Here is a 57,671-nt window from a genome sequence, read left to right on the forward strand (position 1 = left end):
TACCACCACCGATGACTAACAGGTCGTGAGTCGTCATATTCTCCCCACGGCTTACGGTAAATCCCGATAAAAGGGTGCGCCGTATGTTCGACCGGCTTGCACACCCGCACCAGTATTTTACGGAATTGTGTGGTACACGGTTTCGCATGGCAGACGAATACGAGTGTGACATGTGCGGTGCAACGTTCGACGATCAAGAGGAACTCGAAGAACATGCACGTGAAGAACACGGAAAGGAGATGTGAACCAGTCGTAGAACAGGGATGACAAAGCAGTTTCAGACATGCGGTTCTCTGAACACGGACATCACCACTTTCTTCGAACCTGTTTGAGAAGACGGCTACTTCATCGTATAGACGACTGAAACATCTCTACTATCACAGTAGAAGCCCCGCCCGAAACCGTCGACTCGAACCCACGACCATCCCGGAACTCCCTTTCCCCATAGTCAGTACCTCAATTTCTAGCCATTAGTGGTTGGTTGCCGATCTCGAACGACGACCGATCAGGTGAAGCTAGCAAATATTGTCGGTGCCTATGGCGGCACGCTGTGTACGACGAACTGGTCACGCCCTAAAATCTCGGAAGTAGCACGCCCTCGTCTGAATCAGAGAGAGAGACGACCGTCATAGCCGTCGGCAGTACCGGTAGACAGAGTGATCGACTAAAGGCTGAAGTACGTCCGTCGGAACGAATGGTATCGCAACTACTCATCGCAGCCGTCGTCGGTATCGGTCTCGGGGTGTTCCTCCAGAAGGGCCGATTCTGCTTCGTCCACGCGTTCCGCGACCTGTTCGCGTTCAAGGACTCGCGTGTGACGAAGGGAGTCCTCGCTGCGACGACGCTCACGATGCTGTTCTGGAGCATCGCGTACGAACTTGGTTACTATCAGGGGTTCTGGACCCCTGGCTGGGGGCTGACCGGCCTCGTCGGCGGGTTCGTCTTCGGCATCGGGATGACCTACGCCGGCGGCTGTGCCAGCGGCACGCTCTACCGGGCCGGGCAGGGCTACCTCCACTTCTGGCTCACCTTGGCCGCTATGGGCGTCGGATACGTCGTCTTCACGCTGCTGTTCCCGACGCTCCAGACCGTGTACTTCGAGCCGCTCACGTTCGGTGAGGGCGTGTCGCTGTTCACGGTTTCGCCGGTCCCGGCACCGGTGCTCGCACTGCTCGTCACGGTCGGCGTCGTCGTCGTGTATGCGACGGTCGTCGGCCGCGAACGGCAGCAGGGCGCGGCCGACCAAGCCGTCGCCGCCGACGGTGGGCACCGGACGTCCGCGCCGGTAGCGGGCTTCCAGTCGCTCGTCCACGGGAGCAAACAGTACATCCACGGGTTCCGGGAGATCGACGACTGGGTCGCCGCGTCGAAGCGGCCGTGGAACCCGATTACCGCTGCACTCGGCATCACCGCAATCGCCGTCCTCTGGTTCACACAGGTCTCCATCGTCGGCGTCACCGGCCCCGAGGCCCGCTGGACCGGGTACCTGCTGGAACGGGTGGGTTTCGATAGCGGCTCGTACACGTACTGGGGTTCGGTGCTGTTCAAGGGTGAGGGGGTTCGACTCACCGTCGACATGGTGATGATCACGGCGGTTATCGCCGGGGCGTTCATCGCCGCGTTCTGGAGCGGCGACTTCTCGATCCGAGTCCCCAAGCGCAGGCGCATCCCCAACGCCGTCGGCGGCGGGTTCCTGATGGGTGCCGGGTCGCGACTTGCTCCCGGCTGTAACATCGGAAACATCTACTCCGGCCTCGCGGAACTGTCGGTCCACTCGTTCATCGCGACGATCGGCATCGTCGCCGGCGTCTACGTGATGACCCACTGGATCTACCGCGACGTCGGCTGTGCAGTATAGCGAATCGAACGACAACCAACCAATCTACACACAACGACAATCATGAGCGGACCATCGCTAGACGACGTGACGGACAGCCCGGACGAACTGGACGACGAAACGGCCGAGGAACTAGTCGAGGAGGCTTCGGAGGTACAGGACATGACCGGCGAGGTCTGTCCGTATCCGCAGGTCGAGGCGAAAAAGGCGATACAACAGTTGGACGAGGGGGAATTACTCGTCCAAGAGACCGACCACGTCCCGTCAACTGAGAACGTTCCGCGAGCGGTCGACGACGCGGCCGACGCGAAGGTGTGGCGCAGTGGAAACGGCCTCTATCGAATCTACCTCTGGAAGCAATGACTGTCACGGAAATCGACCCCGAAGATGTCGACCCGGAAACCGCCGACGTTATCGACATCAGGGACGCGGACGACTACGAAGAGGGGCACATCCCCGCTGCGGAGAACATTCCGTTAGACGACCTCGAGGACGTCGTCGATGAGCGAGAGTGGGGTGACGAGGTCGTTGTCGCCTGTTACGTCGGTCAGACGTCTCAGCAGGCGGCGCGCCTCATTGATGCCTACGCCGACGATGCGACGGTCGCGAGCATGGCCGGCGGGTACGAGAGTTGGGACGGGTCACTACAGCAACCTGAGAGCCGACCGCAGACCCCCGCTGACGACGATTGATCGAGGAGTGAGCGAACCTCGATAGCGCCGTCCGCCAGAAGTGTATAGTCGAACGACGTGGGGGAGTACATATGGGGCTTAGCGAACGGGACGTGGAGGCATACGAGTGCCCGTCTTGTGGGAGTCTTGACCGTCATGCGGAGGGGACGGGAGCCGCGGATTCTCGAGGAGGGAGGACAAATTAACCTGTCCTCTCCGGTTCCAGTCAAAGAAATCCACCGTACGTTTCAGTTCGGCCGATACGCTTGGCTCGATGATGCAGAGGACGTACCGGACGGATTGCACCGAGAACGGCTCGAACGGATGGTCAAGGAAGCGGAGGTAGATGAAGCCGACAGAATAGGTTCAGATTCGGATACTGAGAGCGGCTCTTTTATTTCTCGTTTCATATTCCGGGGATAACTCTACTGGGGCGACGGTGGCTATGGTGACTGAGTAATCGTTGGAACCCAAGGTCTCCGCGAATACCTTGACCTTCCATATCGGCGGCTCCTCGATGTTCTCCACGAGATGCACGGGATCGTTGAGGAACTGAACCTTGAACCGACCGAATTACAGGAGTCCGTGTTTGGCGTCTTAACAAGGCCGACATCACTGTTCTACGCCAGAGACTAGTTGTACCATCAGAGAACGACTTCCAGAGTTCTACGTGTTTCCACTGGTATTGCCAGTAGAACATCGAAAATTGCCAGTAGAACACCGAAATGGGGATAGAGAAACGACGAACTATTCCGTACGGTCGATGTGTTCTCGGACGGAATCGTGGACGCCGACAAGGTCGATAACGTCTGATAGTGCGTCAACGACGACGGAGAGGTCTTGGGCGAGGTCGTGTTCACGATATTGACCACCATCCAGTCCCTCGTTTTTCTTCTCGACGCTGACCAAGCCAAGCATTGCGAGGTCGTCCATTTGGTCGCGCATCCAGCGACTGGTGAACGAGTCGTCTTTCGCACGTTCGGAGAGGAGTTTGTACCGCTCGTAATGCTTGCGTGATCGGATCGGCGTTTCGCCTTCCGCGTGAAGTGTTGCGAGCGCGTAGAGTGCAATCTGTTCGTTCTCGCTAAGGTCCATTATACCCCGGTGGACTTCCTCTCGTTCGAGCATCTTCCGTCCCTCTTTGACGTGTTTCTCAGTGACCGTATCAGGGTGGTCGTTGTTAGAACCTTGTTCGCGTTCCTCTCGAGCCTTATCTCCAGCTTTGAGTAGCAGATCGAGGGCTTTGCGAGCGTCGCCAGACTCCTGTGCCCCATATGCTGCACAGAGTGGGATGACGTCATCAGAGAGAGCACCGTCTTGGAAGGCGACTTCGTGGCGTTGGTTGAGAACGTCTTGGAGTTCATTCGCATCGTAGGTCGAGAACGAGATCTGGCGTTCACAGAGTGATGACCGGACCTTTGGAGAGAGTGAATCGCGAAACGTGAGGTCGTTGCTAATGCCAATGACGGCGATACGGGCAGTCTCGATGTTGTCGTTTTCGCGAGCGCGGGAGAGCTGGTAGAGGATGGAGTCGTCGTTGAGATGGTCTACTTCGTCAAGGACGATAATGTGGAGGCCACCGCGTTTGTCGAGTTCCTCCCAGAGCATGTCGTACACTTGGGACCGGGGATAACCGGATTCGCTAATCTGTTCGTCGGCAGAGCGATAATTGTTGACGAGTTCGACGCCGACGCGGTAGGAGGTGTTGAGTCCGTCGCAGTTGAGGAACTCGGTGTGGATTGAGACGTCGTGTCTGTCGGCGTCGCTGGTAAGACGGTCGAGGAGGAATTTAGTGCTGGCAGTTTTCCCGACACCGGCCTTACCGTAGAGGAAGATATTATCGGGTTGTTCACCGTTGATGGCGGGAAGGAGGGCAGCGTGGTACTCCTCAAGTTCGCTATCGCGGCCAACAAGGGTGTCAGGGGTGTAGTCGTCCAGTAACGCTTCACGGTTTTCGTACGGAAACGCTTGTGGACTGAATTCGTACGCGGTCATGAACCAGTCGTTGCTGAGTACGTCTTCTTCGGGAAGTATAAAATCATCGGACCACCCTTTCCAGTGCTTCCAGTGCTACGCGTTCTTTAAAATACCCCCACACCCCAGCGTTCCAGTGCTATCCCAATACGGTAAACCGTCAAAATAACTGCCGTATTAGAACCGATGGTTTTATTACAAGATGTTTTAAACCATACCCGTATTAGAACTTATCCAGATATAGAGAGCTTTCTTTGGCAGGTATTGCACGAGTTACGTCCGCTATCTCGTTCTTACAGCAAAAAGCACTGGAACGTTGGGGTTGGAATGTTGGCAAACGGACTACGGCACCGAATCGACTCCCACAGAAGCACTGGAACGACGGGGTCTCCCCCTCATTACCCACGTAGCAAAAGAAGCGAGACTGCGGGTTTTCCCGTCAACCACCTTCTTTCCATCCCACGATAATAGAGAAAGCACTGGAACAATCGGGTGTCTCTCCGAACGAGTTTACAGTTCAACGAATAGCACTGGAACAACGGGGTCTCCCTCGAATGAACTAGTCTCTGATGATAGCACTGGAACAGTGGAGTAGTTCTCGACCTCCGTTCTCGTTACCGAGAAGGACAAAGCACTGGAAAAGCGGGGTGGTTCTCGACTCTACGTTCTATCGCTCCATAGGCAGAGCACTGGAACAACGGGGTCTGTATTCTTCACCGGCCGGACTCCGTAGACTAGCCTCGACGCTGCTCCTAACCCGTCCTGACGGGCAAAATATTTCCTGATTACCATCGAAGAGATACAGAATCGGCTCTCTGAATAACCGAACGACGTTGTTGCACTGAGGGGTGATATATTCCGTTTACCCCGTGTTTCCTATCTCTGGAGGACGCGAAATCGACTTCGATGTTTTCTCATCTTCGATATCGACGCCACGACCTTCGAGACTGACTTTGGCGAGTTCTTCGAGATTGCTTTTCGCTACCTGTATCGTAGCATCCTGAATCTCCCGTCCGGTCTCATTCGGGACGCCGTGTTCACGAAGGAACGGCTTCGCCTCGAAATCCACCGCGTCCTCGAACTCTGTCACCGTCTCGTCGCGGACGTACAAGTTCTCCCGGAGGTCATCGGAGGACGGGAACGCAGGCTCTACACGGGTGTCAGTCTTCAAGGCCTCCGGAACTGGCTTCCGAGGCAGGATGGCGTTCGGCGCTGCAACGACTGCGTTGTTCAAATACGCCGGAGTAGTAGTTCTGAGTAGAGCGAACGAACCTAAGTTCCCGCGAATAGAAACAGAGAGTCTGCCTACTGTCTCGTGTCGGAACTGTAATACTCAGCAGGAGGTCGAATTAAGCGAGTACAATAACTTCGAGTGCAATTGTGATCATCGTAACAGCCTATCGAAGGGGGGATACACCAAGACTACGAGTTAGGTTACCTAGCGATGGACCCGACCAACTAGTGGATCCACCTGATTCACAACTGCAGGTGATTTCTCAATACTTATCCCTCGTCAGAAGAACGATGAAGTAGCGGGATAGGATAGCCCGGAGATTCCACCAGGCTCATAACCTGGAGATCGGTGATTCAAATTCACCTCCCGCTATTCTCCAAGCCAAAATCTCTCTACCAGCGATTCCGTCTCTTTTCTATCGCTACTCGTAGACTTCGTTAGGGTCGAAGATTTTCTCACCGACTGTCTCACCATTGAGCGTTCGATAGAAACACGATTCGTATCCCGTGTGACACGCTCCCCCTTCCTGTTCGACACGGTAGAGCAGTGCGTCTCCATCACAGTCAACGCGAATCTCCTCGACACGCTGTCTGTGGCCGCTAGAGCCACCTTTCTGCCACAACTCGTCGCGACTACGCGAGTAGTAGTGTGCGAGACCTGTGTTCCGAGTTTCTTCGAGTGCATCCGGTGAGACGTACGCGAGCATCAGAATCTCGTCCGTCTCGACGTCTTGGGCAATCGCGGGAATCAGTCCATCGTCACCGAAGTCCAATTCGACAGCTACGGAGTCGTCCGTCATATCTAGACTGCAGACGGGATAAGAGATACCAGTTCTCTTTTGAGCGCCTCCTCGAATCTGCTCAAACCAACTGAATGGTGTTCCCGTTCGAAGTCACGTGCAAATCACGGCCAAGCTTGTAGCCTTGACTCTCTGCAAGGTCGACATAGCCGGAAAAGCCACTCATATTCTGATGCGCGGGAATCACGTGTTGGGGTTGAAGCGTGTCGAGCATCTCGTAATGACCCTCTTGGGAGATATGGCCGGAGACGTGGACGTCGTCGTAGATGCGTGCGCCCTGCATCTTCAGGAGGCGCTCGGATTGGTATCGCTGCCCTTCGTTCGTCGGTTCCGGAATAATTCCTGCCGAGAAGATGACCTTGTCACCATCTGTAAGATCGTACGGTGTTTCACCGCGACCCATTCGAGTGAGCATCGCTCGTGGTTCGCCTTGATGGCCCGTGACGACCGGCAGGAAGTTCTCCTTGCCCTCATTCATAATTCGCTTGAACGCACGATCCACGGACTTGCGATGGCCGAACATCCCGAGGTCGTCGGGGAAGGTCGTAGCACCGAGACGTTCAGCTGTCCCGGAGTACTTCTCCATCGACCGGCCGAGCAGTATCGGTTCGCGCCCGATTTCCTTCGCGAATTCGACGAGACTCGTGACCCGGGCGATGTGACTGGAGAACGTCGTCGCAACGATGCCGCCGTCGAAGTCCTCGAGGCTCATCATCACGTCTCGTAGCTGACTTCGGGCAACGGCTTCGCTCGGAGTGCGCCCCTTCTTGTTTGCGTTCGTACAATCTTCGATGTAACAGAGTACTCCGTTTCCCTCGCGACCGAGTTCCCGAAACCGCTTCATGTCGATCGGGTCGCCAATCACTGGCGTGTGGTCCATCCGCTTGTCGAGACCGTAGACGATTGCACCCTCGGGCGTGTGCAGAACTGGATTGATGGCGTCGATGATGGAGTGGGTGACGTTGACGAACTCGAGCTCGCAGTGGTCGCCGATGCCCATCGTCTCGCCAGCTTCCATCTTTATCAGGTCGTTTTCGACGTTGAACTTCCCCTCGTCTCGGATTTCCTCTCTGACGAGTTCGAGCGTGAATGGAGTCGCTACAATCGGTGCGTTGTAACGATGGGCGAGTTTGCTGATCGCACCGATGTGGTCGAGGTGACCATGAGTAGGAACGATGGCTTGCACGTCGCCTTCGAGATCACTCATGACGCGGTCGTCTGGAATCGCGTCCATGTCGATGAGATCGAGCGAGTGCATCTGCTCGGTCTGGACGTTGTCGTGAATCAGTACGTTAGAGAGGTTGAGACCCATGTCGAAGACGACGATGTCGTCTCCGGCACGGACTGCTGTCATCTGGCGGCCGACTTCCTCGTAGCCGCCGATAGTTGCGATTTCGATTTCCATGGTTACTGCCGATCATAGCAGTCCACGAGTACGGTACCAGATTTGGACTCCGTGAGAACGATATGGCATAGGGGTGGCGTCGAGTGAGGAACGGAGAATTGCCATCCTCCGATTATCTATCGAACGTCACTTCCCGCGACCGTACACGGGACAGCGCATCTTTCGGTTATCTAACTATCTGTGTGCCAACTATAAATACTCCCGGAAGTGGTTCTCTCGGCTCCCATTTTCTCGGCACCTTTCTTGCCAGAATAGCCGTTCGGAAGGTATACAGATCAGTCAACACGAGCAGTTGCCCGCAACCCGCGACGGAGCAGAAGTTAACACATATATCCGACGGCCGTGTAGACGTGTTTTATATGCGATTCTGTGACGAGTGCGGTTCGATGATGCACACGGAGGGCGACACGTGGGTGTGTCGCTCCTGTGAGAACGAGGAGTCGCGGGACTCGCAAGCAGAAGCGGCGATGACGACCCAAGATGGACAGCGGGACGACGGGGCACCTGACGTGGCCGACGCGACCCAGGGCTCCACCGAGACGATGCAGGAGTCTTGTCCGACGGACGACTGCGACAGCGACCGGGCCTACTACGAGATGATGCCGAAGCCGGGCGGCTCCTACGAGGTTCGGCTGTTCACCTGTGTCGAGTGCGGCCACAAGTGGCGCGAGACCTGACGGCGCATCTCGCGAACCCCGCCGCTTGAATGTGCACAGACCGCCACATCAGACTCTCAACTCCCGGTGTTACCCGGTCTCAAGTGGAGTTACACATCGACTCAAAACCGACTCCCACAACGTCACTTCGAGGGTGGAACTACCGCGTCTGGCGTTCGTAGGGGAGAGGCTGTTCTCCCGAGTAGAGTCCTTTCAATCGTTCGCGTGGAGAACGGGATCGTCCGAAGTCGGCCGCGGGAAGTTGTCGATGGTGTCTGCCCGGAACGCCTCCTCGTCGAACTCGTAATCTCCGTCGAAGAATTCCATTAGCGTTTGCGTGTCCCGCAAGGCGTTCTTCAGACTCGTCGAGGCACCCGGCGATGGCGTGATGTTGAAGATGATGTCGTCGCCGACGATCTTGGCTTCACCCATATCGAGGGACTTCTCCGCTGTGTCCACGATCTGCGGACGAACGCCGCCGTAACCTTCTGCACGTTCGATATCGTCGAGTCCGGCGCTCGGGACGACTTTCTGCACGTGGGGAAGGAACGCTCGCGGGCCAACCTCCGGTAAATCGTAGACGAGGTTCCGGAGGACGTACGGAAGCAGAATACGGTCTGCGAGGATACTGGCATAGCTCTGGAACGCCTCGACGTTCAGTCCGAACACGTCGAGGAAGTCCTCGACGGTGGAGAGTCGACCTCGTTCGAGAGTCGGCACGAGCTTCGCGGTCGGTCCGAACCGCGTGATGGAGGGGTCGTGGACGTCGGCGTCCCCGTGAACTGCGGCGAACGGGAGCTTCTTCATTTGAAGCGTGTACACTTTTCCGTTCAGGAAGTCGTTCGCGAGGAAGAAACTGCCCGCGATGGGGAGCAGAACCTTGTCCTTACCGTACCCGAGCTCCTTCGCTATTTGGAGGCTGTGGGACCCGGCAGCGACGACGGCGACGTCACAGTCGAACGTTCCCTCGGTCGTACCGAGGGTGTAGCCGTCGACGGTCTCGGTAATGTCGGTGACTTCCGTGGACGTGTAGACGTCGACGTTCGACTCGTCGGTCGCTTGCTCGACGAAGGATCTCGCAGTCGCGCCGTAGTCGACGACGTACCCGTCGGGCGTCTGGAGCGCGAGGAGGTCCTTGGACGGGTCGCGGCCCTCTACGACCTTCGGTTCGAGTTCCGCGATTTCGTCGCGTTCGATCGCTCGGAGTTTCGGATACAGATCGCCGAATCCCTCCTCGTGGTAGCGGTGTTCGAGTTCCGCGACCTCTTCGTCGCCGACCGCGAGAACCATCTTGCTACGCCTCGCGTGGCTCTCCCGGTTCGGATCGTGGTTCTCGAGGTAACCTGCGAGCATTTCTGCGCCCTCTTTCACCTTCTTTGCCTTCTCGAACGTGTAGTTGGTCTCTATATCTCCGAAGTGGAGGGTCTGCGAATTATTCGTGTAGTCTGAGTTGATCGCGGCAATCTCCGATTCCTTTTCGACGAGCGCGATCGAGTCGATGTCGGTGAAGTTCGCGGTCGTGTACAGAAGTGCTGCGCCGCTGATGCCACCGCCGACAATCACGAGGTCGTATTTCCCGGACATGCTATTAAGTAGTAACCCTGTTTCGATGACTGTGCTTCAACGGTTTAACTCATGTCTTATCGATGAATATTCGAGTCAAACGGGTTTCATTTCTACCACGGTAACCTTACTCCGACAGCGGCTTCGTCGGTCTTATTCTCATAGAACCAAGATCCCCCGTTGTTGGGTGGCTGGTCTGGATTTCCCGACTTCCAGATACAGTAGCCGCTGTAGGGAGATCCTTCGTGTCGCGATTTTTGGAACCACTCACGCTCGTCGGAAGTGTGGTGACAAGATTCATAACGAGTCTGATGTCTCGTTCATGTAGGCGGTCACGGATTCCCTCCCAATCGTCCGTCGTGCCGTACACTTATTCTCACGAAGTCACCTACCGTTCTCCGTTGCGGAGTACATCACCCCCTCGGGAGGACTTGATGGTTCTCGGGACTGCTGGGGTCGGAGAAATGCCTCCTATTACAGTGCGTCCTTAATTGCGGTGGCTTGCGTTAGACCATCGAACTTCGAAACCACTTCTCCATCACCGTCAAGAACAATTGTTGATGGTACAGACCGAACCCCGTACTTGTTCGCTCGGTCTGTCGCTTCAGTTGCGTCGATCTTCTCAAACTCGATATTCGGTCGAGTCGCAGTGAGCGACTGGAGAATTTCGGCTTGTTGCGGACACTGGCTACACGAGGGCGTTGAAAACTGGAGAATCTTCGTCATCGGTGTACATCTGACAGTCTTTACCTCATCAACTTCAATGGTTCTCTCGAAGTTGCTAAGGAGTTCGCCGAGACGGATGGCGACGAACTCGAACTCGTCTTCGACGGCGCTGGGACTCCATGGATGTTCGAAGACGAGGACCACAACTACCACGACCTCTATGCGGCGGCCAGTGAGAGCGCATTCGCCTGTGATTACTGTGTCGGTGTGAGCGCTAACGATACGATTCAGAACGCCGCCGTCGTGACGCTCAACGAGAGCGAGGGCCATCCCAGTAGTCGGCGCCCGTCGACGACTACGAAATCATCACGTTCTAACTCGTCGTTATAGAGTAGACGCAGTCGAATCGTGGTCGCCCTGCCACGTGGCAACTGTTTCGCGGGTACTTCCTTGAGAGAGGGTTGTTCTCCCTAGGGTCACCCATGTCCCTGTCCGATGGGTTCTGTTGGCCTCGTACGTCCCATTATTGGTCTGTTCGAACTCGTGGTCACTGTTCCAAAACGCGTAGGTGCCGTCCTCGGACGCGATTACGACGATATGAGCTCCATCGACGATGGTCGTCACGCCCCCTCTGCTCTCTCCGAAGGGGGAGAGCGTAAACCTTCCACGCTGGTGGTTCCGTGGCGGCGCATGGTATTTCTATATCGTCCTCGTTGTCCACTATCGCCAATTGTGTGAGTGTGAATATGTCGAAAGTACGGACGTAACTTATATAGGGCGGCCTCTTTGATATTAGAGGGCACGAAAGATTCCGTCCCGTCCTTTCTTCGTTCGCCTATCGGTTCGCCGCCAGCAGGAGGCTTCCGATGGCACTGCTCTGAGATGCGCCGTGCCGGATGCTCCTACCGCCCACTCGGCGGTCAGCCGCGGGCTAACCTCTTGACGGGGCCGGGTAGCTATCCACAACCATGACCACTGAAACTGACCTCCCCTGCGCGGACTGTGGCACCGACCTCAGCGAACGAACCTTGCCAGCCCACACGCTCTTATATCCTATAGAGGGCCGTCAGTACCTCACCGTTGCTGATTGCCCTGGGTGTGGTGCCCAATATTATCCTGACGAGACAGTAGCGGTACTTGCCGAAGTGATGAGAGCACAGGGAACGGAAAGAAGAAATTGATGCCCGCAGACGCCCACCGCCGTCGTCCCGTCAACTACGAGAGATAGATTAGCGACGCTTCACACGCGATTTCAGCACCGACTACGATACTCGTCGCGGGTACGATTCTAGCGTTCGAATAGTTAACAGCCGAGCCGTAACCCTTGATGATGTTCTCATCTTTAATTACCATTCTGCGAGCGCACGTCGCCCGTGGGCAGACGAGAGGATGACGAAGAACGTTAGAACACCACTTACGGCGGCGGCACCTCCAAGGAAGAACACCCACTCCATCCCTACGGCGCTCATCAGATACCCGCCGACCATCGGTGCGACAATTGCTCCTGGACGCCAGACCAGCGACCGAATTCCGAAGCTGCTCGCAATCCCCTCGTCTTCTCCTTCATCGGCGAACAGTGCCATACTCGCTGGTTCCCGTAGACTATCGGCGATACCAAGTAGGCCGTTTAGGAGTAAAATCGCCGGATACGCCGGAGAGACATCTCCGAGGACGGGAAGTGTCGCAGGCAGTCCGAGCGTCGAGCCAATGGGGCCAGCAAACGGAATTGCGAGTGCTACGACTCCGTAGATGCCACCGCCAGCGAACACGAACAGGGCCCGTCCATACTGATCCGAGAGACGGCCCATGTACGGTTGGGAGACCATGTTCATGAACTTCTCTGAAGCGATAACGGTGCCGACAATGAATGGGCTCAGTGCGAGACCGCCACGTGCAGCAGAGACGCCGACGTAGATTGGCACCCACTTCCGAACGAGTGTCACTGCCACTGCGTACTGTGCACGGAAACTCGTGAGCGTGAGGATGCGTCGGTTGAGCGCGAGATCGAACAACGCGAACTCAGAAACTGATGTATCGTCCGGATCGATGAACAGCCATACACCGAACAGTGCTGTCGTGAGGAGCAGTGCGAGAATCGCGAAAATAGGTGTGAAGCCAAACTGCTGGTAGAGGAGTCCGGCACCGAGCGTACCGATAATGCCAGCAGCCATCCGCCACGAATTGTACTTGCCGATGACGTTCGCGCGGTCGCCAGGAGGAGCGAGTTCACTGATTAACGCGAGGCTGATGAGTCCGGTGCCGACGATGCCGAGGCCTTGTAACGTCCGTGCGGCAATGAACCCAATACTACTCGAAATCGCCGCAAACAAGAGATACGCACTGACACTTGTCGCGAGAGCGATGAGGAGGATGGTCCGTTTATCGTAGCGGTCGCCAGCCCAACTGAGAGGGACGATAGCGACCGTGCGTCCAACCCCCAATGCGGTAATGAATAGCCCGACTGCAACGCCCGAGGGGTCGAGGACATCAATGTATGTCGGAAGAAGTGTAAGGATGGTAATAAAGCCGAGACTGCCAGCAAACCGCGTCAAATACAGGGAATAGAACTCTGATCGCGTCGAGCCCATGTTCTCCTCGGTGCTATTCTGCACACGGGAAAAGGGCTTCTGATTTTACTTACTGGCCTCCCTATCGCGTCTGAACTCTACGAGCAAAGTTACAGCACGGGTTGCATCGCCACGTTGTTGCGTGTACGGGAGAAGAGTGCTCGGGGATTCAGTAAGTACTTCGCCACTTGGTCAGAACTCACATATTCTCTCTCTCCGGGGATTGACGTGTTCGAGTTCTAAGCGGGAAAGATTAATTTAGCCAGTTTTAGTGGATCACGAGGTTTCTGTTGCGCTCGGTATAGCGTGATGTCTCTGAAACCACTATTCCCTTCCTATCTCTCTCCTTGAGAGACAAAAATATCAAGCGTCATAGTCCGAACCCGATATTCGTCTTGTCGAATCGGGCGCAGTCTATTCGATGTGGCCTTCTGCGCGGAGTTGGTCGGCGTCCTGTTGCGTGTAGCGCCATTCGACGTTGGCTTTCTCGTCCTGCCAATCCCACGGTTCGACGAGGACGACATCGTCCTCTTCGATCCAAGTGCGGTACTTCATTCGTCCGGGAATACGACCCATCCGACTCTTTCCGTCCTCGCACTGGACGCGCACGTGGTTACCGCCGTTGTGTTCGGTTACAACGCCGAATAACTCGTTGTCGTCCGGCATTCGAAGATTTCGTTGTCCTGAATCTTCACTCATACCGTATGGTTTTCTTAGCCACGGAAAAACTATCCGGATACTTGCTTCGTGTTATCTGATCAAGGACAATATCCGGAGTAGAAGGAATAGAGATGTCAGAGGCTCAGATAGCTAAATTGTGTTGCGGATGGCAAAAGAGCAGAAGGTCCCATATCGAGCGCGCCGGTCGTTTATGGGGGCCTCCTGCGTCCGGTCCTCAGCCGAGTGGCCTCATCGGACGTCCCATCCCTACAGTATAAGCGTCTGCGAACGGTGACGATTTATCTTCGGTACCGCAGCAAGTTAACAGTTCTGTCTTGAGAATCGCGACGATTGATCCCACTACCAACACCGGACCGTCCGGATATCTTGTCCAAATATTTACTTACGAAAACCGTATCTGTTTCACAATCTCGTTAGATAATGCGATCACACAGATGATTCCGTCTTCACCAAATCTTGGTATGTGTATTCAATAGTCTCCCGGGAACCGAAAGTATTTACGACATCTCGAACGTTGTTGAAACACCTCGGGTAGGGGTACACGAGGTATATTTTTACGATAGAATACTGGAAAGACAGATGTGGCGTCTACAGAAATAGGAGGCCGAGTGCCTCGGGGCTTGACCCCGAGGGTGAAGGCCGTAAGCTCGATTACACGTGCTCCGTTCGCTCAATATACCGTTCAATCGTCCCGCTCGATACTTCGCCTGCCGTCCCGACGTAGTACGATTCCTCCCAGAACCCGCCGCCCCAGAGATATTCCTCCAGGTACGCTTCGTGCTGTTGCCACATCTCGCGGGCAGTGATACTCTTAACCGTGCGTACAATCTCAGTCGGCGAATGCTTCGGATACGCCGACAGAAAGAGGTGTACGTGGTCGGGCGAAATATGCAGTGACAGTATCTCGTAGTCGTACCGGTCGCACACGTTGTGGAAACTCGCTTCAAGCGAGTCCCCGATGTGGGCGAGAATCGAATGCCGGTACTTTGGACACCACACAAAATGGTAGTTGACGTTGTACACCGTGTGGTTCGACCGCTTCTCGCCCATATTGAGGCCAAGTCTCCGACACAGTTAAGTATATACATTGTATATACGAGGGTATGGCGAATCGCTTTGAAATCGACGGCGAGGAAGTTCTCGACGGCGAGGTTAAACCGTTCGGGAACAGCGCCCACGTCACCGTCCCGAAACGTTGGTGTGGGGCCGACGTGAAAGTCGTCCGAACCTCAGAACCCACCGAACAAGACGAAGAATGACCGACGCACAGGCGTTGGTGAAGACGCTGGATTTCCAACTCGCCATCCAGAGCGACAACAAGCGCCTGCTCCATGACGCTACCCGTGAAGCCCGCGACGTGTACAACGAGACTATCCGCCTCGCCAAGCAGGACGTGGACTGGGACGACATTTCGACGCGGATAGCCGACGACGCCGACCTCGTGAAGAACACGACTCAGCGCGTCGTGGCGAAGGCCTTGGACGCGATGGAGAACTACTACGAGTACGACGACTATGACCAACCAAGCCACACCACGACCGGGCCGTACCCGCTTCGGGCGAACTACGAGGAAGGCTACAACCTCACACTCGGCGACGACAACTGTGTCGAGTTCCGGATTAGCGCGAAACCCTATAAGCACGTCACAGGCGTTCTCCGAGGTAACGACGCCCATCTTGACATTCTCCGAACGGCACTCGAAAGCGACGAATGGCGAATCGGGACGGCCGAAGCCCTCTGGCGTGGCGGTACGCCGGAGTTGCACGTAAACGTCACCAACACCGAGCAGACGGTTCGGGACAAGCAGGACTCACAGACCGTCGTCGGTGTAGACGTGAACGAGGACAACGTGGCGCTCACCGCGCTCTCCGAACAGGGCGTCGAAGACTCGCTCGTCATCGAGTTCCCCGAAATCAAGTTCGAGCGCCACCGCTACTTTACGATGCGTAAGCGCGTGCAGAACGCGGGGAAAGACAGCGTTCACGACGTGCTGGAAGGCCGGGAAGAACGATACGTCCGAGACCGACTTCACAAGGTGAGTCGACATATCGTGGAGTGGTGCCAACAGTTCGAGCGGGCGTGCATCGTCTTTGAAGACCTCAAAGAGATGCGCGACTCGATTGACTACGGAACCCGAATGAACCGGCGACTCCACCACTTGCCGTTCCGCGCCCTCCAGTACTACACGTCGTACAAAGCGACGTTCGAGGGCATTCCAACCGCGTGGATTAACCCTGAATACACCAGTCAGATGTGCGCACTCACTAACTGTGAGCATACCGAGAAGTGTAACCGGCAGAAGAAGCGGTTCAAATGCCTGGAGTGCGGCCGCCAAGACCACGCCGACCGGAACGCGAGTGTGAACGTCGCCAAGAAAGGCGCGAAGCAACTCAATTGGACTGTGCCTGCTCTCAACAGCCTTCCCACTGTGCGGACGGTGCGACGGCAGGCATCGGGGGCCGTGGACGCCCCGACCGTGACCCACCCGACCGCTCGAAGCCACTATACTGATGGCCGGATGGGTGTGTCCGAGTAATCCACGGGAAGCCTCGGGGCTTGTCCCCGAGGCGGTTCACGTTAGTAGTCGGAATAAAGTGGGAACGACAACGAATTCGATACTCCACTCGCGGGAGCGCCTGTTACTCCTCTTCGGGATTGTCTTTGATATCTTGGAGTTTGTTGACGAGATCGTCGGTCGAGGCATCAGTTTCGAACGTCAGTTCCCCTTCGTGGTCGTCCTCGTGAACGCTCACGCCTTCACTGTCATCGTCTGTATTCATTTCCTGATTCTGTTGCTCGGATTCGTCGTAACTCCCAAAACCCATATGCGATGGCTGTGTTCTTGCGGGCTAAAAACGTTCGATTGGTATTTGTTACTCATAGTCATCTATTATGAGCTGTTTTATCCCAAGGTTGAACCGTGGGAATCAGTTACTTCTGAATCTGCTTTTGTTACGAACTGAGACGTCGCACCTGCGGTCATCACGATGGGGTCGCATTTACCGGCAAGACGTAATGACTGAAAATCCGGTCGCGTTTCGCGCGGACGCGGAGAGATCGCGTTTCGCGCGGACGCGGAGAGAATTAGAATATCGCACGTTTGACGGACGCGACGCACGTCGCATCCTTGCCGTTGGCGAAAAGGATACTCTCACCGGGATTGTCACGCTCGACGATTTAGTTGCCACGATTGGCGAACAACGAATAACGTCACAGAGACAATCGAAGTCTAACCGCTGGAGTGTCGCCCGTCATTCCCTTCCTCGTAAAAACCTAATCATAATATAGAAATTGCTCTCCCGGAACTTGGCGAAATATACTAGGATCTTATTACACTACAGACTACCCAAAATTGGGTATTCATGTCCGGTCTTCAGTAATTCGTAACTGGCCGTTCACTTCGTAGAGGTAGCCGTGTTGGAGAAGGTGCTCTAACGCAACATCAACAGTTGCCTGTTCAAACTCGTCGGAAAGGCGTTTCTTTGCCTCGTCAATGGATAGTCGGCCATCTGCTGCCGTAATATGTGGTTTGAGCGTTTCCAATACCTCCTTTGCATAGGACGGGAGGGGTTGTTGCATCTGGAAGAACTCCGTGTCATCGATAGGTATGAACTCAATGTATATGAACGTCGGCCTCTGTGCAACTGCCCTACTTCCGACAGTACATCACCTAGATCATCGGAGGCTCATTTGTAGTAGATGAGATCCTATTTTTGGTTTGTGGTGTACGAAAACGATTCACAATACGGTATCGATTCGACGTATTTAAATTGGTACGGCAGATACAGAGTATTGGATGCGGCGTCCCGTGGTTCACGCCTCTTGGGTCGCCCAAGATTCCGGAGTGTGAAACGGTATTCTCACTCCGGAATCTGAAGTGCGCAATAGTGTGCTCGGGACAATCGATCTGTTCCGATGGCACAGATTACCTTTCAGGTATACCAGGGATCCCCTGGTTGCCGATGAGAAGGTGTCGCCAATGAGGATTCCACCCCTGCGGTCCGCCGTACACGATGGGATCTGATGTTAGCCCTGGTAGTTCGGTGATACTCGGTCGCTTCCGCGATCAGTGTCGTCGAACTAACGGACCTAGAAGATAGACACGATAGATGTGTCTCCGCCAGAAACCCACCGAGCCATCATGCGCTCGGCAACCATTCCGGTTGATCCTGCCGGAGGCCATTGCTATCGGAGTCCGATTTAGCCATGCTAGTCGCACGGGTTGAGACCCGTGGCAGATAGCTCAGTAACACGTGGCCAAACTACCCTGTAGATCAATACAACCTCGGGAAACTGAGGCTAATGTTGGATACGGCTCTCAGACTGGAGTGTCGAGAGCCACAAACGCTCCGGCGCTATAGGATGTGGCTGCGGCCGATTAGGTAGACGGTGGGGTAACGGCCCACCGTGCCGATAATCGGTACAGGTTGTGAGAGCAAGAGCCTGGAGACGGAATCTGAGACAAGATTCCGGGCCCTACGGGGCGCAGCAGGCGCGAAAACTTTACACTGCACGACAGTGCGATAAGGGGACTCCGAGTGCGAGGGCATATAGTCCTCGCTTTTGTACACCGTAGGGAGGTGTACGAATAAGGACTGGGCAAGACCGGTGCCAGCCGCCGCGGTAATACCGGCAGTCCAAGTGATGGCCGCTATTATTGGGCCTAAAGCGTCCGTAGCCAGCCAGACAGGTCCGTCGGGAAATCCACGCGCTCAACGCGTGGGCGTCCGGCGGAAACCAGCTGGCTTGGGGCCGGAAGACTCGAGGGGTACGTCCGGGGTAGGAGTGAAATCCCGTAATCCTGGACGGACCACCGGTGGCGAAAGCGCCTCGAGAAGACGGACCCGACGGTGAGGGACGAAAGCTAGGGTCACGAACCGGATTAGATACCCGGGTAGTCCTAGCTGTAAACGATGCTCGCTAAGTATGGCACACACTACGAGTGTGTGCTGTGCTGTAGTGAAGACGAGAAGCGAGCCGCCTGGGAAGTACGTCCGCAAGGATGAAACTTAAAGGAATTGGCGGGGGAGCACTACAACCGGAGGAGCCTGCGGTTTAATTGGACTCAACGCCGGACATCTCACCAGCTCCGACAGCAGGAGTGACGGTCAGTGTGATGAGCTTACCTGACCTGCTGAGAGGAGGTGCATGGCCGCCGTCAGCTCGTACCGTGAGGCATCCTGTTAAGTCAGGCAACGAGCGAGACCCGCATCCCTAATTGCCAGCAGCACCCTCGTGGTGGCTGGGTACATTACGGAGACTGCCACTGCTAAAGTGGAGGAAGGAACGGGCAACGGTAGGTCAGCATGCCCCGAATGAGCTGGGCTACACGCGGGCTACAATGGCCAGGACAACGGGTTCCAACCCCGAAAGAGGACGGTAATCTCTTAAACCTGGTCGTAGTTCGGATTGAGGGCTGAAACTCGCCCTCATGAAGCTGGATTCGGTAGTAATCGCGCTTCAGAAGAGCGCGGTGAATACGTCCCTGCTCCTTGCACACACCGCCCGTCAAAGCACCCGAGTGAGGTCCGGATGAGGCCCGGTTCCCGGGTCGAATCTGGGCTTCGCAAGGGGGCTTAAGTCGTAACAAGGTAGCCGTAGGGGAATCTGCGGCTGGATCACCTCCTAACACACGGGACCAGGTCGACACGACCTGGCCCACACCGTTCGTCCTCACACGACGAACCACTGACGAGGGTTCCTCGACGACCCTGTCGTGAAATCGACCGAGCACCTTAGAACTACCAGGGCTAACGAACACACCCTCCCCGTCGAGGGGACGGGCCCATAGCTCAGTGGCAGAGCGTCTCCTTTGCAAGGAGGAAGCCCTAGGTTCGACTCCTAGTGGGTCCATGTCGTGGGGCGAATCGAACCGTGTCCCTTAAGTGGGAGACGGCGCAACGATTCAATCCACACTAACCGATGCACTACTCCGTGAAAGCGTGAGTAGGAAGGGTTCGACGTACGCTCCTGATACTACCAGGACGTGACGATGACAACCGTATGTACGTGCAATCCAGGCGTCCACTGGATCCGAGTTGAACCGGGTCACAGTGCGATTCCAACAGCGTGGCTACTGTGCCAGCTGGTGGATGGCTCGGCTCGAGCGCCGATGAAGGACGTGCCAAGCTGCGATAAGCCTGAGGGAGCCGCACGGAGGCTAAGAACTCAGGATTTCCGAATGGGAATCCCCACCGCAATTGCTTCGCGCAATGGGGAACGTCGAGAATTGAAACATCTTAGTATCGACAGGAAGAGAAACCGCAAGAGATGTCGTCAGTAACCGCGAGTGAACGCGACACAGTCCAAACCGAAGCCCTCACGGGCAATGTGGTGTTCGGACTGACTCTCAGCGCTCGAACGATCATGTGAAGTCTCCTGAAACGGAGCGCGACACAGGGTGAAAGCCCCGTAACATGACCAAGTAAAGCGTGCGTCAGTTCCAGAGTATCGGGGGTTGGATATCCCTCGTGAATATCGCGGGCATCGACCGCGAAGACTAAACACGTCTCGAGACCGATAGCGAACAAGTAGCGTGAGCGAACGCTGAAAAGCATCCCACAAAGGGAGATGCAATAGAGCCTGAAATCAGTTGGCGATAGAGCGACAGAGCACACAAGGTCCTCTAACAAACGACACAGATGCGAATCTGCAGTAGGACTTAGAGGAAGCCGGTGTTCTGTCGTACGTTTTGAAAAACGAACCAGGGAGTGCATTTGATTGGCAAGCCTAACCCGTGCATCGGGGAAGGCACAGCGAAAGCGACATGGCCGCAGCCCTTACGGGCGAGGGCCGCCGTCTTCAAGGGCGGGGAGTCAATCGGATGCGACCCGAAACCAGATGATCTATGCGTGGACAAGGCGAAGCGTGCCGAAAGGCACGTGGAGGCCTGTTAGAGTTGGTGTCCTACAATACCCTCTCGTGATCTACGTATAGGGGTGAAAGGCCCATCGAATCTGGCAACAGCTGGTTCCGACCGAAACATGTCGAAGCATGACCTCTGCCGAGGTCGTCCGTGAGGTAGAGCGACCGATTAGGGGCGCCGACTTCGAGAGAAGTCGGCCCCCTTGTCAAACTCCAAACTTACGGACACCATCGACGCAGGGAATCCGGTGTGCGGGGTAAGCCTGTGCACCGTGAGGGAGACAACCCAGAGCTGGGTTAAGGTCCCAAAGTGTAGACTAAGTGCGATCGAAGGTGGTCTCAAGCCCTAGACAGCCGGGAGGTGAGCTTAGAAGCAGCTACCCTCTAAGAAAAGCGTAACAGCTTACCGGCCGAGGTTTGAGGCGCCCAAAATGATCGGGGCTCAAGTCTACCACCGAGACCTGGCCGCACCCGTAACACGGTGATCGAGTAGGTCGGCATTCCGTTCGGATGGAAGCATGGATGAGAATTCACGTGGACCGAATGGGAACGAAAATCCTGGTCATAGTAGCAGCGTTAGTCGGGTTAGACCCCCGACGGCCTTACGAGCAAGGGTTCCTCGGCAATGCTGAACAGCCGAGGGTTAGCCGGTCCTAAGTCTCACCGCAACTCGAATGAGACAAAAGGGAAACAGGTTAATATTCCTGTGCCGCTATGCAACAAAACCGACGCCTTGGGAACCATCAAGCCGGGCACTCGCCCGGTCAAATCTGGGAACTTCGTGGAAGCCGTAATGGCACGAAGCGAACGAAGCCGGAGATAGCGCAAGTTGATGTTACCTAGGGCCCGTGAAAAGGGAGCATAGCGTCCGTACCGAGATCCGACACAGGTGCTCTGGCGGTGAAAGCCAAGGCCTGTCGGGAGCAACCGACGTTAGGGAATTCGGCAAGTTAGTCCCGTAAGTTCGCGATAAGGGATGCCTGCCCCGGATAGGGGCAGGTCGCAGTGACTCGGACGCTCCGACTGTCTAGTAACAACATAGGTGACCGCAAATCCGCAAGGACTCGTACGGTCACTGAATCCTGCCCAGTGCGGGTATCTGAACACCCAGTACAATGGGGCGAAGGACCCGTTAACGGCGGGGGTAACTATGACCCTCTTAAGGTAGCGTAGTACCTTGCCGCTTCAGTAGCGGCTTGCATGAATGGATCAACGAGAGCGTCACTGTCCCAACGTTGGGCCCGGTGAACTGTACGTTCCAGTGCGGAGTCTGGAGACCCCCAAGGGGAAGCGAAGACCCTATAGAGCTTTACTGCAGGCTGTCGCTGAGACACGGTCGCTAATGTGCAGCATAGGTAGGAGCCATTACACAGGTACCCGCGCCAGCGGGCCACCGAGGCAGCATTGAAATACTACCCGTTAGTGACTGTGACTCTCACTCCGGGAGGAGGACACCGGTAGCCGGGCAGTTTGACTGGGGCGGTACACGCTCGAAAAGATATCGAGCGTGCCCCAAGATTTCCTCATCCGTGTCGGAAACGCGGAATAGAGCGCAAGAGCAAAAGGAAGTCTGACAGTGTCCTGCACAACAAGGGACGCTGACGCGAAAGCGTGGTCAGCGAACCTATCAGCCTGCTTGATGCGGGCGATAGATGACAGAAAAGCTACCTTAGGGATAACAGAGTCGTCACTCGCAAGAGCACATATCGACCGAGTGGCTTGCTACCTCGATGTCGGTTCCTCCATCCTGCCCGTGCAGAAGCGGGCAAGGGTGAGGTTGTTCGCCTATTAAAGGAGGTCGTGAGCTGGGTTTAGACCGTCGTGAGACAGGTCGGCTGCTATCTATTGGGGGTGTTACGGTATCTGACGGGAACGATCGTATAGTACGAGAGGAACTACGATTGGTCACCACTGGTGTACCGGTCGTCCGAAAGGGCGCGTGCCGGGCAGCCACGTGACACGGGGTAAGAGCTGAACGCATCTAAGCTCGAAACCCACCTGGAAAAGAGATACCACCGAGACCACTCGTAGAAGACGAGTTCGATAGACTCGGGATGTACGCGCCGAGGCAACGAGGCGTTCAGTCCGCGAGCACTAACAGGTCAATGCCACACACTCATACCGCACTGCGCCCGTTCAACACGGGTCCAGGCGCAAACTGGATTGCACGAAATCATACGGTTGTCACAGTTGAACCACCGACGTTGGACACACTGTTCGCGGTTCGATTCCGCGAGTCGGCGTTAAGGCGGCCATAGCGGCGGGGAACCACCCGTACCCATCCCGAACACGGTAGTTAAGCCCGCCTGCGTTCCGGCAAGTACTGGAGTGCGCGAGCCTCTGGAAACCCCGGTTCGCCGCCACCCACTCATACCACACCCGCTTCAGGCACCGCGCCCAAAGCGGGTTTCTTCATTTCGAACCAAACGTAAGGGTCGGCCTCTGCTTTGATACGATATCCAAACTACTCGTGGTCACGCTCTGAGAATGTATATCGAATCGTACGAATATTGGTGACTCCACGACAGGTGCAATTTACAGAGAGTTCTTGGAGTGCTCACTTCTCTATCTTCAAGAAGGAATCTTCCAGGCTCTGTTTGTGTCTTTACATAGCGTAAACTATGTGTCAATCTGGGCTGAGAATGGCGGCTCAGTTGCTATCGTCCTTACTAGAGGCTCAGTGGGGGAACTATTCGTCATTACCGCGAACAACGAGTATGCGGTTCACAGTGAACGAAGGTGCGTTTTTGTCTTGCCAAGATGGCGTGACGGAGAGAGGGTTTCGGAAAGGACAGGTCTCACTGAGAATTGATGCCGAAGTCGGTATGATGGGGGAGTCGCTAGTATACGTATGGAAGTTACCTTTCTCGGAACGAGTGGGGCTATCCCCACGATAGAACGGAATCCGAGTGCAATTTTGCTTCGGCGGGACGGTGAACGGTTTCTCTTCGATGTCGGTGAAGGAACACAGCGTCAAATGATGCGCTATTCTACTGGTTTCGACATTACTGCTATCTTCCTCACTCACCTTCACGGAGACCATATTCTCGGCCTACCAGGATTACTTCAAACGTTGGAATCAATCGAACGAGAAGCACCACTCACAATCTACACCCCAATAGGAACTGGAGAAAATATCACACAGTTGCTTACGGCTACGGAAACTGATCCAAAGTACCCTGTTTCGATTCAAGAAGTTAATCCCGATGAGGTTGCTGTTGACCATGATGAGTACCGGATTCAGGCGTTCGAGACAAACCATCGAACGCAGTCCGTAGGGTACGCCTTCATCGAGACAGAGCGAAAGGGCCGTTTCGACCGCGAACGGGCCGAAGAACTCGGTGTCCCTGTTGGACCAAAATTCCAGCAACTCCACGAAGGACGGTCTATCGAACTCGATGACGGAACAGTGGTCCATCCAGATCAAGTTGTCGGTGATCCCCGTCCTGGGAGACGGGTTGTGTATACTGGTGATACTCGACCCTCGGACACCACGGTTTCCGTAGCTACGGATGCCGATCTCCTCGTCCACGAGGCGATGTTCACTCAGGAGTCCACAGATCGAGCACGACAGACGGGTCATTCAACGAGTCGGGAGGCCGCCGAGATCGCCCGTCGTGCCGATGTTGATCGTCTTGCATTAACTCATGTTTCATCCAGATACGGAAATGATACTAGCGAGATAGAAGCCGAAGCGCGCGAACGTACTGATGTGGAAGTCTTTGTTCCTGATGATGGAACCACCCTTACTATTCCATATCCGGACCAAGACTGAGAAGATAACTGTCTACCACTTCTCAGAATATATTCCGTGAAAGAGAGCGAAAACGGGGAAAAAGACCATCACTGCTAAAATCCGCTATAAGAGAACGTATTGTACTCGGTTTCGGCGCTTCCTTCGAGAGTGTCTCATTCTCAAGATGGGTAGAAACGTGGTGAAGGAACGCGATTGCGTTCTTCCGAGCCTTCTCACGAGTTTCATACTGTGCAATAGGATAGTCGTGACGCGTCACACGTCCGTTTGGACTAATTGTCGAGAGGCGGAGCTTGAACAATGGTGCGTCCGACGCAGGTATGAGAACGGAGACCAGAAACGTCGTTTCAGAGTCAGTTTGATGTCGATACTCGAATACGACTGACTCTCGTTGCTCTGCAGGCGGGACTTCAGACCAGTCCGCTGGTAGTTCAGTATCCGGATTAGTCATGTCGATAGCCACTTAATACTGGTTGAGATGTGCACGCGTTGATCGAAGTTCAAATTCGATCCGATCATCGGGCCGTTTCGTCATCCAGAGTATACCATCGACGCACGTCGCGAGCTCTCTCATTGTCTCTTCGTCGTGTGCCGTGTAATCGAGACCAAAGAGACCGAGTCCACCCGGTGTTCGAATTCCAGAGATGCGACTGAGGACTGTCGAAACACGCTCGACAGGAGTTGATGCCAAAATAGGTGAGAGTGAACGAATAACGAGATGGCGCTGACCGGTTATCGGACCGCCTATTCCGGCTAACTCGGAAATAGCGAGAACGAGGCGTTCAAGGTCATCCGGTGCCGGGATTGATATCGTCGGAGTATCCTCATAGGGTGCCGAAATGTACTGTTCGGAAGTCATGTCGACGAGACGGAGTTGCGAAGGGTCTGCGGTCGGACAGACACGTTCGTATCGGCCAATTGTCTCAGATGCATTTTCAGTTGTCGTGACGACAACTGACGTATCAGCATTACTGCTATAATGGCAGAGGGCTCGGAGACAAAGAGCGTACGTTGTTGGATCGATTGTCCCAGCTACGAGAACGGTTGTGCCGTCCGCTAAAGCTTCGGGGAAATTCTCAACAGTGTGTTCAACTCCGTCCGTAGGTTGTTGTGATGAGTTCTCCATAATTGTTAGCCTCCCTCTTGAGATAGTGTTCGCCGTGAGGACCCCGACAATTTGGTGAGTGCGTGTTCGGGATAGTACCTCGCGCCGCACAGTGGACACTCTGCAACTTGAACGGTACCACGCCACTCCGTGGAGATTGAGAGGTCACGCACGTGGACTACTCGTTCGTTGAGGGCGGTCCCACAGTCCGCGCAGGGGAGATCTGTTTCGTTGGTCATAGGTGCGGTGTCTCTACCGGGTCCTGCTCAGCCCCGTCAAGGGACACCCAACGACCGCCGGGGACGGACCGCCGCCGGCACGGCGCATCTCAGAGCAGTGCCATCGGAGGACGCCCCTGTGATGGTGGCGAACCGATGGGCGAGTGGAAAAAGGACGGGACGGAGTTCGGGATACGATTGCTACTTTTGTCGTGACCGATAAATAGATTTCGCCCCAGTAGTCGGCGATTCCTCGGTCAGTACGTCGGTAACGCGAACACAGTGCTACTAATCGAGTCGGAACGTCTCTGTGTTCTTCGGAGCGTACGTTCGGAGATTGAATTTCTGATACAGTGCAGAGGAAAACTGGTCTGTCGCTGATTCGTCACCGTGAACGCAAAGCACTTCCTGTGGACGGGGCTCCATCGTCCGGACGAAGTCCTCGAGTCCGTTTCGATCTGCGTGTCCCGAGAATCCACTTACCGACTCAACGCGGAACTGAAGCGTCAGCTCCTTTCCACGGCGTCGGTCACTGAACGGAATCTTGCGTTCGCCGCGTTGGATTCTTCGACCGAGTGTCCCCTGAGCCTGATACCCCACGAAGAGGAGGGTATTTTCAGGATCTCCGCCGAGCAGTTCGAGCCACGACATGATTGGGCCACCCGTTACCATTCCGGAGGTCGAGAGTATAATGCAGGGGTCACCGGACGCTATCTCCTCGCGCATCTGGTCGCCGCCGTCCACCTGCTGGAACTGGTCGGCGAGGAACGGATTCTCGTCCTCGTGGAGGATCCGCTGGCGCAGTCCATCGCGCAGGAACTCGGGATACGCCGTGTGAATCGCCGTCGCCTCCCGAATCATCCCATCGAGGTAGACCGGCATCGTCGGAATCTTCCCTTTTCGCATCGCCTCCTCAAGGACTAACATAAGCTCTTGGGACCGACCGACAGCGAACGCTGGGATAACGACCGTTCCGTCTCTCTCAGACGTTTCGTTAATCAGTTCGATAAGACGACGCTCGCTGTCCTCTTGATCCGTCTGATAGTCGTTTCGTCGGCCGTACGTCGACTCTAGTACGAGCGTCTCGACGCGCGGGAAATCGTTCGATGCCCCGTTGAACAATCGTGTATCTGTATAATGAATATCCCCTGAGAAAACGAGATTGTGGAATCCACTTCCGATATGGAAATGTGCAACTGCACTCCCTAGAATATGTCCTGCGTTGTGGAGCGTCAGTTTGATACCCGGTGCTATATCGGTGACGTCGCCATAGTCGAGTGTAATCGTGTGTTTGAGTTCCTCTCGAACCATCTCGCTCTCGTATGGCGGTGTACGCCCTTCCTTTGCGGCGACGTCGAGATAATCGAGTTGCAGTAAACCCATCAAGTCTCGCGTCGCTTCTGTCGTGTATACCGGGCCGTCATACCCATATTTGAAGAGGAGTGGGAGAAGCGCACTGTGGTCTAGATGTGCGTGCGTCAATACGACAGCGTCGAGATCAGCGATGGGATTCGCCTCCGGAAGTTGCAGGTACGGTACTTCACCCTCGGCCCCCGGCTTATCACCACAGTCGATGAGAACGCGTGACTCTGGAGTACTCAGTACAAAACTAGCTCGGCCAACCTCACGGCAACAACCGAGCGTAGTTACACGCACCCACTCTGGGTCCTGACTAGATTCACGGTGAATCTCCTCCCCCACTTGCTCCAAAAATTGCCGGCGTTCGCCGCGTTCCTGCTTGAGGAAGTTCCGGACGTTGTCGACCGTCGACGATTCCATCGGTGGTGTTCGGAGGACTTCCGGCGTCCAACCGACTTCTTTGGTTATCTCTCGAAGTGTACTGGCCCGACTCCCGATAACGAGTCCCGGTTTCTCGGCCTCAATCAGCACCTCTCCAGTTTCGGGATAGAATTCTAGGTTCGTGATCCCTGCTTTATCGGGAATGAGATTGCGGATTCTTGGTTCTGCGTCGGCCGGACTCGTCTGCGTTCCCGGTGCGGGTCGGACGGTAATTCGCTTGCGTACCGTACTTGCGAGTCGGCGGACAAGCCCATCCTGTTCAGCAAACTTCCGTGGCGTATCAGTATAGATGATGAGTTCCGGGCCTTCGTACGTGACTCTCGAGATGGAGAGATCGTCCGGAATCTCGTTGGTAAGTTTCTCTCGTACCGAATCAAGTGCGGTCGTGTTATCGTTTGTAGTCATATGTTACTGGAGGTGAACCGGGAGAGTGACCGACTGACGGAAGCGGACAAAGTTTCCAGTAGGCAGGCTCCCAGCACGGTCCGTGTACATTTCTTGAACCAGCGGAACACTGTCGCCGATTTTCGCGGGTAGTAACACCGACTATCGACCAATGATATCGAGACAGTGAGTCCACCAGCATACGAACGGATGAAATCGTTCAATTAGGAATTCCCGACGAACCGTATAAATCTTTTCTGCTGTCTACAACTACCGTGAACCGCCTCGGGGTCAAGCCCCGAGGCACTCGGCCTCCTATTTCTGTAGAAGTAGATAATCCGACTTAACGCGGTGACCCGAGAACCAGACGAGAATTACTCCCCTCGAGTATCTGCTTTCTCAACTTGCTTAAGTACTGGGTCTGTACTGCCGTAGAACGTGTAAGACGGGAATTGCTCCCGTATCGGGTTAGTGACTCGCCTGATTCTGTTCGTTACTCACGGTAGACAAGCCACCGTGTTTTCAATCGCTATCGACCGTACAGTCAGACGTCCAGAATATGGGTTGGAGCGTTATTCGAACAGAAACGTATTTACCCTGTTGACTGGACTTCAGAAATCAGCACCGATTTATTGGACATTCCGTTCCAGGTTTGGCCTTCACGTGACACCGAAACAACTGAATGAATGCGTTTCAGACGTGCTGCCGAACGATTTCCCGTTCACCGTCTCTATCGGCGTAGCGGACGACCTCTGGACGTCCGCGAGTCGGTCTCCGACTCCACGTCATCTCGTCGTCACGCCGGTTCAACTCCACCGACGAAACGTCCAGCGACGACTTCGGGAAACTGCTCGGCCTCGAAGCGAGTTCACGTTCGCACGGCTAATCGACGTCGCTCGCGACCTCACCGGGGCCGCGCGAGAAGTGACGTCAGACGACCCACCAACCGAGACGCTCGACCGTATCGACCGACTCGCCCTTACACGACGGATTCTCCGCGATGACGCTGTTCCTAGTGAGACGCTTGCTCGGGCCGTCGGTTCTCCTGCTGTCGACCACGCCGAGCGAATCGAGCGGGCCCGGACCAGTCTCGGCATGGTGACCGGGTTCCATCCGGAGCGCTTAGAATCGTTACGCAGCATCGTCGACGAGATGAGTGGGGCCGCGGCCGACGACGCGGCGGACCTCTTGGAGGGATTGGTCGCCTTACAGGCGACGCTCGTAAATCGTACCGAGGTGGCTGTTTCCGATACTGACCTCCTGCGTTTCGCAACCCGACGACTAGCTGGCACGCCAACGGTTTGGAAACGCGCGTACCCCGATATCGACCGCGTCTCGGTTGCGGGCGTGAGCATGCTCACTGCGACGTTAGAAGACTTCCTCCGAACGGTCGGCAGACAAACGTCGGTTGACGTGTCGCTGTACCTCCGAAACGGAACTGGACCCGCTATCGTCGACCAACTCAGCCGACAGTCCGTCACGTTCGAACCGGGGGTGGACGTGTCGTGACCTCCGGAGAACTGCTCCCGCTCGATTCCGTCGTGCCGACGTTCTCGATGACTGTTCGAACGAGAACCGTGGAGGCTCGGATAGTGATGGCGACCGTGGCTGGACTCACCGCGCGCGGCGTCTCACCGAGTGACGTGACGGTCGTCGTCCGCGATGCCGACCAGTACGAAGACCCGCTGAGACGGGCCGCAAACCGATACGGTGTCACACTGAACTTCTGGATTCAACTTCGTCTCAAACGAACACTTCCGTATCGGCTGGCCGTCGCCGTCGTCAATCTTCTCGTCGCGCGTGAGGAGTCAGATCTACTGCCCGCTGACGCGCTCCTTGCACCGTTGCGGTTTCAGTGGACACCACCTGAAGCCACATCACCCGAAGCCGAGGCTCCTGATACCGCTGGCGACTGGCCGCTGTCGGCCGAGACGGTCGAGGCGCTGTCTCGACGTGTCGCCGGTGAACGCCACCGAGTCGCGGCTTGGCGGAACCGGATCGGAGACGTCACCGGCGGTGACTCGCGGTTCGACGCCTACGTCGAGTGGCTCGATGGTTGTCCGTCGTCGCCGGACCCCGATGACGTGCGAGAGACGCTCGTACCGTTGTTCGACGCCTACCGGAAGCGCGTCCTCCCGATGCGGCAGGCAGACGACGCCACGCTCACGGAGACGGCCCGGACCGCCAGAGCACTCGCGCGACTCGTCGAAGACGGTGATGGACTCGTCGGCGAACTCGCCGTCAAGTACAGGTCGTGGCTCGACGACGACTACGGTGAGCAGTCGTGGGCGACGGTTCGAGAACTCTGCGATGCACTTGCGACGACCGTCCCGGGTCGCCGAGAGTATCCGACTGCACGTGCCGTCGACGTGATGGAGGCCAACGACGTGTGGGGCCTCAGTATCCCGTACGTCATCGTCGCGGGTCTCGTGGACGGAGAGTGGCCGCGTCCGCCTGACAGCGAATTCCCGGCAGGCTTCCGGGAGCGAGTGAGTGATACCGAAGGAGTCGGGGAGAACGTTCGGCCGCGGTCGGGGTGGACGGAAGGCCGGGAGTTCGATCAGTTCGCCGACGCGGTTGTGGCGGCCAGTGAGGCGCTCGTCGTGACGCGACACGAGTACGACTTCGACGGCGTCGAACGTCCTCCGTCGCCGTACGTCCGGCTATTGGACCCGACACCTGTCGACGACCCGGAGGTCGATACCCTCCTCGCCGAGCGTCAGCTACCGCCTCGACTGGCCGCAATCTCGGAGGAGGCCTCGAACTGATGACCCCTCGACAGAGCGAGCGTGACGGTGCGACTGTACCGAAACCTGACCTTCCGCGGCTCGACGCAACCCAACGGCGTATCGTCGACGAGTTCTGTGCTGGCGACGCTGGTCTCTTCACGATGGACAGCCATCCCGGTGCGGGGAAGTCGACCGTGACGGGAAAAGCGCTCGCCCGCCTTCTGTACGACCGCTATCTACGCGGTGATCCGACGCCCGAACGCCGGATTCTCGCCGCGTCGTTCAGCAGGGAGGACGCCGCGGACATCGCCCCCGACGTTGTCGATTGGCTGTGGGAACTGTATCATCGCGGCGAGACGCCCACGGACGAGTCGGTGACCGTCGAAGACGTTCGCACGCTCGAACGACACCTCCGACAGGACGGCACCGTCGGTACCATCGACGGCGTACTCCTCTCGGTGTTCGAGGAATTCGCCGCGGAGACGGGGTTCGATGGGATGCCGGTAGTCGGCAACGAAGCACTTCTCGCCCGGCTTCGACGTGACTGCTACGAGGAACTCGCCGCTCACCCCGACCACGGTGACGTCGTCGCGGCCCTCGAAGACGCCTATCCGGAGGGAACGTACGACGATGGCCTCCGCGAACTTCTCCGGGACGCGCTCGATACCTCTCGCCAGCGGTGTCTCTCTACCGAGGAGTTCTGCGACCAACTCCGCACCGCGGTCGCGGACATCTACGAGGGTGGCGACTCCGACTCCGTCGAGGCGATTCGAGACGCGGTACGACGCTTCCGCGGCCCCGACGCCGCCGGGCAGTTCGACGAACTGTCCGACGATGACCTCGAAGAACTGACCGCGGCCGACCGCGAACTCCACGCCGCGTGGGTCGAGTGCGTCGAGAACTTCCGTCAGCTCTTGACGGCGTACCGCGACCGCTACGACGACTACTGTCGAGAGCGCGGCGTCCTCTCTCACACCGACTGCGCCTACTGGGTCGACCGATACTTCACGGAGAGTGACGGTGAGACCTGCGAGCGCGTCCGGGACCGCTTCCGAACGACTGTCGAGAGCGTCGTCGTCGACGAGGCACAGGACGTCTCGACAGTTCAGCACGCCGCGCTCTCGCACGTCGTCACGTCCGATATGCGCGTCCTGCTCGTCGGCGACCGAAAGCAGAGCATCTACGTCTGGCGGAGCGCCCGTCCAAGCTTGTTCGAAACGGCGGTCCGTGACGGCGAGTACTTCGGCATCGACTGGAACGACCATCTCGCCGAGCGAGCGACCCGGAACTATCGCTCTCGGCCCGACATCGTCCACGCGATCAACGCCGTGGCGCGTGAAACGCTCCCCGACGAGACTCGCGGAAACGTCGGCACCCTCGACGTGGAGTACCCGCCGCTTCGGCCGACGCTCGCGAACGTCGAAGCGGCGAGCGTCCACGTCGCGCAGTTTCGGCACGGCGGCGTCCCCGGAAGCGAACCGTGGGTGACCGACGACGGCGGGGAAGCCGACGCGGTCGCCACGCTCCTCGCCGGCGGATTCGAAGACGGGACGTTCGAGACCCCCGGCGACGACTCGTCTAGTGTCACGCTCCTGTTCCGCCGCAAGAAGCACATGGACGACTATCGGGAAGCGCTCGAAGCCCGCGGTATCAGCGTCGGCCACGGTCGCGTTCCGCTGTTCGACTCCCCGGCCGTCCAGTCGGCTGTCGCCGTCCTCCGGTGGTTGGAGGACCCGACCGACCCCGATCGGACCGAGGACCTCGTCACCGCCTCACCGCTAGCCGACGGTCTCGAAGCGTGGACCGACCGGTTCCGTGAGGCCGACTGGTGTGTCGAAACCGTCGCGGCTGACCTCGCCAGTAACCGACCGGCTGCCGACACGTCACGTGAAAACCCCGGCGTGATTCGAGTCGTCCGTGGTCTCGTCGCACTGGCGAGCGACCTCCCCAGACGACGTGCCGAACCGGCCGCTGTCGTCGCCCGGCAGGTCGTCGACGTGCTATCGCTGGCCCGCGATCCGTTAGGTATCGACGTCGAGACGGACCACGCTCAGCGACTCGCAACGCTCGATATGTTCGTCCACACGGTCGCGGAGTGGGAGGGCGACGACCGTTTCGACCTCGACCGTCTTACCACTCTTCTCGACCCGTTCGTCGCGTCACCGCAAGATGGTCCTGACCGCCCGCTCGTGGACGACGACGCCGACGTCGTGCTCAAGACGATCCACCAGATGAAAGGCGACCAAGACGAAGTGATCGTTCTCGCAGACCCGGCGGCGTCGATAGGACCGCATCCGCGACAGAGCGACCGACTCGTGACGACCGGCGAGACAGTCGGCCTCGCTCCGCCGACGAACGTCGACACGAGCGATCGACCGTCGATTCCGGGATTCGACAACGGTCTGTACGACCCTGATTCCAACGACGGTGGCGACGTGGGGCTTCGCTGGACGGCCGAACACTGGCGCGGCGACGACCTCGTCAACTATCCCGTCCTCCGCGATGCGGCCGCCGAGCGCCGTGCGGAAGCGTGGCGGCTTCTGTTCGTCGCCATGAGTCGCGCACAGCACCACTTCGTCGTCCCGCTTCCGGCGTCCCGCCCGCGATGGACGCCGCGGGATAACTGGGCTGGCGTTCTCTACGACGCACTCGAACTCGACCGTAGTGCGCCGCGAGCGACTCACACCGTGACGCCCGACGCCCCGGTCCGAGCAGGCGACCGAGGTGGAGACCCGTCGTTCCGTGTCGCCGTCAACGACGTGGCGTTTACCGACCGAGTTGGCACAGACAACCTCGAACGCCCGATTCCCCCGACTTCGAGACTCGGCGGCGACTCGACCGCGTGGATTCCGCGGTTCGTCCAACCGAGTACGTTCCGACCGCTCGCCAACGACGCAAGCGAACACGCTATCGACCACTTCATGGGTCGGGCACTTCACACCGAAACGGACGCCCCTGAAGTCGGCCTCCCGTTCGACACGCTCGGTCCGGACACCATCGGTCAACTCGCCCACGACGTTGTCGGTGAGCTAGCGACGACACGGTTCACGGGAGAGATTCGTCCGGACGAGGACCCGGTCGCTACCGTCGTTCGGCGGAACCTCGACTATCACGCTGCCGATGCCTCGCCCGTAGAGCGAACCGCCGTTCGAGAGTTCCTCGAAACGACTGTCGTCCCGCAGTTCGCAGCGTCCGGACTCCGCGAGCGCGCTCACTCGGCCGCCACCGTCTATCTCGAAGAACCGCTAGAGGGACTCGCCACCGTCGATGGCGTCGAAGTCGAAATACAGGGGCAGGCAGATTTCCTCATGCGGTTTCCCGACGGGTCGTGGTCCGTCGAGGACGTTAAAATCGCACTTACCGACGACGACGCGGCCGAAGGCCGCTACCAGCTACAACTGGCGACGTACGAGTGGGCGCTCTCCAGACAGGTCGGGACGGACGCGGAGATCACCAGTTACCTGTCGACGTTCGGGACCGTTACCGAAGAAACTCGCTGTTCGCTAAATCCGTCGGCTGTTGAACACTGTCTCGGCCGGTTCGTACGTTGAGTTCGGTTTCTTGCGCCTTTCGAGGGAATCCTCTCACTACCACAGGGTGATTCCGCCGACCCCAGTCGCCGCCCGGAGTGACAGTTAGACGTTACTGGTAGCGTCTCGCAATGGCGTGTCGTCACCGTTCGACTCGGTGTCAACCTACTAGGATGATAACGCATATGTGGCCGATGTGTTCCTATCTTACCAATGCCCTCCACCCGTCGAACATTCCTCGCAGCGTGTACGAGCACTCTCACTACGCTCACAGGCTGTCTCTCGTTCGATACTCCAAGCGCACGCGGACGCTGGCCGCGTCGAACAGTCGATAACGCCCGTACGGGGTTCGCCTCGACTGACGGCCCGACAGTGTCGCTTCACGTAGAGTGGCAACGGTCACGGGAGAGCCGAGGCGTTGTGACGGTCTCACCCGTCGTTAGCGATGGAACGCTCTATTTTGGGTACTCTCGTGAGGCGACAAGCGACGAACGGGGAGGGGCGTGGCTAGAAGCGTTCGACGCCGCAACCGGCGAATCGCTCTGGACGACAGAACTCTGGCGAAGTGACGAGTTCTACTACTTTTATCTCTCTGATTCGCTCGTCCTCACCGACGACCGGTTGTTCGTCCAGACAAAACCGGGATTGAAAGCGGTCGACGTGGACGGCGACGAGCAATGGGTGTTCGATAATCTCTATCAAGGGCAACAGACGCCCGATGCTATCCCACCGGTTGTGACGGACGACATTGTCGTGACGGGAACGTACAGTACGTCCGTTGCGGAGACGGAGCAACCAGAAACAGTATTCGGACTTGACCCAGACAATGGTACCGAACGGTGGCGAGTCACGCTTCCCGACTTATCCGGGATGTGGCAGTTAGCGGCGGCGGACGGTACCGTTTACGTCCCGATGGTCGAGTCCGAGCGTCTCATCGCTCTCGACATCGTCACCGGCGAGAAGCAATGGCAGTTGGAAGTGCCGGTCGCCGGAACGCCAACAATCGTTGACGACACGCTCTTGATTCCCCTTCGTGAACACGATAACCAGCAGTCTATCGCTGCGGTCGATCTCCCCACGAAAACGGTTCGCTGGCGGACACCCGTCGGTGCTCGATGGGGAGACGCGGGCCTAACGGTCGCGGATGATTTAGTGTACTATGTGGCCGAGTTCGGTGTCGAAGCACGCCACACTGAGACAGGTGAGCGCGTCTGGCGGTTCGGTGGCCGTACTGAAGGACAGCCTGAGATGGATCTCGTTTCGACGCCCGTCGTTGCGAGTGACTCCATCTACGTTCCGGGTTGGATTCAGCGCGACACTATGTACGGTCACTTATTCGTCCTCGACGCACAGACGGGAACAGAACAGACGCGCGTCGAATTAGGGCGGAATCGGGAAATGGGGCGGAGTATCCCAGCGGTAACGTCTGATCTCGTATTCGCAGCGACGAATACTGGCAATCTGTATGCGTTTGGCGAATGTGGAACGTCCATACTAGACTTCTGTCTCACCGATTAGATCACCTCGGTTCCCAAATTCGGTGAATCCAGTCGGAAGTAGATGTCGCTGTATTATCGAACCGTATGCTCTCCCCGGATGGTTCACCACGTCTTGAGAGAACAGCCTTTCCCTTCCTGTTGCCTCGTGGCAATCGGTTGAGGTAGGTAGCCAACGGACGAGTAGTCATTGGTCAGGACCGCATTCGAGACGTGTTCGATGCGATTGTCGCTGGCGACCTCCCCATATCGTCCGCTCTACATTTCTCGTGGTCGTAGACGACGTCGGCACCGTCCAGTAATTCCGCGTAATCAAGTTGGACTCTTACTGGGGTCTTTAGTCGCGGCCGGAATGGCCGCCGTCATCCGATACTTACGCATCACGGCTCAATCGTGAGTCGTCATGGCGAAAGCAGCTGTCGTGATTCTGGCCGGTACCGAATCGCACGCAGACAACGGTCGCGTCGTCAACGGTCTCGAAGCCGCGAAAGAGTTCGCCGAGAACGACGGCGACGAACTCGAACTCATCTTCGACGGCGCAGGGACCCAGTGGATTCCAGAACTCGAAGACGAGGACCACGACTACCACGACCTCTACGCGTCGGTCAGCGAGAACGCGTCCGCCTGCGATTACTGCGCTGGCGCGTTCGGCGTCGACGATGCGATACAGGACGCTGGCGTCGTGACGCTGGACGAGCACGAGGGCCACCCCAGCATCCGGTCGCTCGTCGACGACGACTACGAGATCATCACGTTCTGACGGGCGACCGTTCGGCCGTCCCCGATTTCGTTATTTTTCTGCTGACCACCACGTGCTCACTTCGAGTTGGCGGTGACCGTGAGTCTCTACTCCTCCTTACGCTGAGTAGAACGCGTCGGGACCGTGGTCGTCCTGCCACGCGAACGCGAACAGCCGTTTCGCGGGTACCTCTTCGAGGGACCGTCCGTCCGCTGACTCGCCCGTCGCTTCGTCCCACGTGGTTCCGTCGGCCTCGTACGCCCCGTATTCTGTCTGTTCGAACTCGTAGCCGGGGTTCCGAAACGCGTAAATTCCGTTCTCGGACGCGAACACGACGACATCAGATCCACCGATGGTGGTCGTCACGACCCCTCCGTTCTCTTTGACCCATGGGAGTGGGAATCCGACCGCGTTGTCGCCGGTTTTGATACCGAGGACGACCGTTTTCGCGTCGAGGTCGTCTCTGTCCCACGACCGGCCCTCGGAGCCACGGTGTGCGCCTAATCCGAACCCTTCGCTCTGGAAGTAGCGTTCGTACGGCCGCGCGTCGTAGTCGATGGATTCTGGCTCGTCGGTCTCACTCGCTGCTTCGCTCTTCGCGTCGGTCCGTTGGAGGACGACCCCGTTCGGATAGCGGTCCCGGAAGGTCGTCCACGGCATCATCGATGCGGGGGAGACACTCAGCGTCGTCCCTTCGAGTTCGCCTGCGATGCACTCACCGAGTGACTGCTTCCACTCCGACTCGGTCTCCCGGTCGTACATGACGAGCGCGTCGTCGGCGAGCTTCCCGGACACACCGAATGTGAGGTCCCGTGTACCGACTGTCCGCTCGTACACCACCGCACTCCCGCAGAGCGGACACCACGTTACCGCAATCGGTTCGTCTCTGAATTCGTCGTTGACGATTTCGTGGTAGTTCAGAATTCGGACGGGGTACGCACGAGCGTCACCGTCCCGTTCTACTACGATCATCTCGTCGTCCGGTTCACCAAAATACTCCGTGCCGAACACAGGGTCGTCGATGCTCGGAATGGCGTCCCGTGGAACGACTTGTCGGACGTTCATCGGAGAGGATTCGGAAGTGAGACTGAAAACCTTACCTGTCCCAGTAGATATCGGTCGATTCGCTGTCGTCGGGATTGGCTCGGGCCAACGCCGCTACCTTCTCGCGGTTGATGTCCTCGACCAGTTCGAGTGCCTCGTCCATCCACGCGTGGAGTCCGACGGTCAGTCGCTGGCGGACCTCCTCGACGTCCACCGGCGTGTAGACGTGGACGTAGCCGCCCTCCGAGAGCAGGCGCTGGCGTTTCTCCAGCAGGCCGATGTCGGTCAGGTGATTCAGCTGTCTGCTGACGGTGCTTCGGTCTAACTCGAGGTGGTCGGCGAGTTCTCCGGCGGTCGATTCTCCGTCCTCCATGAGGAAGACGCAGATGCGTATCCCCGTCTCGGAGATGCCAAATACCTCTCGCAGAACGACGGCTAGCTCCGGGAGCTCTACTGCGGACGGTCGTTCTTCCTCGTCGGAGTCGGACCCTGAGCGTCCGAACGAGACGTTTCCGCAGTGTTGGCATTTGTGCACCTCTCGCTCTTTGTCGGTTGTTCCCATGGAGGGGGTTAGCTACGGAGAACCAAGTTCGTTTGGTGAGTTCGAAGTAAGCGGGACTGTCCAGAAAGTCACCGCCGCAGGTCCCTGCTTAGCTACCTACTCGATTGACCGTGCGAGAGTACCGGCATCGATTCACTGAATCAAGTCTCGACTCGCGAGAAACGGCTTGCCACCACGCAAAATCAATTTCGACAAAGAACGAGGTTACGACGAGGAGGTACGGGAGGTCCCGTTAAGTCTCGCCGGGACGCTCTTGACCGTACGTGTAGTTACTACGGATAGTGAACGTATAGATGGAGGGAACTGCATTCCAGACGGCGGACGGCACGCTAATTCCTGCAGTTACCGCAGATGAAATGCGCGAGATAGACCGCGTCGCCGTCGACGATGTCGGTTTAACGCTGCTCCAGATGATGGAGAACGCCGGACGAAATCTCGCAGGTCGTGTTCTCGAACGCGACCCGGAGCGCGTGGCTGTACTCGCAGGGAACGGGGGAAACGGTGGCGGGGGACTCGCCTGTGGACGCCACCTCGCCAATCGGGACGTGTCCGTGTCTGTCGTCCTCGACCGCTCTCCGGATGCCTTAGACGGTGCCGTATCGACCCAGTATCGCATTCTCGAGGGGATGAACGTCTCCGTCACCACCTCGGACGCTTCTGACGTGTGTAGCGAGGCGGACACCGTCGTCGATTCGCTCATCGGCTACGGTCTGCAGGGTGCTCCTCGTGGACGGACTCAGGACCTCATCGACCTCTGTAACGATACCGAGACGCCTACCGTTTCCCTCGACGTGCCATCTGGACTCGACGCGACGACTGGCGAGCGTCCCGGACTGCTCGTCGAATCGGACGAGATACTCACGCTGGCACTTCCGAAGACCGGCCTTCGCGAAACCGAGAGTCGGCTCTACCTCGGAGATGTCAGTATCCCGCGTATCGTGTACGAACGAGTGGGTATCGAGTACGAAACACCGTTCAGAGAGTCCTACTGCGTGGCGGTAGAACGGTAAGCGTTGTCCTCCATCGCATTTCGTAACCTGCGATACGTTACAGCTGTCGACCGTGACTCACGAGGAGATGACGTGTTCCGTCCAGACGTATCTAGTACAGAACCTCTGGGACGACGACGTGGGAACGTTCGCGGACGGCACCGATGACGGAGCCTATACCATCACCCCGCGCGACACAGGTGATATCACCGGCGGTGTCAACGCTGTCGACGCCGTCCTCGGTCTCGACGGTGTGAAGCAGACGTTCGCGACCCACTTCAACGACACCTTCAATCGCGGGCGACTACAGCGCGCGACCCGGTGGCAGGCGTCCCGGCCGCGGTGTTCCGGGACAGACGGACCGACTCGAACGGTGGCAACTGACTCGCGAGGAGGGGTACACTCCTCCTTTCGGGGAGTAATGCATTCTGAGTGTGAGACCGCACGACCGAATTCGGTATCACCCTCTCCCGACGAGTGACTTCTTCACGGGGGAGTCGGAGCGATAGCGCTGGAGCGACGTTCTCGCGAGGAAAGGGCGGACGGCGCTGGGAACTAACTTTCCCGTGCGGGCACGTCGCCGAGTGCCGCGAGACTGTCCATGTTACTGGCTGTAAAGAACACGGCTCCGTCGACCAGTACCGGCGGTACGACCACGTTGGGGGACCGGTCGAACACGTGGTGCCAGCGCATCTTTCCTGATTCGCGATTGAATGCGCTGATTGTCTTCTTGCCGGGTGAGTATTCGGGGTCGTCGATCGGGAACACGACCGTTTCGGTTCCGACACAGATTCCCGGGTCGTACACCGGAGCGTCGCGGCGCCATCGTTCCGTTCCGGTTTCGCTGTCGACTGCGACGGCACCGGACGCGCTAGTGACGAACACGGTACCGTCGTCGGCCGCAACCGTCTGAGCGATTGCATCTTCGCCCTCGCCGAACGAGTGGAGTTCGCGGTGGCGGTCGCCGGTTTCCCTGTCGTAGGCGACGAGCGTTCGGTCGTCGGCGACGACCACTCCTTCTTGGGTCGCGACGGGCGCGGCGGACTCGGGTCCGGAGGTGAGTTCGCTCCGCCAGCGCTCCGCGCCGTCCTCCAGCGAGAGGGCAACGAGGGACGGCGCTCCATCGACGTTTCCTACCGCGAACACGCGCCCGTCGTACACTGCAGGCGCATGGACGAGTGGGCGTATCGTGTCGGTTTCCCAGCGTTTCTTCCCGTTCGCTGCTCCGAACGCCTCGATACCGCTTTCGGACGCGACCAGTACGGTCCCGGTGGCTTCGTCTGCGACGAGCAGTTCCGATAATTCGAGACCGTTCGTCGTTTCGGTCCAGATTCGCTCGCCCGTTTCGGGATCGAGCGCGACGAGTTCCGTGTCGTATGCCACGATACATCTCTCGTCGACGACGACAGTCCCGTTGGCCCCGCTGGCGTCGAGGGTGGTTCGCCACTGTTCGGTGCCGTCCTGTGCGTCGAGTGCGATTGCACTCCCGTCGTGGCTGGGGTCGAAGTTCGTCGTGTACACTGTTCCGTCGGAAACCGCAGGCTGCCAGCGTGTGAAGGTCTCCGACGTCCATGCCAGGTTCCCCTGCGATGGAGCGGATACGTCTGTTGCGAACGTGTTCGCCGCGTCGGCTCCGTACTGTGTCCACGCTCCCGTGGGAACGTCCGGCAGGGGGGTGTCCGAGTCTGACGACGGGAGCATCGACAGACACCCCGAGAGTGTACTTGCGCCGACGGCCGCTGTCGACAGGAACGTTCTCCGCTTCATATCCGAGATTAGAATGTTAATTTCATAACTCTTTCTTCCGAGATGACGGTCGTCCGGCGACCTGAGCCGTCGCCGCATCGGGTCGTTCACCAAGAAATAGTGCGGGCGGCCACTGTCCGTTACCGATATGCCGGTCGTGGTTACAGCTGGTTGATCGCTCCGCGAGAGTACGCCCCGATGAACCACATGCACGCGTACGCCGAATTTTCGACGAACTCGTCCCAGTCGTCTCGGTTGTTGGGGCCGTTGTTCACGATCGTCTCGTAGACCTGATCGGAGTAGTTCGTCGAATCACTTGCTATTGTCTTGCAAGCCTCTTTCATCGAACCATCCCACTGCGGGCTGCTCGCTCCCCGCTCGAACTCTTCGACGAGGTCCTTCGAGGTATCGTTGGCGTTGTCCCAGTTGTCCTCTATGAACGACTTGTACGCGTGATGAATCGTACCCTGTCTGCCCTCTGCGCTGCCGACCCCTGCAGCACTCGCGAAGGCCGCAGTACCGCCAATCGTCTTCAACACGCTTCGCCTCGAGGTCCTGTAGTTCCGAATAGCCGCTAATTTCCACGTCAGTTAGACATGTTTTTACAGTAACGAAAAAAGATACCCGTATGAACGACGCGTCACGGTTTGCCCTGTCCGTACTTATCGGTGCCCTCGCCTTTGTGTACACAATCGTAACTACTGGAACACTACTATTTTCTATCGGGGTGGGAGTCATAATCATAAATGGGTCTATCGTAATATTGCGCCCAGAGGTTTGGAATTGGCTACTTTACGGAGGAACAGCCAGAAACGAAGGCCAATTTGTCATCACTACTATGACATCTGTCTTCCTGATACTCGAATTCACTAACAATAGCGCTGAGTTCGGAACAATACACATCCTCACAGTAGTCGTCGCCCTCACCGTCGGCGTCTCATCAGGACTACACAACCAACAACACAAAGAGTAAGCCCAAGACTATCTCCAACGAACACGCCGAACACCAATCTCATACCCCACCAATTAATCCATCCCCTCCTCTGTATTCAGCACGGAGCGTCCGTGTATTTCCGGAATTCTTCCCTGGAAGGGCTGGTACAAGCATGCCTAAATAGCGGCAAAACACCAACTCTAATGGCGATGACACGCCGGGAAGTTGCGAATTGTTAAGGGTTTAGAGTATGATTCAGCAGACGATGACTCGTCTTCTCCGCGGAAGTATCATTCTCCTGTTGGCGGGACTCTGTTTTAGCGGACTATTTTTAGCGGGGGCGCTACCAGGCACTTCCGATACGTCGACCCCACAAGACCGTCCAGTGTTCATCAATTTTACTAATAGCGCGGATACGAGCCACACGCTCGAACTTTGGGTCGGTGAAGGGACAGAGATCAATGACATCCAAGTACATCGCAGTACTGGTGGTGACTACAACACGACCGAGGGGACTGCTGGTATCAGTTCGAGTCATCCCGGCGACTATCACACGGTGATGTCCCTTTCGTTTCCTAGTGAGGTCCAACTCTACGGACGGTACACGTTGGACCCCGGTACGACACGCACTTGGACGATGGCCGAGCCGTACGGCCAGACCGTCTTCGTAATCGTCGTCTACACTGACGACCACGTCAAGATCTGGAAGAGTGTCTCCTGTGACAACGGCCTCCTCTACGGTTTCAAAACCGAAGTAACGTCCTACGGAGCGCCCGGCGCGTACACCTGCCTGTAGACTATGTATTCACGACGAACACTCGTTGCATCCGGCCTCGCGCTCTTGGGTGCGGGCTGTAGTTCACTTCCATTCGGGGATTCGAGGGATGAACAGGACCTCTGTGAGTACGAGGCCGTCGCCGAACCCTTTGACCCCGTGACGGACCTTCCGCCCACGTACAATCGATTTCAGCGGACACTCGCTCACCGAGCAAGTCGCCATGGGAGTACGACTGCTTCCTACGGGCCTCGCCCACTCAAACAAGCCTCGTACGTAGAGTTCGATGACTCGTATCATTACGTCGAACTTGCCAACAGCTACACCGCTGAACTACCTGCACTCGTGCTTAGCGTTACGTGGAATCCCCGCCAAACGCCATCACCGAACGCTACGGTGTTATCGTTCCCGGACCTCCCTAAATCGGACCAAGTAGCATTGCGGTCCACCGTCTACGGCGGTCTCTACAAACCCCAAGTACATCCGGAGACGATACTCGATTTTTCCGCGTCTCCAGTTCCATACCCGGACGGGACTGCTGAATCAACGTTCGTGGACGAGGGCGAGTTGTGGGTTCGTTGGGAGGGGAGGGCCTACCAAGTGACGGCCCACCGAACAACCGCGATGGAGAAGCTCGTACACGAATACACGGCTGAACGGGTAGCAGAGAGTGCCGAGTCATTTCGCGAGTTGATTTCCGACCGACACATCATCCGAATTGAGTCCCCCACACCCGAAGAGCAAGCCATTCTGGACGCGGCGGTGACCGACGGCTATCACGAAACTACCCAGTCTCCTTCCCGCGCATGGCACCGGCTCCTAGAGCGACTTCGGGAGACCGCCTTTCCTGAAGCCCACTACACGTGGTACATCGACTACGACGGGGAGTGGTATACCCTCTCTCTCAGTTCGGACGAATCGTGTACAAATTAAGATGGTTCAGAACTCTACACCGTCGTCACTCTGGTACGATAATTGGCTCATAAGTGCTTGCAGAAGGCGTCTGTAGTCTTGCCTTTCACCGTACACGGGGAACTTCTCGGCGTCGTCCCACGGCATTACCAGCCCCTGCTCCTCGTCCTGTGGGCGTGCTTTCCGTGCAGCTCGGAGTAGTCACCGAGGTCCTCGGTCGTCCACGAGAGCCTGGCCGCATCGTGTTCGGTGACCGCGTCCATGAGCAGACTCAGCACTTGTTGCTCGCTAGTCGATTCCCGTCGCAGTACGATTCTGTCGTCAATACTGGTGTCTATGTTCATGATTCGAGGTCGGATTCCACGGTTCCGCCTACGGAATCCCCCGGTTCATCTGAGGGAACGAACGCGCTAAGAGGTTCGTAAAACAAGACCTGCAGTGTAGTGAAACCACGGTTTTAGCGGTCTTAGAATCAAGTACAACTACACCGACCATGCCATTCCACTGACCACGAGCAGAACGACCGCACGGACACCAACAGGACAGACGAACGTACCACTTCTATCCAGGTCCGAAGGCCGCGATATCGGCTCCTACTGTGGCCAGTGCGTCGGCGGGGTTCGGGTCGCTGTCGGCTAGATGCGTGTACTCGTGTTCCGGGATGCTCGCCAATGCGGTCGTGACGGCCTCGCTATAGGCTTCGACGCCCGGTTCTGTCGGGTCGTTACCTCCCCAGACGTCTCGGATGACCGTCATCGAATCGATACGCACCTCCAGCCGACGTGGCTCGTAGCGAGCCAACAGTTCGGAGAGGCCGAGCTGGAGGGCGACGTACTCGGCGGTGTTGTTGCCCGTCCGGGAGCCGACGGGGCGGCCGAGACGAGCGAGTTCGTCCTCCGTTGTGTCCATGATGACCGCGCCCGCACCTGCGGGACCGGGGTTGCCACGCGAGCTACCGTCGACGTAGAGGACGAAGGTGTCGCTCGTCGACTCGGCGACGGGAGGCCGGGTGACCCCCGACGCCAGCAGGTCTTCGAGCGCCTGACGCAACTCGTCCGAGGTGGTCGTGGGGTCGAAGAGACCGCCGTAGCCGGGGACGGCGTCGTCGATGGCGTCGGTGGCGGCCGCCATCTCGTAACCGACGCTCGCGAGTACCTCGTCGACGAGCGTAGCGAGCGGCGAGAGGTGTTCGGCCGGAAGCGGGTCGTCGGTCACGCCACGTCCTCCTTCGGGATTCGGCTCCGGGCGCTCACACCGTCGCTCGCGGATGTCCTCTTTGGCTGGTCGCACCACTGCATACGGGTTCTCGGTGGTCGAGCGGCATAATCCCTTCCGGTGGTATCGGTGGTCGGTCGCTTCGAATCGGTCGGCCCCGTGGGGTCCTCAGTGGCTGATACACTGGCCGATCTATGGGTTTCGGTCTGGCTGTCGTCAGCGACGGTTCGGGTCTCCGATGTCGTTGTTCGAGTCTTCGCCGACCGTCTCTTGGACCTTCTCGAGTCCTCGTTTGGCCTTCTCTTCGCTCACGCTAGTTCGCTTACTGACCTGCTTCGCTATCTTGTCCTCGTGACCCTCGACGAGTCCGAGTAGCCGCCGAAGCTTCTGCATCAGGCCCATCATCTCAGCGTTTTCGCCCGGGTACCCGAAAATGTGGTGGCCGTCGGTCAAGGGAACGCTTACACACTCTGCGGAGGCGCTACTCCGAGGGTTTGTGAGGAACGTCCGGATGGCGTCGTTGAAGAATTCGGGGTTATCCCACGGCGAAGCATGGCCAGCATTTGGGACTTCCTGCAGGGTCGAGTTGGGGATTTGGCCAGCTAGCGTCGGAGCGTGGCGGCTGATTATCGACGTTTCGTGTTCACCGTAGAGGACGAGCGTCGGGGCAGCGATAGAGGAGAGGTCGATGTCGGTGGTGGAGAAGGATCTGACCGCCCGGAGGGCGTTCACGGCGTCCGCGGTATCCATGTCGGGGAAGGCGTCGGCCCGGAGACTCGTGGTCTTCTCTCGCTCCAGTTTCCGTCCGAACCACAGCACGAGGCCCTTTGCGCGGTTGTATCCGACAAGGCGAACGAGTCCTGCCATGGCGTTCACTAGCGTGGTGCGCTCGATGCGGTCGCGGCGACCGAGGAACGCGGGGGCGAACGTATCGGCGAGCACGAGGCCGCCGAGTTGCTCGGAGTAGCGACTCGCATAGGTTTGGGCGATCATCCCGCCCATCGAGACGCCACACAGTACCGGACGCTCGAGGCCGACCGCGGTGACGAACGCGCGGAGATCCTCCGCCAGCAAGTCGATCGAGTACGGTCGGTGCTGGGGATTCGTCGTTCTACCGTGTCCCCGGAGATCGTATGCAATGGCGGTGTACGCGTCGCTGAACGCCTCTAGTTGCTGTGCTGCCGCCGTGTGATCTGACAGTGCGCCGTGGATGAAGACGATAGGCGGGCCCTCTCCTCGCACCACGTAGTAGGACTCGATGTCGTTCGTCTGAACGGTAGGCATCTCCCCACTACGGCGTTACTCGAGATGAAGTTGCCGTAGAAAGTCATCAACGGAGACTGAGCTGTGGTCTGTAGAAATCGACGACCACTGTCGCGCAGTGCGAGCCGAGAAACACGATCAGGTATCCGAAGATGCTTCCGGTCCGTGCGCGACCGAGCATAATCGGCAGAAGGAGGTCGACTGCGAGCGGTTGAGAGGAGAGTATCCACAGCGGTGCTATCGACGCGCTCGAGTGGAGTCCGATTCCCACGACGGAGGAGATTAGTGCAGCGCTGACGCTCTCCCTGAGGTCGTCCGCGATAACGTGGGTGTAGACTCCCGCCGCACCGATGATGAAGGGTCCCAAGTTCTCCCCGAGTTCGAGTGGGACGAGTTCGGAGTTGAATTCGTACAGTCAGAAACTACTAGTAGACGCACCGTTGGCGAAAATCGATAGAGTGCAGCCTTCTTGAGGATTATAGTTATCGATATTCGACGAGAATTCGGACCGTTGCTGAATACAAAGCGCGAATCGGTCACTGGAACTCTCCCTATTCGGGTAAATTGCAGTTTCACTGAATAAAAACTACACATAAAATAAAAAGAATAAAGTACTGTTCCCTCAGTAGCGCAGTAGTCTGTCTGTTTATTATTGTTGTCAATAAAGGCGACTAAACCGCGAAAGTAGCATCAAGAAAACAAATTCTGAACATTAAAAGAAGCAACCAGTCGATAAAACCTGTTCACGGCGGCTGTTGATCGGTTCTCGACTCGCTCTTCCCGGAAGCGATTTACGCTCCGCCAACACGCCGTCCTGTCTGTCTAAAAGTGGAAAAGATGACCACGTATCGTAACCTTGTTGATGAACTCCTTGAGATGCCTCCCCATTCGTGACGCCCTCGCTCTCGATCCTCGTTGACTGCAGTTCAGGTGCAATTCTAGATATACATTGTTCAATGAAACGACCACACGACACCCAGATCGATGAGCAGGTACTGCACTGGAATCTCGAACGGGTCGAAACGATCACCGCTGACAAGAGTTACGACTGGGACAAATCACGCCGAAATCTCAAGGAGAACGGCGTGAGGCCAGTGACTAAGCATCGCGAATTTTCGCCGCTGGACGCCGCGCACAACGCGCGACTCGACGAAACCTATCACCACAGATCCGTCGTCGAGTCGGTTATTCGTTTGGTGAAACACCGATTGGGCGACACGCTCTGAGTGCGAACCTAGTTCGGCCAGTTCCGCGAACTCCCCCTCAAAGCTGCCGTCAAAAATATCGAAGCATCGCTCAGCCGCTAGACCCCATGATTTCGACCCTCTAAACACGCCCGATTCTTTCTATACTGGCTGTGTTTTCATCAGCGTCTTCTTTAGTTATTGGTTATTCACTATACGTTGATGCATTGGGCCGAGAGTTTACCTCAGTTCCCAATACAAAAAACTGGTAGCTGGTGAACGGAATCCAGCGGATTCCGACTACTTCGGTTCGTCTTCGATGTTAGTGTATTGCGCTTCCATGGGCTCAAAGTCGGTTTCTTCACTGTGCGTCTCGTCGAAGGCGCTGTCTTGTAGCATTGACATGCCGTCTCACAGTATGGGCTCCTTTCTAATAAATCCCTATATTAATTAATCTTTTATATTATTAATAACTTTCATGATGGGGTCAAGAGTGACCGTGACCGATCGGTCAGCTGTTGAAGTCGATCGAGGAGACGTCACCGACTTCGTCGTGGTATCCGTTGAATCGGACGACCTCTTCTTTCCAGTAATCGTCGGTGTTGTACTCGCCGATGCACCAACTGTTCTTGACGTGGGCGAGACCGTGATACCCGGACCAATAGGTGGGTTCGGTGAGAAACTCGTAGGCGGCTTCCGCGGCCTCATCCCTTCCGATCTCCCGGAATAGCCGCCCGGTTTCACTGGCGAACTCGCGTGCACGATCACACTCGAATGAACACGGGTAGAAGTCGACGAAACTCCATCCCTGGTAGGCCCAAATCGGGTTGAGGATCGGGTGAGGATCTTCGACGACGAGTTCGCCGCCACGTTCCTCCGTACTCGGCGTATTCCGGGCGATCGCTACGATGGGATCATGCTGTCCGTTTGCCCGGTGTTGTGTGAGGGCAGTCGCACAGCAGTCCGGAACGCCCCGGTATTTCATCTGGTCGATGGGACTGACGTCCCAGTCCAGGAGCGTCTCTGGGTCGGCGGGGCAATCTGGAGACGTCAACATGAGGGTCGTCTTGTCGTCGTCCACCGCTCGTGCGACGTCGATCTCTTCGCTCATGTCCGCGACGATGTCCGACGCTCGTTCCGTCGGAACGAGTCGACGAAGGGTTTTCCGTGGGTGGTCTTCGTCCAGGAGCGCCCGTTGGGCGACCTCGCGTCGGCCCTCAACGAACGATTCGAGCGGATCGTCCCAGGCATCACGGATCTCCAGTTCCTTCCAGTTATGTTTCGAGACCTCCGGGAGGTCAAGCGAAACGTCCGGTTCGTCTCGGGAGGGATCGAGCATCATTGTGAACGATTAGAACCTCGGATTCGGGTACAGTCGCTGGTGATCGACGTCATTTCTCTCCGTTCTCCCGGTAGGCGATCTCCTCGACGCTGGGAGCGTCGTGAGAGCCGCCAACCACGTTCGGATCTTCCGCCTGGCTGTGGTGCATCCCGGCGAACGGCATGATGTCGACGTCGTTGGTGATGGTCAAGTCGGCCAGGGGGGCGTCCCACGGGGCGTCCGTGATCAACCTGATACCGGGGAACATCGCGCGCACGTCCTCTTCGATCTGCTTATAGAGGGCGTACTTCGCCTTACAATCTCTCGTCCGGTTCCGGTAGTCGTAATCCATTCCCGCCGCCGGACAGCCACCGGTACAGACGTTCCAGTACCGACAGCCCTTGCACCCTCCCTGGTCTTCTTCTCCCTCGGTGTGGGCACCCGGGACCTGTTTGAGCATCTCGTAGCGCTCTTCGGTGTTGTTGTACTCGTTGCCGATCGAATCGCCCTGCAGGAACGCGCTCCCGTCACCGACACTCGCCCACGTCTTCCCGCAACCGCTCGTGGCTCCGTCCCCTTTGATGACCTTCGCACCGGCCGCGTTGAACGGGTCGCATTTGTCGTTTATGCAGTATTTGAGGTGGTTGCCGAGCAGATTGTTCAGGTAATTGGTCATTGGACTCCACTGGTGGTAGGGCTCATCCTTGAACCACTCCCAGCTCTGGAGGAACACCTCCTTGAGTCGCTCGGGACTCAGCGACTGGTCCTCCTGGATGTCCTCGTAGGGGATTGCAGGATTGAAGTGGCCGTAGATGCCGTGCTGTGTGAGGTCGTCCATCCAGTCGAGGAGCTGTTCGAGCTTCTCGTCGGTACCGGCGTTTTGCGTGGTGAGAACGGTAATAATGCCGACGGATACGTCGGTCTTCTTGAGACGATCGATCGCGTCGAGGGTCCGCTCAGTCATCGTCTCAGTGACGTCACGCATTTCGCCGTCCACCTCGGAACGCGCCAGGCGAAGATCGTTGAGGGCGGGAGGCCCGTCACAGGAGATCCCGACGTTGACCCTGTACTTCTCGAACATCTCGATGTGTTCGTCTTCGATGAGGGTCCCGTTGGTCTGGATCCGAGTGTATCGGCTGGTCCCCTCGAGGTCGTACTCCTCATAGATCCACTCGAAGATCCGCTCGATGTGCTCGTTCCGCATCAGCAGCGGCTCGCCACCGAACAGCGACGGGACCTCAGAGTACTTCTCACTGAACTGTTCCAGACGGTCCATTATCTTCTCAATGTCGTACTCCGCGTCGATGTCCGCCTGGGAGTGTTGTCGATCCGGTTCCTCGTAACAGTACGTACAACCGAGGTTACACCCGGTATTTGGCTCGACGAGAATCGTCATGCTGTCACCGTTCGACGATCGACAGTATCGCTGGTTCGAGACCGGATCCCGGTCACGTAACTACCTCGGAGCGATCGGTTCGCTCCTACGTCGAATGTTTCGTTGGCCTCCGTCCCTGGCTGGCGAGACAGGACTCTGTCCGTTCGCTCCAAGAGCGTCGTTTTGACCGTTTTCATAGGGGCTCGAATTGTCAATTGGTAGCATGCATCTTAAATATTATGTATACTAAAATAATCCATAATGTAGTAGGTTTATAACATAGAAGAAAAATATTTATGCACTGTATACAAGTTCGGATTTATGCCAGGTCAGCTTGTCGAGAACGGTGAGCGAATCTCGTTGCGGACAGTCGAGCGTGAAGATGCCGAGTTCCTCCAACTGGCCCACGCCAATCCGGAACTTCGCTATCCACTCGGCATCTCCATGCACCGCAATCGCCACCAGATGGAAGAGGTGCTCGAAGGGCACATCGAAAACCAGAACAACGCTAACTTCCTCGTCTGTCTCGATCACGACGACGCGGAGTCCGGTTATCCTTCGGCGGACGAGGTGACGCCCATCGGCGCAGTCGACGTGGTAAACGTCAACGCGACTCGCCCGGAACTCCAGGGGTGGTTCCTGCCCGAGCACCACAACCAGGGCTACGCCAAAGAATGCCTGGAACTACTGATCGATTACGTTTTCCGGACGTTCAATTCACACGGAGTATACATGGAAACCTACGACCACAACGTCCCGATCCAGCGTCTCGCCGAAATATTCGGATTCACCGAAGAAGGACGGAAACGCGAAGCGGAGTTCGTCGACGGCGAGTATCGAGACGAGATTCAGTACGGGTTACTTCGCCGAGAGTGGGAGGAAGAATCGTAGCAGCAACCGACGATACTGTCCTCCGTGGTAGCTTCGGTCCGGGAGTGGTGCCTCGAAATGGTCGTTTTGGAACGTTCCCCTGAACCCCAACCGGGTCGACGAACGTCTGACCGACTCGCTTCTGAAAATTTCGACCGTCTTCGGAGCCAGCCGTACGAGGACCGCACCTCGGGCGACATCACGAGTCTCTTCTACGACACGGCTGGAAGCTAATCGGGTTGTTTCAGCCCGAGTTGCGCCTCGTTAATTTCGGTGACTGGCGAGAGGTCGTTGAGCTGTGGATGAAGGAGATAGTAGATGCCGATGAGTCCAATGGTGATGCTGACTCCATACAGTGCCGTCACGCTGCCGACCGCGCTACCGAGGGCTCCACCGAGCAATCCACCAGCAGGTGCCATCATCGAAAGAGTACCACTGACGAGTGACGTGACGCGACCGAGTAGCGTATTGTCGACTGTCGACTGGACCATCGAAAAGAACAGCACGTTGCACATGCCTGTGGGAATCGTGGCGATAAATACCAGTAGTGCGGTAGCCCACACCCCGGGCACAGCGATCGCCACGAAGATCAACGCTCCTGATGAGACGTGTGCTACGGCCGCTACCCAGCCGAACGGGAAATCCTCGACGAGAAACGCACTGGCCGCCCCGACAAGGCCCCCGGCACCTATCGCCGCGACCAACAGGCCATACACCGCCGGTCCGCCGATCGAATCGGCAAACGCTGGCAGAATTGCGGTCACTGCGACAGCGGCCAGGTTGTTTACCATCATCCCGAAGAGCACCGCTGGAAGTGCCGACCCACGAACGTAATCAATCCCCTCCCTGAGTTCGACGAGATATCCACCCTCGTCTGCATCTCCATTGTCCGTCGCGTCTTCGGTTTCGACGTCGTCTTTTCCGTTCGTCTTCGGAACAGTGACGCCGACGAACATGATCGCCGCAACGGCGAACGTGACCGAGTTGACGACGAAGAGAGCGACTGCGCCGATGATCGCGATAAGTGCGCCAGCGATCGCGTTGGCGATCATATCGACCGTTCGCAGGGACGTCGAAAAGAGCGAGTTCGCCCGCGTGAGTTCGTCCTCTTCAACGAGCCGAGGGAGGGCCGCGTTCTGAGCAGGATAGACGAATCCGTTGATGAACTTCAGCAGCGGGATGAGAAACAGGACTAGCCACACCGAGAGGTGGCCCGTTAGCGCTGCAAGCGGAACGAGCAGTACGACGACACCGTTGATGAGTTGCGTGCTCAGCAGGATCCGGCGCAACCGCCAGCGATCCACGAGCGGCCCGATGAATACGGTGAAGATGTCCGGTATCCGCATTAGCGCGGCGGCCACTCCCGTGTAGAACGGCGAACCTGTCAGTTCCAACACGATCCACATTGACCCGATGAAATACAAACTATCCCCGACGTCCGTAACGACCCGGCCGAAGAACAACCGCATGAAGACTCCGTTCTTGAAGAGTCCACCAAAATCGGAGTTAACAAACTTCTGTAACATCCGTATCAAGTGTGCTATTATTTCATATAAAAATCTAACGGATATAAAATGGTGGGTAGTTTCTGGTGATGGTCCCCGGATTCGGCGTGGACGTTCACAGTTCGAGGAGTGTTCACTCGGAGGCGCAGAGACGTGCGAACGTAGCAGGCAGAACCTCCGGTTCGAGCAGCCTGATGTTGGCCGTGCTGAAGGCGGAGAGCGGATCGACCAGCGCGTTACCGGCAGATGATTCGGTAAACTTGGCCGACGAATTATCGAACGGGCGCCGGGCCGTCCGTAGAGAGGACGTCTGGAAGATCACCGAACGTCGAAAGCCGAACGTCGGGTTCTCTATACGGCGTCTCCTCGTCGCTTTCGATCCACACTGACGTCATCCCGAGAGTTTCGCCCATCATGAGGTCCTCGTTGTACTCGTCGCTGACGAAGGCGACTGATTCGTCGCCCTCGGGGAGGCACTCGAAGTACCCTTTTGGATGGGGTTTCGGCCGCCGCAAGTCCGAGGAGACGACGAGATCGTCGAAGCACTCCCGGACCCCGTACTCCGAGAGCACCGTCTCGACCCACGGGCGCGCCATGTTGCTGAAGAGGACGAGCGTGTGGTCGTCTGCGAGGTCTCGGAGGACGTCTACGTGTTCCTCGGGAAACTCGGGGTCGAGCCACGTCTTCTCGAGATACTCACGACACGCGTCGTGGGATGCCCCGGTGAGCGTCGAGAGGAGTTCGACGTATTCCGCTGTGCGCTGGACGAAGCCGTCACGGAATGCGAAGTAGGCGAGCCATCCAGGATAGGGTTCGGTTTCGGAATCGACGCCGAGGATGTGGGCCTGTTCGCGTTCGTCGCCGTGCTCGACGATGACACCGCCGTAATCGAGGACGAGATGCATCGGAATCTTTTGAACCTTCTGAGCAATATTCAATCTGACGAACTGGCTGCCATTCCTTCCCTAGCGTAACGACCAACTCGCAATCACTCAGAACCGAGAGGACGACCACGACAGAGAGTTACCCGACGTATTCCGGGACTCGTTCCGCGACGACTAGCCCCGCGCTTGGCGACGACCGCGGGACAGTTCAGCGCTCGCTTTCGACTACCTTCGCAGCGGTCAGGACGGGGTCCCACGTCGTATTGAACGGTGGTGCGTACGCGAGGTCGTAGTTCGAGAGTTCGTCGACGGTGATGCCTTCGGTCACTGCACCGACGAGCGCGTGGCTCCGGTAGACAGCACCCTCACCGTACTCGGAGACGAGACTGCCGCCGAGTACGCGACCGGACGGCCGATCGACGGTGAGCGTTACTTGCACGGTCCCGCCTTCGGGATAGTAGCCAGCGCGAGATTTCGCCTCGATGGTCTCGGTCATCGGTTCGAAGCCGACCGCACGGGCCTCCTCGTGATTCAGAACCCCGGTCCGAGCGGCCTCCATCTCGAACGCCTTGACTGCCGCTGTCCCTGCGGTACCGCCGCCCTCCGTCGGTTCTCCTGCGACAGTCTGTCCGATTGCCCGGCCGTGGCGGTTGGCGGTCAACGCCAAGGGCACGTACGCTGGCTCGCCCGTGACGACGTGTTCGGTCTCCGCACAGTCGCCCGCCGCGTACACGTCCGGGAGGTTCGTCTCTCGGTACGCGTCGGTCGCGATGGCCCCCGTTTCGCCTAATTGAACGCCCGCGTCCTCGGCGAGGGCTGTTCGCGGACGGACGCCGGTCCCGACGAGTACCATTTCGACCGGGACGCGTACGTCGTCGGTGACGACCGCTTCGACCCTGTCGTCGCCCGCGAGCGTTTCTACTTCCGCCCCGAGGTAGACCGCAACGTCTCGGTCGGCGAGGTGGTCGAGGACAGTCTCACTCGTGGCCTCGCTGAACTGCTTCAGAATACGGTCGCCGCGCTGGAAGAGGTGGACCTCGAATCCGTTGGCCGCGAGCGCTTCCGCCATCTCGATACCGATGTATCCACCACCGACGATGCCGACAGGTCCGGTACACGTTTCGAGGAACTGGCACGCAGGTCCCCTGTCGGGTTGCTGCAGATTGCCGTCGGCACGCGCCCGCCCCACGTAGTCACGGAGGTCTTTCCCGTCTGACATCGACCCGAGCGTGTAGACGCCCGTGTGGTCTACCCCGTCGATCGGCGGCGTTATTGCCTCTGCGCCCGTCGCAACGAGTAGGTGATCGTACTCCTGTCTCACCGCTCCATCGTCACTCCGTGCTGTGACGACCCGATTCGAGGGGTCGATATCGACGACTTCGTGTCCGGTTCGGAGATCGATGTCCCGTTCCTGACGAAACTCCTCGGGCGTGACTGAGACGAGATCTTCGAGGGAGTCGATCTCACCTTTGATATAATACGGGAGTCCGCAGGCGCCGTACGAAACCCACTCCCCCTGTTCGAAGACGACGACGTCGAGATCCGGGTCGTCCCGTTTCGCTTTACTGGCCGCTGACATTCCGGCGGCATCGCCGCCGCCGACGACGAACGTTGGCACAGAACATGCATCGGGCGGCCGAATCATAAAGATGGGTCGGGCGTGCAGTTCGACTTCATACGGACCGGCGCGCGTCACCGCGATGAACCGTTCACGTAGCAGGACGCTCGTGGAGTGAACGCATTTTACACCTCGCGAACGTATTTTCAGGAGATTCCGGCGCGGACGGATACCGACAGCGTTCATCGCGCTCCGACTTTCTTACTCCACGTTCGACAGAGCTTCTGTCACAGCCTTCCGTGGTATATGTCTGTATCTAGTGGATGTGGCGAGCGTCTATAACAGATACCCGTTACAGACATCTGTTACAGGTATAAGTGGCGGATTTCAATGACGATGTTCCGTGACAGGGTTCTATACCAGGTGACCTGCGCCAGCTCAGTGTACACTCACCGAATACAGCACTGTGTCACAGCCTTCTGTGATCTATGTCTGTATTTACTACATGTGGCGGACGTCTATAACAGACGTCCGTTACAGGTGTCTGTTACAGGTTTGAGTGGCGGATTTCAATGACGATGTTCCGTGACAGTGTTCTCTACCAGACGACGTGCGTCAGTTCAGTGTACACCTACCGAATACAGAACTGTGTCACAGACTTCTGTAATAGGTGTCTGTAATAGATGTCTGTACTAGATGGTTTTAATTCCGCGAGGGCTACTACAACCGCCATACGTGGCGGGTTACAGAGGTCTATTACAGGCAGATAGAACAGAAGGCTATTACAGATATCTGCCCCGGCCGTCTGACACAGATTTATAGTACAGTGGGAGAAATCCGGCGGCATATGATAACGACTGTAATCTACTCCGAGTCGGGCGGGACGTACAAGACGACGATGACGGCTAACCTCGCCGTCGCGTTGGAGCGAATGGGTCAAAATACCCTCGTGATAGATCTCGACCCCCAAGAGGGGAACCTGACGAGTCTGTTCGACGCTGGCGAACACCGAAGTAAACCGGATGCGGACAATCTTGTCAAACACATCCTCGACATGCCGGACGGTGACTTCGACGACTTGATCGAGACGACGGCCGAAGGCGTCGATATCGTCCCGAGCCACGACATGCTCGGAGACTTCACCTCGAATTTGGAGCAGAAGATATCCTACGAAACCGGCATGCAGAACATGAGTCGCGACGAGTACCCGCGGTTCGAACTCCTCCACGAGTTACTCTGGGAGAAACAGGAACTCCATCAGGAGTACGACGCGGTTCTCATCGACCCCAACGCGCGGGCGGAAGACCTGCTCTACAACGCGATTTTTGCACTGCGGACGCTCGTCGCGCCCGTCAAGCCCGCCGGAAAAGGCAACCTGAGTCTGGAAGGGCTCGAAGAACTCGTCGGCAACATGGAGACCCAACTGGACATCGAAATCGGACTCTCCTGCGTCGTCCCCTCTGGCGTCGGCCAAACGAACGCTCACCGCCAGTACCAGCAGCAGTTCGAGGACACGGAGGCGTTCGCCACGCCAGTTACCATCGGGAACCGGGAGAGCCTCATGGACGCGATGTGGGAGGCGAGGGGGTCGGCGTTCAAAGTCGTCGAAGAGCGTTGGAAGACCTTCGAGCGAGACGGCGAGATGGTGAGTGAACCGGGCCAACGGCGAGTACGCGATAGAGAGATCGAGACGCTGGAGAGACTGTACGAACTCGCCCGATTCGTCGCAGTGGACACGTTCGACACCGACGTCGATCCGGTGTTAGAACTCGACATTCAGGAGTTCGAGAACCGAACCATCGACCTCCGAGAAGACGAGGAAACGGAGGCGACCGCATGAGCAACTTCAAATCCGGCTCCGGGAACCTCGATTTCGGCGGTGACGACGACGAAGACGGCGACGAAGACGACAACACTGCGGAAACGGCAGAGACGCGTGAAGAGGAAGACAGCGAGTCCAAATCAACTCCGACCGAACAGTCCACGTCGACATCGTCGGGCAGGTCCTCGACAACGTCGCCGAGTGGAACGTCGTCGGAGAGCGAGAACCAGTCAGAGCAATCGACGACCGGGCGAGTTTCAGCGCGGGAATCCGGCCAGTCTCCTCCCCCGGCGGACGAGTATCCGTACTTCGTCCGGCGGAGTAACGTCGGCGACGAACGAGACACGCGTCTCGAAATCCACGTCCGGGACAAGGTCGCCGACCGGGAGGCGGAGTTCCGGAGTAAACTCGCCGACCAGCTCGGAACGAGCGAAGTCTCGAAGACGGACGCACGGGAGTTCGCGCTTCTCGCGGCGTTCCAGAACCCCGAGCGCATCGCCGAGTTGATGGAAGACGAAGGATACGGCACCCTCGAGTGACCTCCGCGAAGAGGGGAGGGCCAATACGACGAGAGCCAGCGCCTCGAACACTACCGCTTTCTCCACCGACCGACGCCGGAGCAGTCAGATGCTGGCGGGTCTGAGACTGCCACCAGCGACGATAAAGAATGTGAAGGCCTTCTCGCCCACTGACGGCGCACCACCGCCAGAACTCCGTCGTCACGATAGGAGAACCGCCGTGACGGACGGGGTGATATCAGTACAGTCGTCTGCGAACCTGTTCGTGACAAGAGTTTCGTGACGAGCGTGTCCAGTTCCGTCCACATGACGGGAGAGACACTCGACCTCCGCGACGTGCCGCCGCCGGAACGCCACCCGAAGGTCTTCGACGCGTTCGACGAACTCGACAGCGGTGAGGCCCTCACGCTCGTCAACGATCACGACCCGAAACCGCTGTACTACCAGATGCAGACCGAAGTCGAGTCGTTCGACGCAGACGAATACGTCGTCGATAAGATCGGACCTGACCAGTTCATCGCC

General features: G+C 57.5%; 48 protein-coding genes, 2 tRNA genes, 3 rRNA genes and 2 pseudogenes (1 of these 55 cut by a window edge). 29 read left to right on the forward strand and 26 right to left on the reverse strand.

Annotated features, from left to right (window positions below; genetic code table 11):
* Positions 1-146: 146 nt before the first annotated feature.
* The 5 genes and pseudogenes from NGM06_RS21890 to NGM06_RS21910 all read left to right on the forward strand — a co-directional run.
* On the forward strand, positions 147-245 hold the full coding sequence (locus NGM06_RS21890; RefSeq protein WP_254270522.1) for a C2H2-type zinc finger protein: 99 nt from the start codon (positions 147-149) through the stop codon (positions 243-245).
* Between the two features lie 449 nt (positions 246-694).
* Entirely contained in the window at positions 695-1,858 is a 1,164-nt protein-coding gene (locus NGM06_RS21895; RefSeq protein ID WP_254270523.1) for a YeeE/YedE family protein, read from the forward strand.
* A 42-nt stretch (positions 1,859-1,900) separates the two neighbouring features.
* Positions 1,901-2,200: a sulfurtransferase TusA family protein gene (locus NGM06_RS21900; protein ID WP_254270524.1), complete on the forward strand. Its 300-nt coding sequence runs from the start codon at positions 1,901-1,903 to the stop codon at positions 2,198-2,200.
* Positions 2,152-2,529 carry a rhodanese-like domain-containing protein gene (locus NGM06_RS21905; RefSeq protein ID WP_368410514.1) on the forward strand — a complete coding sequence of 126 codons (378 nt, stop codon included), beginning with the start codon at positions 2,152-2,154 and terminating at the stop codon, positions 2,527-2,529. The genes NGM06_RS21900 and NGM06_RS21905 overlap by 49 nt, the downstream gene beginning before the upstream one ends.
* Positions 2,530-2,940: 411 nt before the next feature.
* Positions 2,941-3,090: pseudogene (locus NGM06_RS21910) on the forward strand (IS5/IS1182 family transposase); the annotation flags it as partial.
* A 165-nt stretch (positions 3,091-3,255) separates the two neighbouring features.
* Here the strand turns inward: NGM06_RS21910 and NGM06_RS21915 are convergent.
* Both NGM06_RS21915 and NGM06_RS21920 read right to left on the reverse strand, forming a co-directional pair.
* Positions 3,256-4,503 (reverse strand): orc1/cdc6 family replication initiation protein, encoded by a 1,248-nt coding sequence (locus tag NGM06_RS21915; RefSeq protein WP_254270525.1) that lies wholly within the window; start codon positions 4,501-4,503, stop codon positions 3,256-3,258.
* Between the two features lie 841 nt (positions 4,504-5,344).
* Complete coding sequence (locus tag NGM06_RS21920) at positions 5,345-5,716, reverse strand: DUF7970 domain-containing protein (RefSeq protein WP_254270526.1); 372 nt, start codon at positions 5,714-5,716, stop codon at positions 5,345-5,347.
* Between the two features lie 297 nt (positions 5,717-6,013).
* Between NGM06_RS21920 and NGM06_RS21925 the strand changes: the two genes are divergently transcribed.
* Positions 6,014-6,088: transfer RNA gene (locus tag NGM06_RS21925), tRNA-Met, on the forward strand.
* Positions 6,089-6,137: 49 nt separating this feature from the next.
* On the opposite strand, the gene hisI is transcribed toward NGM06_RS21925, so the two are convergent.
* Positions 6,138-6,515: a phosphoribosyl-AMP cyclohydrolase gene (hisI, locus tag NGM06_RS21930; RefSeq protein WP_254270527.1), complete on the reverse strand. Its 378-nt coding sequence runs from the start codon at positions 6,513-6,515 to the stop codon at positions 6,138-6,140.
* A gap of 61 nt (positions 6,516-6,576) precedes the next feature.
* Positions 6,577-7,920, reverse strand: coding sequence for an RNase J family beta-CASP ribonuclease (locus NGM06_RS21935; RefSeq protein WP_254270528.1), 1,344 nt, complete (start codon positions 7,918-7,920; stop codon positions 6,577-6,579).
* A 359-nt stretch (positions 7,921-8,279) separates the two neighbouring features.
* Between NGM06_RS21935 and NGM06_RS21940 the strand changes: the two genes are divergently transcribed.
* Entirely contained in the window at positions 8,280-8,597 is a 318-nt protein-coding gene (locus NGM06_RS21940; protein ID WP_254270529.1) for an RPA12/RPB9/RPC11 RNA polymerase family protein, read from the forward strand.
* 192 nt (positions 8,598-8,789) lie between these two features.
* On the opposite strand, the gene NGM06_RS21945 is transcribed toward NGM06_RS21940, so the two are convergent.
* The 5 genes from NGM06_RS21945 to tnpA form a co-directional block, all read right to left on the reverse strand.
* Positions 8,790-10,160: an FAD-dependent oxidoreductase gene (locus NGM06_RS21945; protein WP_254270530.1), complete on the reverse strand. Its 1,371-nt coding sequence runs from the start codon at positions 10,158-10,160 to the stop codon at positions 8,790-8,792.
* A 453-nt stretch (positions 10,161-10,613) separates the two neighbouring features.
* On the reverse strand, positions 10,614-11,135 hold the full coding sequence (locus NGM06_RS21955) for a thioredoxin domain-containing protein (protein WP_254270531.1): 522 nt from the start codon (positions 11,133-11,135) through the stop codon (positions 10,614-10,616).
* A 1,016-nt stretch (positions 11,136-12,151) separates the two neighbouring features.
* Positions 12,152-13,393, reverse strand: coding sequence for an MFS transporter (locus NGM06_RS21960; protein WP_254270741.1), 1,242 nt, complete (start codon positions 13,391-13,393; stop codon positions 12,152-12,154).
* 393 nt (positions 13,394-13,786) lie between these two features.
* Positions 13,787-14,071, reverse strand: coding sequence for a translation initiation factor eIF-1A (locus tag NGM06_RS21965; RefSeq protein ID WP_256568012.1), 285 nt, complete (start codon positions 14,069-14,071; stop codon positions 13,787-13,789).
* Between the two features lie 633 nt (positions 14,072-14,704).
* Positions 14,705-15,103, reverse strand: coding sequence for an IS200/IS605 family transposase (gene tnpA, locus NGM06_RS21970; protein WP_254270533.1), 399 nt, complete (start codon positions 15,101-15,103; stop codon positions 14,705-14,707).
* Positions 15,104-15,156: 53 nt separating this feature from the next.
* On the opposite strand from tnpA, the gene NGM06_RS21975 reads away from it, so the two are divergent.
* Positions 15,157-15,312 (forward strand): DUF2080 family transposase-associated protein, encoded by a 156-nt coding sequence (locus NGM06_RS21975; protein ID WP_224215044.1) that lies wholly within the window; start codon positions 15,157-15,159, stop codon positions 15,310-15,312.
* Positions 15,309-16,589, forward strand: coding sequence for an RNA-guided endonuclease TnpB family protein (locus NGM06_RS21980; protein ID WP_254270534.1), 1,281 nt, complete (start codon positions 15,309-15,311; stop codon positions 16,587-16,589). Before NGM06_RS21975 ends, NGM06_RS21980 begins: the two co-directional genes overlap by 4 nt.
* A 103-nt stretch (positions 16,590-16,692) precedes the next feature.
* Here NGM06_RS21980 and NGM06_RS21985 read toward each other — a convergent pair whose 3' ends face one another.
* Together NGM06_RS21985 and NGM06_RS21990 are read right to left on the reverse strand one after the other, a co-directional pair.
* Positions 16,693-16,878 carry a DUF5786 family protein gene (locus tag NGM06_RS21985; RefSeq protein WP_254270535.1) on the reverse strand — a complete coding sequence of 62 codons (186 nt, stop codon included), beginning with the start codon at positions 16,876-16,878 and terminating at the stop codon, positions 16,693-16,695.
* Between the two features lie 535 nt (positions 16,879-17,413).
* Positions 17,414-17,632, reverse strand: coding sequence for a hypothetical protein (locus tag NGM06_RS21990; protein ID WP_254270536.1), 219 nt, complete (start codon positions 17,630-17,632; stop codon positions 17,414-17,416).
* Positions 17,633-18,209: 577 nt separating this feature from the next.
* On the opposite strand from NGM06_RS21990, the gene NGM06_RS21995 reads away from it, so the two are divergent.
* The 5 genes from NGM06_RS21995 (at position 18,210) to rnz (ending at position 24,692) form a co-directional block, all read left to right on the forward strand.
* Positions 18,210-19,680, forward strand: a 16S ribosomal RNA gene (locus tag NGM06_RS21995).
* A 154-nt stretch (positions 19,681-19,834) separates the two neighbouring features.
* A tRNA-Ala gene (locus NGM06_RS22000) sits at positions 19,835-19,906 on the forward strand.
* Positions 19,907-20,117: 211 nt separating this feature from the next.
* A 23S ribosomal RNA gene (locus tag NGM06_RS22005) occupies positions 20,118-23,034 on the forward strand.
* Positions 23,035-23,161: 127 nt separating this feature from the next.
* Positions 23,162-23,283: ribosomal RNA gene (rrf, locus tag NGM06_RS22010) — 5S ribosomal RNA — on the forward strand.
* The 16S, 23S and 5S rRNA genes sit together here with 1 tRNA gene alongside, the layout of an rRNA operon.
* A gap of 485 nt (positions 23,284-23,768) precedes the next feature.
* A complete protein-coding gene (rnz, locus tag NGM06_RS22015) occupies positions 23,769-24,692 on the forward strand; it encodes a ribonuclease Z (RefSeq protein ID WP_254270537.1) in 924 nt (307 codons plus the stop codon).
* A gap of 442 nt (positions 24,693-25,134) precedes the next feature.
* Here the strand turns inward: rnz and NGM06_RS22020 are convergent, their stop codons facing one another.
* Complete coding sequence (locus NGM06_RS22020; protein WP_254270538.1) at positions 25,135-25,797, reverse strand: DUF7504 family protein; 663 nt, start codon at positions 25,795-25,797, stop codon at positions 25,135-25,137.
* 485 nt (positions 25,798-26,282) lie between these two features.
* Positions 26,283-28,199 carry a beta-CASP ribonuclease aCPSF1 gene (locus NGM06_RS22025; protein ID WP_254270539.1) on the reverse strand — a complete coding sequence of 639 codons (1,917 nt, stop codon included), beginning with the start codon at positions 28,197-28,199 and terminating at the stop codon, positions 26,283-26,285.
* Between the two features lie 678 nt (positions 28,200-28,877).
* On the opposite strand from NGM06_RS22025, the gene NGM06_RS22030 reads away from it, so the two are divergent.
* From NGM06_RS22030 to NGM06_RS22050, 5 genes are all read left to right on the forward strand, one after another.
* The gene (locus NGM06_RS22030; RefSeq protein ID WP_465260996.1) at positions 28,878-29,687 is read left to right on the forward strand and encodes a hypothetical protein; all 810 of its coding nucleotides are present in this window, start codon (positions 28,878-28,880) and stop codon (positions 29,685-29,687) included.
* A complete protein-coding gene (locus NGM06_RS22035) occupies positions 29,684-30,946 on the forward strand; it encodes a PD-(D/E)XK nuclease family protein (protein ID WP_254270541.1) in 1,263 nt (420 codons plus the stop codon). The genes NGM06_RS22030 and NGM06_RS22035 overlap by 4 nt, the downstream gene beginning before the upstream one ends.
* A 122-nt stretch (positions 30,947-31,068) precedes the next feature.
* The gene (locus tag NGM06_RS22040; RefSeq protein ID WP_256568013.1) at positions 31,069-34,458 is read left to right on the forward strand and encodes a UvrD-helicase domain-containing protein; all 3,390 of its coding nucleotides are present in this window, start codon (positions 31,069-31,071) and stop codon (positions 34,456-34,458) included.
* 192 nt (positions 34,459-34,650) lie between these two features.
* The gene (locus NGM06_RS22045; protein ID WP_368410515.1) at positions 34,651-35,955 is read left to right on the forward strand and encodes an outer membrane protein assembly factor BamB family protein; all 1,305 of its coding nucleotides are present in this window, start codon (positions 34,651-34,653) and stop codon (positions 35,953-35,955) included.
* A 381-nt stretch (positions 35,956-36,336) separates the two neighbouring features.
* A complete protein-coding gene (locus NGM06_RS22050) occupies positions 36,337-36,693 on the forward strand; it encodes a hypothetical protein (protein ID WP_254270544.1) in 357 nt (118 codons plus the stop codon).
* Positions 36,694-36,789: 96 nt separating this feature from the next.
* On the opposite strand, the gene NGM06_RS22055 is transcribed toward NGM06_RS22050, so the two are convergent.
* Both NGM06_RS22055 and NGM06_RS22060 read right to left on the reverse strand, forming a co-directional pair.
* A complete protein-coding gene (locus tag NGM06_RS22055; protein WP_254270545.1) occupies positions 36,790-37,737 on the reverse strand; it encodes a DUF3179 domain-containing protein in 948 nt (315 codons plus the stop codon).
* A 31-nt stretch (positions 37,738-37,768) separates the two neighbouring features.
* Positions 37,769-38,278 carry a helix-turn-helix domain-containing protein gene (locus tag NGM06_RS22060; protein WP_254270546.1) on the reverse strand — a complete coding sequence of 170 codons (510 nt, stop codon included), beginning with the start codon at positions 38,276-38,278 and terminating at the stop codon, positions 37,769-37,771.
* Positions 38,279-38,571: 293 nt separating this feature from the next.
* Between NGM06_RS22060 and NGM06_RS22065 the strand changes: the two genes are divergently transcribed.
* On the forward strand, positions 38,572-39,288 hold the full coding sequence (locus NGM06_RS22065; protein ID WP_254270547.1) for an NAD(P)H-hydrate epimerase: 717 nt from the start codon (positions 38,572-38,574) through the stop codon (positions 39,286-39,288).
* 52 nt (positions 39,289-39,340) lie between these two features.
* On the forward strand, positions 39,341-39,748 hold the full coding sequence (locus tag NGM06_RS22070) for a hypothetical protein (protein WP_254270548.1): 408 nt from the start codon (positions 39,341-39,343) through the stop codon (positions 39,746-39,748).
* A gap of 74 nt (positions 39,749-39,822) precedes the next feature.
* On the opposite strand, the gene NGM06_RS22075 is transcribed toward NGM06_RS22070, so the two are convergent.
* A complete protein-coding gene (locus NGM06_RS22075) occupies positions 39,823-41,220 on the reverse strand; it encodes an outer membrane protein assembly factor BamB family protein (RefSeq protein WP_254270549.1) in 1,398 nt (465 codons plus the stop codon).
* Complete coding sequence (locus tag NGM06_RS22080; protein ID WP_254270550.1) at positions 41,175-41,549, reverse strand: hypothetical protein; 375 nt, start codon at positions 41,547-41,549, stop codon at positions 41,175-41,177. The genes NGM06_RS22075 and NGM06_RS22080 overlap by 46 nt, the downstream gene beginning before the upstream one ends.
* 92 nt (positions 41,550-41,641) lie before the next feature.
* Between NGM06_RS22080 and NGM06_RS22085 the strand changes: the two genes are divergently transcribed.
* The 3 genes from NGM06_RS22085 (at position 41,642) to NGM06_RS22095 (ending at position 43,655) form a co-directional block, all read left to right on the forward strand.
* Entirely contained in the window at positions 41,642-41,986 is a 345-nt protein-coding gene (locus tag NGM06_RS22085; RefSeq protein ID WP_248653250.1) for a hypothetical protein, read from the forward strand.
* A 598-nt stretch (positions 41,987-42,584) separates the two neighbouring features.
* The gene (locus NGM06_RS22090; protein ID WP_163523562.1) at positions 42,585-42,743 is read left to right on the forward strand and encodes a hypothetical protein; all 159 of its coding nucleotides are present in this window, start codon (positions 42,585-42,587) and stop codon (positions 42,741-42,743) included.
* 531 nt (positions 42,744-43,274) lie between these two features.
* Positions 43,275-43,655 (forward strand): hypothetical protein, encoded by a 381-nt coding sequence (locus NGM06_RS22095; protein ID WP_254270551.1) that lies wholly within the window; start codon positions 43,275-43,277, stop codon positions 43,653-43,655.
* A 125-nt stretch (positions 43,656-43,780) separates the two neighbouring features.
* Here NGM06_RS22095 and NGM06_RS22100 read toward each other — a convergent pair whose 3' ends face one another.
* From NGM06_RS22100 to NGM06_RS22115, 4 genes are all read right to left on the reverse strand, one after another.
* The gene (locus NGM06_RS22100; protein WP_254270552.1) at positions 43,781-43,978 is read right to left on the reverse strand and encodes a hypothetical protein; all 198 of its coding nucleotides are present in this window, start codon (positions 43,976-43,978) and stop codon (positions 43,781-43,783) included.
* Between the two features lie 217 nt (positions 43,979-44,195).
* A complete protein-coding gene (locus NGM06_RS22105) occupies positions 44,196-44,849 on the reverse strand; it encodes a ribonuclease HI family protein (RefSeq protein WP_254270553.1) in 654 nt (217 codons plus the stop codon).
* Between the two features lie 216 nt (positions 44,850-45,065).
* Positions 45,066-46,133 carry an alpha/beta fold hydrolase gene (locus tag NGM06_RS22110; protein WP_254270554.1) on the reverse strand — a complete coding sequence of 356 codons (1,068 nt, stop codon included), beginning with the start codon at positions 46,131-46,133 and terminating at the stop codon, positions 45,066-45,068.
* Positions 46,134-46,179: 46 nt separating this feature from the next.
* Positions 46,180-46,479, reverse strand: a complete 300-nt coding sequence (locus tag NGM06_RS22115) for a hypothetical protein (protein WP_254270555.1) — start codon at positions 46,477-46,479, stop codon at positions 46,180-46,182.
* 544 nt (positions 46,480-47,023) lie between these two features.
* Between NGM06_RS22115 and NGM06_RS22120 the strand changes: the two are divergent.
* A pseudogene (locus NGM06_RS22120) lies at positions 47,024-47,419 on the forward strand (transposase); the annotation flags it as partial.
* Between the two features lie 388 nt (positions 47,420-47,807).
* Here the strand turns inward: NGM06_RS22120 and NGM06_RS22125 are convergent.
* Together NGM06_RS22125 and NGM06_RS22130 are read right to left on the reverse strand one after the other, a co-directional pair.
* Positions 47,808-48,638: a hypothetical protein gene (locus NGM06_RS22125; RefSeq protein WP_254270556.1), complete on the reverse strand. Its 831-nt coding sequence runs from the start codon at positions 48,636-48,638 to the stop codon at positions 47,808-47,810.
* Between the two features lie 49 nt (positions 48,639-48,687).
* Positions 48,688-50,013, reverse strand: coding sequence for a radical SAM protein (locus tag NGM06_RS22130; RefSeq protein WP_254270557.1), 1,326 nt, complete (start codon positions 50,011-50,013; stop codon positions 48,688-48,690).
* A 300-nt stretch (positions 50,014-50,313) separates the two neighbouring features.
* Between NGM06_RS22130 and NGM06_RS22135 the strand changes: the two genes are divergently transcribed.
* On the forward strand, positions 50,314-50,883 hold the full coding sequence (locus NGM06_RS22135; protein WP_254270558.1) for a GNAT family N-acetyltransferase: 570 nt from the start codon (positions 50,314-50,316) through the stop codon (positions 50,881-50,883).
* A gap of 209 nt (positions 50,884-51,092) precedes the next feature.
* On the opposite strand, the gene NGM06_RS22140 is transcribed toward NGM06_RS22135, so the two are convergent.
* From NGM06_RS22140 to NGM06_RS22150, 3 genes are all read right to left on the reverse strand, one after another.
* The gene (locus NGM06_RS22140; protein ID WP_254270559.1) at positions 51,093-52,388 is read right to left on the reverse strand and encodes an MFS transporter; all 1,296 of its coding nucleotides are present in this window, start codon (positions 52,386-52,388) and stop codon (positions 51,093-51,095) included.
* A 251-nt stretch (positions 52,389-52,639) separates the two neighbouring features.
* On the reverse strand, positions 52,640-53,272 hold the full coding sequence (locus NGM06_RS22145; protein WP_254270560.1) for an HAD family hydrolase: 633 nt from the start codon (positions 53,270-53,272) through the stop codon (positions 52,640-52,642).
* A 187-nt stretch (positions 53,273-53,459) separates the two neighbouring features.
* Positions 53,460-54,869: an FAD-dependent oxidoreductase gene (locus NGM06_RS22150; protein WP_256568014.1), complete on the reverse strand. Its 1,410-nt coding sequence runs from the start codon at positions 54,867-54,869 to the stop codon at positions 53,460-53,462.
* A gap of 787 nt (positions 54,870-55,656) precedes the next feature.
* On the opposite strand from NGM06_RS22150, the gene NGM06_RS22155 reads away from it, so the two are divergent.
* The 3 genes from NGM06_RS22155 to NGM06_RS22165 form a co-directional block, all read left to right on the forward strand.
* Positions 55,657-56,649, forward strand: coding sequence for a ParA family protein (locus tag NGM06_RS22155; RefSeq protein WP_254270561.1), 993 nt, complete (start codon positions 55,657-55,659; stop codon positions 56,647-56,649).
* The gene (locus tag NGM06_RS22160) at positions 56,646-57,170 is read left to right on the forward strand and encodes a DUF7970 domain-containing protein (RefSeq protein ID WP_254270562.1); all 525 of its coding nucleotides are present in this window, start codon (positions 56,646-56,648) and stop codon (positions 57,168-57,170) included. The genes NGM06_RS22155 and NGM06_RS22160 overlap by 4 nt, the downstream gene beginning before the upstream one ends.
* Positions 57,171-57,455: 285 nt before the next feature.
* Positions 57,456-57,671, forward strand: the 5' portion of a protein-coding gene (locus NGM06_RS22165) for a DUF2249 domain-containing protein (RefSeq protein WP_254270563.1). Its footprint extends 18 nt past the window's final position; the window shows 216 of its 234 coding nt (coding positions 1-216); it begins with the start codon at positions 57,456-57,458; its stop codon lies beyond the right edge, outside the window.

This window comes from Halorussus aquaticus (assembly GCF_024218795.1).
Classification (GTDB): domain Archaea; phylum Halobacteriota; class Halobacteria; order Halobacteriales; family Haladaptataceae; genus Halorussus; species Halorussus aquaticus.

What these genes read in the sequence shown, in the direction of transcription:
- NGM06_RS21975 (WP_224215044.1), top strand. Translation starts at nt 15,157, where the DNA reads ATGGCGAATCGCTTTGAAATCGACGGCGAGGAAGTTCTCGACGGCGAG.
- NGM06_RS21900 (WP_254270524.1), top strand. Translation starts at nt 1,901, where the DNA reads ATGAGCGGACCATCGCTAGACGACGTGACGGACAGCCCGGACGAACTG.
- NGM06_RS22140 (WP_254270559.1), bottom strand. Translation starts at nt 52,388, where the DNA reads ATGTTACAGAAGTTTGTTAACTCCGATTTTGGTGGACTCTTCAAGAAC.
- NGM06_RS22100 (WP_254270552.1), bottom strand. Translation starts at nt 43,978, where the DNA reads ATGAACATAGACACCAGTATTGACGACAGAATCGTACTGCGACGGGAA.
- NGM06_RS22040 (WP_256568013.1), top strand. Translation starts at nt 31,069, where the DNA reads ATGGACAGCCATCCCGGTGCGGGGAAGTCGACCGTGACGGGAAAAGCG.
- NGM06_RS22110 (WP_254270554.1), bottom strand. Translation starts at nt 46,133, where the DNA reads ATGCCTACCGTTCAGACGAACGACATCGAGTCCTACTACGTGGTGCGA.
- NGM06_RS22090 (WP_163523562.1), top strand. Translation starts at nt 42,585, where the DNA reads ATGGCCGAGCCGTACGGCCAGACCGTCTTCGTAATCGTCGTCTACACT.
- NGM06_RS22130 (WP_254270557.1), bottom strand. Translation starts at nt 50,013, where the DNA reads ATGACGATTCTCGTCGAGCCAAATACCGGGTGTAACCTCGGTTGTACG.
- NGM06_RS22085 (WP_248653250.1), top strand. Translation starts at nt 41,642, where the DNA reads ATGAACGACGCGTCACGGTTTGCCCTGTCCGTACTTATCGGTGCCCTC.
- NGM06_RS22145 (WP_254270560.1), bottom strand. Translation starts at nt 53,272, where the DNA reads ATGCATCTCGTCCTCGATTACGGCGGTGTCATCGTCGAGCACGGCGAC.
- tnpA (WP_254270533.1), bottom strand. Translation starts at nt 15,103, where the DNA reads ATGGGCGAGAAGCGGTCGAACCACACGGTGTACAACGTCAACTACCAT.
- NGM06_RS22155 (WP_254270561.1), top strand. Translation starts at nt 55,657, where the DNA reads ATGATAACGACTGTAATCTACTCCGAGTCGGGCGGGACGTACAAGACG.
- NGM06_RS21990 (WP_254270536.1), bottom strand. Translation starts at nt 17,632, where the DNA reads ATGCAACAACCCCTCCCGTCCTATGCAAAGGAGGTATTGGAAACGCTC.
- NGM06_RS21945 (WP_254270530.1), bottom strand. Translation starts at nt 10,160, where the DNA reads ATGTCCGGGAAATACGACCTCGTGATTGTCGGCGGTGGCATCAGCGGC.
- NGM06_RS22135 (WP_254270558.1), top strand. Translation starts at nt 50,314, where the DNA reads ATGCCAGGTCAGCTTGTCGAGAACGGTGAGCGAATCTCGTTGCGGACA.
- NGM06_RS22020 (WP_254270538.1), bottom strand. Translation starts at nt 25,797, where the DNA reads ATGGAGAACTCATCACAACAACCTACGGACGGAGTTGAACACACTGTT.
- NGM06_RS21890 (WP_254270522.1), top strand. Translation starts at nt 147, where the DNA reads ATGGCAGACGAATACGAGTGTGACATGTGCGGTGCAACGTTCGACGAT.
- NGM06_RS22060 (WP_254270546.1), bottom strand. Translation starts at nt 38,278, where the DNA reads ATGGGAACAACCGACAAAGAGCGAGAGGTGCACAAATGCCAACACTGC.
- NGM06_RS21895 (WP_254270523.1), top strand. Translation starts at nt 695, where the DNA reads ATGGTATCGCAACTACTCATCGCAGCCGTCGTCGGTATCGGTCTCGGG.
- rnz (WP_254270537.1), top strand. Translation starts at nt 23,769, where the DNA reads ATGGAAGTTACCTTTCTCGGAACGAGTGGGGCTATCCCCACGATAGAA.
- NGM06_RS21955 (WP_254270531.1), bottom strand. Translation starts at nt 11,135, where the DNA reads ATGGCCCTCGCTCTCGTTGAGCGTCACGACGGCGGCGTTCTGAATCGT.
- NGM06_RS21940 (WP_254270529.1), top strand. Translation starts at nt 8,280, where the DNA reads ATGCGATTCTGTGACGAGTGCGGTTCGATGATGCACACGGAGGGCGAC.
- NGM06_RS21985 (WP_254270535.1), bottom strand. Translation starts at nt 16,878, where the DNA reads ATGGGTTTTGGGAGTTACGACGAATCCGAGCAACAGAATCAGGAAATG.
- NGM06_RS21915 (WP_254270525.1), bottom strand. Translation starts at nt 4,503, where the DNA reads ATGACCGCGTACGAATTCAGTCCACAAGCGTTTCCGTACGAAAACCGT.
- NGM06_RS21935 (WP_254270528.1), bottom strand. Translation starts at nt 7,920, where the DNA reads ATGGAAATCGAAATCGCAACTATCGGCGGCTACGAGGAAGTCGGCCGC.
- NGM06_RS21960 (WP_254270741.1), bottom strand. Translation starts at nt 13,393, where the DNA reads ATGGGCTCGACGCGATCAGAGTTCTATTCCCTGTATTTGACGCGGTTT.
- NGM06_RS22160 (WP_254270562.1), top strand. Translation starts at nt 56,646, where the DNA reads ATGAGCAACTTCAAATCCGGCTCCGGGAACCTCGATTTCGGCGGTGAC.
- NGM06_RS22025 (WP_254270539.1), bottom strand. Translation starts at nt 28,199, where the DNA reads ATGACTACAAACGATAACACGACCGCACTTGATTCGGTACGAGAGAAA.
- NGM06_RS22045 (WP_368410515.1), top strand. Translation starts at nt 34,651, where the DNA reads ATGCCCTCCACCCGTCGAACATTCCTCGCAGCGTGTACGAGCACTCTC.
- NGM06_RS22050 (WP_254270544.1), top strand. Translation starts at nt 36,337, where the DNA reads ATGGCGAAAGCAGCTGTCGTGATTCTGGCCGGTACCGAATCGCACGCA.
- NGM06_RS22065 (WP_254270547.1), top strand. Translation starts at nt 38,572, where the DNA reads ATGGAGGGAACTGCATTCCAGACGGCGGACGGCACGCTAATTCCTGCA.
- NGM06_RS22055 (WP_254270545.1), bottom strand. Translation starts at nt 37,737, where the DNA reads ATGAACGTCCGACAAGTCGTTCCACGGGACGCCATTCCGAGCATCGAC.
- NGM06_RS22125 (WP_254270556.1), bottom strand. Translation starts at nt 48,638, where the DNA reads ATGATGCTCGATCCCTCCCGAGACGAACCGGACGTTTCGCTTGACCTC.
- hisI (WP_254270527.1), bottom strand. Translation starts at nt 6,515, where the DNA reads ATGACGGACGACTCCGTAGCTGTCGAATTGGACTTCGGTGACGATGGA.
- NGM06_RS21965 (WP_256568012.1), bottom strand. Translation starts at nt 14,071, where the DNA reads ATGAGTGAAGATTCAGGACAACGAAATCTTCGAATGCCGGACGACAAC.
- NGM06_RS21980 (WP_254270534.1), top strand. Translation starts at nt 15,309, where the DNA reads ATGACCGACGCACAGGCGTTGGTGAAGACGCTGGATTTCCAACTCGCC.